This window comes from Mycobacterium asiaticum, from assembly GCF_001673315.1.
Taxonomy (GTDB): domain Bacteria; phylum Actinomycetota; class Actinomycetes; order Mycobacteriales; family Mycobacteriaceae; genus Mycobacterium; species Mycobacterium asiaticum_B.
On record NZ_LZLQ01000090.1, the window covers coordinates 1 to 55,545 of the forward strand.

61 protein-coding genes and 1 riboswitch (1 of these 62 only partly in view) are annotated in these 55,545 nt (G+C 66.2%); of the genes, 29 read left to right on the plus strand and 32 right to left on the minus strand.

The window, feature by feature from the left end:
* Nucleotides 1-390: 390 nt before the first annotated feature.
* Genes A5636_RS13690 through glnX form a run of 3 tightly spaced genes read right to left on the minus strand, consistent with a single transcriptional unit; the run spans nt 391 to nt 4,996 of the window.
* The gene (locus tag A5636_RS13690; RefSeq protein WP_065159184.1) at nt 391-2,700 is read right to left on the minus strand and encodes a serine/threonine-protein kinase PknG; all 2,310 of its coding nucleotides are present in this window, start codon (nt 2,698-2,700) and stop codon (nt 391-393) included.
* Nucleotides 2,700-3,677 (minus strand): glutamate ABC transporter substrate-binding protein, encoded by a 978-nt coding sequence (locus tag A5636_RS13695; RefSeq protein ID WP_065159185.1) that lies wholly within the window; start codon nt 3,675-3,677, stop codon nt 2,700-2,702. Before A5636_RS13695 ends, A5636_RS13690 begins: the two co-directional genes overlap by 1 nt.
* Entirely contained in the window at nt 3,677-4,996 is a 1,320-nt protein-coding gene (gene glnX, locus A5636_RS13700) for a protein kinase G-activating protein GlnX (RefSeq protein ID WP_065159186.1), read from the minus strand. Before glnX ends, A5636_RS13695 begins: the two co-directional genes overlap by 1 nt.
* Nucleotides 4,997-5,109: 113 nt before the next feature.
* Here glnX and A5636_RS13705 point away from each other — a divergent pair, with 113 nt between their 5' ends.
* The gene (locus A5636_RS13705) at nt 5,110-5,724 is read left to right on the plus strand and encodes an NUDIX hydrolase (RefSeq protein WP_065159187.1); all 615 of its coding nucleotides are present in this window, start codon (nt 5,110-5,112) and stop codon (nt 5,722-5,724) included.
* Here the strand turns inward: A5636_RS13705 and thiE are convergent.
* Nucleotides 5,696-6,355: a thiamine phosphate synthase gene (gene thiE, locus A5636_RS13710; protein WP_437339830.1), complete on the minus strand. Its 660-nt coding sequence runs from the start codon at nt 6,353-6,355 to the stop codon at nt 5,696-5,698. The genes A5636_RS13705 and thiE overlap by 29 nt on opposite strands.
* 167 nt (nt 6,356-6,522) lie before the next feature.
* Between thiE and thiO the strand changes: the two genes are divergently transcribed.
* Genes thiO through A5636_RS13730 form a run of 4 tightly spaced genes read left to right on the plus strand, consistent with a single transcriptional unit; the run spans nt 6,523 to nt 9,227 of the window.
* A complete protein-coding gene (gene thiO / locus A5636_RS13715; protein WP_065159189.1) occupies nt 6,523-7,530 on the plus strand; it encodes a glycine oxidase ThiO in 1,008 nt (335 codons plus the stop codon).
* Nucleotides 7,527-7,724: a sulfur carrier protein ThiS gene (gene thiS / locus A5636_RS13720; protein ID WP_065159190.1), complete on the plus strand. Its 198-nt coding sequence runs from the start codon at nt 7,527-7,529 to the stop codon at nt 7,722-7,724. Before thiO ends, thiS begins: the two co-directional genes overlap by 4 nt.
* The gene (locus tag A5636_RS13725; protein ID WP_065159191.1) at nt 7,717-8,475 is read left to right on the plus strand and encodes a thiazole synthase; all 759 of its coding nucleotides are present in this window, start codon (nt 7,717-7,719) and stop codon (nt 8,473-8,475) included. Before thiS ends, A5636_RS13725 begins: the two co-directional genes overlap by 8 nt.
* Nucleotides 8,475-9,227 (plus strand): SGNH/GDSL hydrolase family protein, encoded by a 753-nt coding sequence (locus A5636_RS13730; RefSeq protein ID WP_065159192.1) that lies wholly within the window; start codon nt 8,475-8,477, stop codon nt 9,225-9,227. The genes A5636_RS13725 and A5636_RS13730 overlap by 1 nt, the downstream gene beginning before the upstream one ends.
* A 3-nt stretch (nt 9,228-9,230) precedes the next feature.
* Here A5636_RS13730 and A5636_RS13735 read toward each other — a convergent pair whose 3' ends face one another.
* Nucleotides 9,231-9,749: a hypothetical protein gene (locus A5636_RS13735; RefSeq protein ID WP_065159193.1), complete on the minus strand. Its 519-nt coding sequence runs from the start codon at nt 9,747-9,749 to the stop codon at nt 9,231-9,233.
* Nucleotides 9,750-9,897: 148 nt separating this feature from the next.
* Nucleotides 9,898-10,401 carry a serine/threonine protein kinase gene (locus tag A5636_RS13740; RefSeq protein ID WP_065159194.1) on the minus strand — a complete coding sequence of 168 codons (504 nt, stop codon included), beginning with the start codon at nt 10,399-10,401 and terminating at the stop codon, nt 9,898-9,900.
* A gap of 280 nt (nt 10,402-10,681) precedes the next feature.
* Between A5636_RS13740 and A5636_RS13745 the strand changes: the two genes are divergently transcribed.
* The 6 genes from A5636_RS13745 (at nt 10,682) to A5636_RS13770 (ending at nt 16,451) form a co-directional block, all read left to right on the plus strand.
* Entirely contained in the window at nt 10,682-11,020 is a 339-nt protein-coding gene (locus tag A5636_RS13745; RefSeq protein ID WP_065159195.1) for a CD225/dispanin family protein, read from the plus strand.
* Nucleotides 11,021-11,024: 4 nt separating this feature from the next.
* Nucleotides 11,025-11,450 carry a DUF2752 domain-containing protein gene (locus tag A5636_RS13750; protein ID WP_065159196.1) on the plus strand — a complete coding sequence of 142 codons (426 nt, stop codon included), beginning with the start codon at nt 11,025-11,027 and terminating at the stop codon, nt 11,448-11,450.
* Between the two features lie 86 nt (nt 11,451-11,536).
* Nucleotides 11,537-13,036, plus strand: a complete 1,500-nt coding sequence (locus A5636_RS13755) for a M28 family metallopeptidase (RefSeq protein ID WP_065159197.1) — start codon at nt 11,537-11,539, stop codon at nt 13,034-13,036.
* Nucleotides 13,033-14,502: a M28 family peptidase gene (locus tag A5636_RS13760; protein ID WP_065159198.1), complete on the plus strand. Its 1,470-nt coding sequence runs from the start codon at nt 13,033-13,035 to the stop codon at nt 14,500-14,502. Before A5636_RS13755 ends, A5636_RS13760 begins: the two co-directional genes overlap by 4 nt.
* Nucleotides 14,503-14,569: 67 nt before the next feature.
* A complete protein-coding gene (locus A5636_RS13765) occupies nt 14,570-16,033 on the plus strand; it encodes a peptidase (RefSeq protein WP_065159199.1) in 1,464 nt (487 codons plus the stop codon).
* A 10-nt stretch (nt 16,034-16,043) separates the two neighbouring features.
* A complete protein-coding gene (locus tag A5636_RS13770) occupies nt 16,044-16,451 on the plus strand; it encodes a DUF4190 domain-containing protein (protein ID WP_065159200.1) in 408 nt (135 codons plus the stop codon).
* A 39-nt stretch (nt 16,452-16,490) separates the two neighbouring features.
* On the opposite strand, the gene A5636_RS13775 is transcribed toward A5636_RS13770, so the two are convergent.
* From A5636_RS13775 to thiC, 5 genes are all read right to left on the minus strand, one after another.
* On the minus strand, nt 16,491-16,874 hold the full coding sequence (locus A5636_RS13775) for a hypothetical protein (RefSeq protein ID WP_065159201.1): 384 nt from the start codon (nt 16,872-16,874) through the stop codon (nt 16,491-16,493).
* Nucleotides 16,875-16,915: 41 nt separating this feature from the next.
* Nucleotides 16,916-17,140: a hypothetical protein gene (locus A5636_RS13780; RefSeq protein ID WP_065159202.1), complete on the minus strand. Its 225-nt coding sequence runs from the start codon at nt 17,138-17,140 to the stop codon at nt 16,916-16,918.
* A gap of 84 nt (nt 17,141-17,224) precedes the next feature.
* The gene (locus tag A5636_RS13785) at nt 17,225-17,842 is read right to left on the minus strand and encodes an alpha/beta hydrolase family protein (protein ID WP_065159203.1); all 618 of its coding nucleotides are present in this window, start codon (nt 17,840-17,842) and stop codon (nt 17,225-17,227) included.
* On the minus strand, nt 17,839-18,675 hold the full coding sequence (gene thiD / locus A5636_RS13790) for a bifunctional hydroxymethylpyrimidine kinase/phosphomethylpyrimidine kinase (RefSeq protein WP_155763810.1): 837 nt from the start codon (nt 18,673-18,675) through the stop codon (nt 17,839-17,841). The genes A5636_RS13785 and thiD overlap by 4 nt, the downstream gene beginning before the upstream one ends.
* A gap of 2 nt (nt 18,676-18,677) precedes the next feature.
* On the minus strand, nt 18,678-20,303 hold the full coding sequence (thiC, locus tag A5636_RS13795; RefSeq protein ID WP_065159205.1) for a phosphomethylpyrimidine synthase ThiC: 1,626 nt from the start codon (nt 20,301-20,303) through the stop codon (nt 18,678-18,680).
* A riboswitch (TPP riboswitch) is annotated at nt 20,295-20,404 on the minus strand. It overlaps the preceding gene by 9 nt.
* A 150-nt stretch (nt 20,405-20,554) precedes the next feature.
* Here thiC and A5636_RS13800 point away from each other — a divergent pair.
* Together A5636_RS13800 and A5636_RS13805 are read left to right on the plus strand one after the other, a co-directional pair.
* On the plus strand, nt 20,555-21,220 hold the full coding sequence (locus tag A5636_RS13800; RefSeq protein WP_065159247.1) for a PAS and ANTAR domain-containing protein: 666 nt from the start codon (nt 20,555-20,557) through the stop codon (nt 21,218-21,220).
* 91 nt (nt 21,221-21,311) lie between these two features.
* Nucleotides 21,312-21,665, plus strand: a complete 354-nt coding sequence (locus A5636_RS13805) for an STAS domain-containing protein (RefSeq protein ID WP_065159206.1) — start codon at nt 21,312-21,314, stop codon at nt 21,663-21,665.
* 13 nt (nt 21,666-21,678) lie between these two features.
* Here the strand turns inward: A5636_RS13805 and A5636_RS13810 are convergent, their stop codons facing one another.
* The gene (locus A5636_RS13810; RefSeq protein ID WP_155763811.1) at nt 21,679-21,957 is read right to left on the minus strand and encodes a hypothetical protein; all 279 of its coding nucleotides are present in this window, start codon (nt 21,955-21,957) and stop codon (nt 21,679-21,681) included.
* 63 nt (nt 21,958-22,020) lie between these two features.
* Between A5636_RS13810 and A5636_RS27875 the strand changes: the two genes are divergently transcribed.
* A complete protein-coding gene (locus A5636_RS27875; protein ID WP_081287790.1) occupies nt 22,021-22,233 on the plus strand; it encodes an Rv1535 domain-containing protein in 213 nt (70 codons plus the stop codon).
* A gap of 261 nt (nt 22,234-22,494) precedes the next feature.
* Here the strand turns inward: A5636_RS27875 and A5636_RS13820 are convergent, their stop codons facing one another.
* The 4 genes from A5636_RS13820 to A5636_RS13835 form a co-directional block, all read right to left on the minus strand.
* Nucleotides 22,495-22,959, minus strand: coding sequence for a hypothetical protein (locus tag A5636_RS13820; RefSeq protein ID WP_065159209.1), 465 nt, complete (start codon nt 22,957-22,959; stop codon nt 22,495-22,497).
* A gap of 104 nt (nt 22,960-23,063) precedes the next feature.
* Nucleotides 23,064-23,870, minus strand: coding sequence for an exodeoxyribonuclease III (locus tag A5636_RS13825; RefSeq protein ID WP_172827235.1), 807 nt, complete (start codon nt 23,868-23,870; stop codon nt 23,064-23,066).
* A 23-nt stretch (nt 23,871-23,893) separates the two neighbouring features.
* Complete coding sequence (locus A5636_RS13830; protein WP_065159211.1) at nt 23,894-24,649, minus strand: GNAT family N-acetyltransferase, cg3035/Rv0428c family; 756 nt, start codon at nt 24,647-24,649, stop codon at nt 23,894-23,896.
* Nucleotides 24,649-25,245 carry a peptide deformylase gene (locus A5636_RS13835; protein WP_065159212.1) on the minus strand — a complete coding sequence of 199 codons (597 nt, stop codon included), beginning with the start codon at nt 25,243-25,245 and terminating at the stop codon, nt 24,649-24,651. The genes A5636_RS13830 and A5636_RS13835 overlap by 1 nt, the downstream gene beginning before the upstream one ends.
* Before the next feature lie 254 nt (nt 25,246-25,499).
* Between A5636_RS13835 and A5636_RS13840 the strand changes: the two genes are divergently transcribed.
* Genes A5636_RS13840 through A5636_RS13855 form a run of 4 tightly spaced genes read left to right on the plus strand, consistent with a single transcriptional unit; the run spans nt 25,500 to nt 28,226 of the window.
* On the plus strand, nt 25,500-25,808 hold the full coding sequence (locus A5636_RS13840; protein ID WP_065159213.1) for a DUF3263 domain-containing protein: 309 nt from the start codon (nt 25,500-25,502) through the stop codon (nt 25,806-25,808).
* A gap of 24 nt (nt 25,809-25,832) precedes the next feature.
* Complete coding sequence (locus A5636_RS13845) at nt 25,833-26,300, plus strand: LytR C-terminal domain-containing protein (protein WP_065159214.1); 468 nt, start codon at nt 25,833-25,835, stop codon at nt 26,298-26,300.
* Between the two features lie 38 nt (nt 26,301-26,338).
* Nucleotides 26,339-27,058, plus strand: a complete 720-nt coding sequence (sodC, locus tag A5636_RS13850; protein WP_065159215.1) for a superoxide dismutase[Cu-Zn] — start codon at nt 26,339-26,341, stop codon at nt 27,056-27,058.
* Nucleotides 27,059-27,095: 37 nt separating this feature from the next.
* Nucleotides 27,096-28,226, plus strand: a complete 1,131-nt coding sequence (locus A5636_RS13855) for a glutamate--cysteine ligase (protein ID WP_065159248.1) — start codon at nt 27,096-27,098, stop codon at nt 28,224-28,226.
* 63 nt (nt 28,227-28,289) lie between these two features.
* Here A5636_RS13855 and A5636_RS13860 read toward each other — a convergent pair whose 3' ends face one another.
* Entirely contained in the window at nt 28,290-28,679 is a 390-nt protein-coding gene (locus tag A5636_RS13860; protein ID WP_065159216.1) for a hypothetical protein, read from the minus strand.
* A gap of 21 nt (nt 28,680-28,700) precedes the next feature.
* Between A5636_RS13860 and A5636_RS13865 the strand changes: the two genes are divergently transcribed.
* Complete coding sequence (locus A5636_RS13865) at nt 28,701-29,327, plus strand: TetR family transcriptional regulator (protein ID WP_065159217.1); 627 nt, start codon at nt 28,701-28,703, stop codon at nt 29,325-29,327.
* On the plus strand, nt 29,317-29,967 hold the full coding sequence (locus tag A5636_RS13870) for an LON peptidase substrate-binding domain-containing protein (protein ID WP_065159218.1): 651 nt from the start codon (nt 29,317-29,319) through the stop codon (nt 29,965-29,967). Before A5636_RS13865 ends, A5636_RS13870 begins: the two co-directional genes overlap by 11 nt.
* A 4-nt stretch (nt 29,968-29,971) precedes the next feature.
* On the opposite strand, the gene A5636_RS13875 is transcribed toward A5636_RS13870, so the two are convergent.
* The 3 genes from A5636_RS13875 to A5636_RS13885 are packed head-to-tail and all read right to left on the minus strand — an operon-like array spanning nt 29,972 to nt 33,689.
* A complete protein-coding gene (locus tag A5636_RS13875) occupies nt 29,972-32,137 on the minus strand; it encodes an AAA family ATPase (RefSeq protein ID WP_065159219.1) in 2,166 nt (721 codons plus the stop codon).
* On the minus strand, nt 32,134-32,994 hold the full coding sequence (gene pssA, locus A5636_RS13880; protein WP_065159220.1) for a CDP-diacylglycerol--serine O-phosphatidyltransferase: 861 nt from the start codon (nt 32,992-32,994) through the stop codon (nt 32,134-32,136). Before pssA ends, A5636_RS13875 begins: the two co-directional genes overlap by 4 nt.
* Entirely contained in the window at nt 32,991-33,689 is a 699-nt protein-coding gene (locus A5636_RS13885; RefSeq protein WP_155763807.1) for a phosphatidylserine decarboxylase, read from the minus strand. The genes pssA and A5636_RS13885 overlap by 4 nt, the downstream gene beginning before the upstream one ends.
* Nucleotides 33,690-33,816: 127 nt before the next feature.
* Here A5636_RS13885 and A5636_RS13890 point away from each other — a divergent pair, with 127 nt between their 5' ends.
* Nucleotides 33,817-34,971, plus strand: coding sequence for an MFS transporter (locus A5636_RS13890; protein WP_155763808.1), 1,155 nt, complete (start codon nt 33,817-33,819; stop codon nt 34,969-34,971).
* Here the strand turns inward: A5636_RS13890 and moeA are convergent.
* The 4 genes from moeA to A5636_RS13910 all read right to left on the minus strand — a co-directional run bounded on the left by moeA (nt 34,968) and on the right by A5636_RS13910 (nt 39,837).
* Nucleotides 34,968-36,173 carry a molybdopterin molybdotransferase MoeA gene (gene moeA / locus A5636_RS13895; protein WP_065159223.1) on the minus strand — a complete coding sequence of 402 codons (1,206 nt, stop codon included), beginning with the start codon at nt 36,171-36,173 and terminating at the stop codon, nt 34,968-34,970. The two genes, A5636_RS13890 and moeA, sit on opposite strands and share 4 nt — an antisense overlap.
* A 1-nt stretch (nt 36,174) precedes the next feature.
* Nucleotides 36,175-37,134 carry an SDR family NAD(P)-dependent oxidoreductase gene (locus A5636_RS13900; RefSeq protein ID WP_065159224.1) on the minus strand — a complete coding sequence of 320 codons (960 nt, stop codon included), beginning with the start codon at nt 37,132-37,134 and terminating at the stop codon, nt 36,175-36,177.
* 75 nt (nt 37,135-37,209) lie between these two features.
* A complete protein-coding gene (locus A5636_RS13905) occupies nt 37,210-38,280 on the minus strand; it encodes an alpha/beta hydrolase (protein ID WP_065159225.1) in 1,071 nt (356 codons plus the stop codon).
* Between the two features lie 6 nt (nt 38,281-38,286).
* Nucleotides 38,287-39,837, minus strand: coding sequence for an FAD-dependent monooxygenase (locus tag A5636_RS13910; protein WP_065159226.1), 1,551 nt, complete (start codon nt 39,835-39,837; stop codon nt 38,287-38,289).
* A 120-nt stretch (nt 39,838-39,957) separates the two neighbouring features.
* Here A5636_RS13910 and A5636_RS13915 point away from each other — a divergent pair, with 120 nt between their 5' ends.
* The 3 genes from A5636_RS13915 to A5636_RS13925 all read left to right on the plus strand — a co-directional run bounded on the left by A5636_RS13915 (nt 39,958) and on the right by A5636_RS13925 (nt 43,338).
* Nucleotides 39,958-40,596: a TetR/AcrR family transcriptional regulator gene (locus A5636_RS13915; RefSeq protein WP_253900591.1), complete on the plus strand. Its 639-nt coding sequence runs from the start codon at nt 39,958-39,960 to the stop codon at nt 40,594-40,596.
* Between the two features lie 149 nt (nt 40,597-40,745).
* Entirely contained in the window at nt 40,746-42,371 is a 1,626-nt protein-coding gene (gene groL, locus A5636_RS13920) for a chaperonin GroEL (protein WP_065159227.1), read from the plus strand.
* Nucleotides 42,372-42,513: 142 nt separating this feature from the next.
* Complete coding sequence (locus A5636_RS13925; RefSeq protein ID WP_065159228.1) at nt 42,514-43,338, plus strand: SDR family NAD(P)-dependent oxidoreductase; 825 nt, start codon at nt 42,514-42,516, stop codon at nt 43,336-43,338.
* Here A5636_RS13925 and A5636_RS13930 read toward each other — a convergent pair.
* The 4 genes from A5636_RS13930 to A5636_RS13945 all read right to left on the minus strand — a co-directional run bounded on the left by A5636_RS13930 (nt 43,327) and on the right by A5636_RS13945 (nt 47,656).
* Nucleotides 43,327-43,890 (minus strand): carboxymuconolactone decarboxylase family protein, encoded by a 564-nt coding sequence (locus A5636_RS13930; protein WP_065159229.1) that lies wholly within the window; start codon nt 43,888-43,890, stop codon nt 43,327-43,329. The genes A5636_RS13925 and A5636_RS13930 overlap by 12 nt on opposite strands.
* On the minus strand, nt 43,887-44,309 hold the full coding sequence (locus A5636_RS13935; protein ID WP_065159230.1) for a hypothetical protein: 423 nt from the start codon (nt 44,307-44,309) through the stop codon (nt 43,887-43,889). Before A5636_RS13935 ends, A5636_RS13930 begins: the two co-directional genes overlap by 4 nt.
* 33 nt (nt 44,310-44,342) lie before the next feature.
* Nucleotides 44,343-45,836 (minus strand): PPE family protein, encoded by a 1,494-nt coding sequence (locus A5636_RS13940; RefSeq protein WP_065159231.1) that lies wholly within the window; start codon nt 45,834-45,836, stop codon nt 44,343-44,345.
* Between the two features lie 95 nt (nt 45,837-45,931).
* Nucleotides 45,932-47,656, minus strand: a complete 1,725-nt coding sequence (locus A5636_RS13945; RefSeq protein WP_065159232.1) for an N-acyl-D-amino-acid deacylase family protein — start codon at nt 47,654-47,656, stop codon at nt 45,932-45,934.
* Between the two features lie 99 nt (nt 47,657-47,755).
* On the opposite strand from A5636_RS13945, the gene A5636_RS13950 reads away from it, so the two are divergent.
* Together A5636_RS13950 and A5636_RS13955 are read left to right on the plus strand one after the other, a co-directional pair.
* Nucleotides 47,756-48,274, plus strand: a complete 519-nt coding sequence (locus tag A5636_RS13950) for a mycothiol transferase (protein WP_065159233.1) — start codon at nt 47,756-47,758, stop codon at nt 48,272-48,274.
* Between the two features lie 9 nt (nt 48,275-48,283).
* A complete protein-coding gene (locus tag A5636_RS13955) occupies nt 48,284-49,147 on the plus strand; it encodes a hypothetical protein (protein ID WP_065159234.1) in 864 nt (287 codons plus the stop codon).
* On the opposite strand, the gene A5636_RS13960 is transcribed toward A5636_RS13955, so the two are convergent.
* From A5636_RS13960 to A5636_RS13975, 4 genes are all read right to left on the minus strand, one after another.
* On the minus strand, nt 49,144-49,848 hold the full coding sequence (locus tag A5636_RS13960) for an anti-sigma factor (RefSeq protein ID WP_065159235.1): 705 nt from the start codon (nt 49,846-49,848) through the stop codon (nt 49,144-49,146). The genes A5636_RS13955 and A5636_RS13960 overlap by 4 nt on opposite strands.
* The gene (locus tag A5636_RS13965; RefSeq protein WP_065159250.1) at nt 49,845-50,408 is read right to left on the minus strand and encodes a sigma-70 family RNA polymerase sigma factor; all 564 of its coding nucleotides are present in this window, start codon (nt 50,406-50,408) and stop codon (nt 49,845-49,847) included. Before A5636_RS13965 ends, A5636_RS13960 begins: the two co-directional genes overlap by 4 nt.
* Nucleotides 50,409-50,496: 88 nt before the next feature.
* The gene (locus A5636_RS13970) at nt 50,497-53,394 is read right to left on the minus strand and encodes an RND family transporter (protein WP_065159236.1); all 2,898 of its coding nucleotides are present in this window, start codon (nt 53,392-53,394) and stop codon (nt 50,497-50,499) included.
* Nucleotides 53,391-53,813 carry an MmpS family protein gene (locus A5636_RS13975; protein WP_065159237.1) on the minus strand — a complete coding sequence of 141 codons (423 nt, stop codon included), beginning with the start codon at nt 53,811-53,813 and terminating at the stop codon, nt 53,391-53,393. The genes A5636_RS13970 and A5636_RS13975 overlap by 4 nt, the downstream gene beginning before the upstream one ends.
* A 268-nt stretch (nt 53,814-54,081) precedes the next feature.
* Between A5636_RS13975 and A5636_RS13980 the strand changes: the two genes are divergently transcribed.
* The 3 genes from A5636_RS13980 to A5636_RS13990 all read left to right on the plus strand — a co-directional run.
* The gene (locus A5636_RS13980) at nt 54,082-54,765 is read left to right on the plus strand and encodes a TetR family transcriptional regulator (RefSeq protein ID WP_065159238.1); all 684 of its coding nucleotides are present in this window, start codon (nt 54,082-54,084) and stop codon (nt 54,763-54,765) included.
* Between the two features lie 106 nt (nt 54,766-54,871).
* Nucleotides 54,872-55,447, plus strand: a complete 576-nt coding sequence (locus A5636_RS13985; protein WP_065159239.1) for an MmpS family transport accessory protein — start codon at nt 54,872-54,874, stop codon at nt 55,445-55,447.
* On the plus strand, nt 55,444-55,545 hold the 5' end (the start) of the coding sequence (locus A5636_RS13990) for an RND family transporter (RefSeq protein WP_065159240.1). Its footprint extends 2,844 nt past the window's final position; the window shows 102 of its 2,946 coding nt (coding positions 1-102); it begins with the start codon at nt 55,444-55,446; its stop codon lies beyond the right edge, outside the window. The genes A5636_RS13985 and A5636_RS13990 overlap by 4 nt, the downstream gene beginning before the upstream one ends.

Below are 55,545 nucleotides of genomic sequence, written 5' to 3' on the forward strand. Positions count from 1 at the left end.
GCTCTCCGTGTGCGGCTATGGCGGAAATCCCGGCCGATCTCCACCGTGATCGCACACTCAAAGCCCTGACCGCACACCCGACACCTCAGGTGCACACGCGGCGCCCCAGTTGCACACGCGATGCCATAGCCGCACACGGAAAGCCATGAGTGCACACGCGATGCCCTAGCTGCACACGGAAAGCCATAAGTTACACGCGATGCCCTAGCTGCACACGGAAAGCCATGAGTGCACACGCGATGCCCTAGCTGCACACGGAAAGCCATGAGTGCACACGCGATGCCCAAGCTGCACACGGAAAGCCATGAGTGCACACGCGATGCCCAAGCTGCACACGGAAAGCCATAAGTGCACACGCGACGCCCCAGCCGCACACCCGATGCCAAGGACCTAGAACGTGCTGGTGGGGCGGACCTGATTGGCCATGTCGACCAGGGTGTAGCGGTGCCGCTGGGTCGGCGCCACCCGCGCCAGTTTGCGCAGCGATGCCTCGACGCCCAACCGCAGCCCGTGATCGGTGAACGGGAAACCCAGGATGTGGTTGGTGCTGGCTTGATGATCAGCCCCGTTGTCCTGCAGCCAATCCATCGCCCCGCCCAGGACTAACGCCCGGATCTGCAAAACCCGAGGCTCGGTCGGCGGCAGCGCCTCCACGCGCCGTGCGGCGTCACGGATCTGCTCCTCGGTGATCTCGCTCTGCGAACGGCCGGACAGCAGTGTTACCGCACTGGTCAGTCGCGCGGTGGTGTAATGCCTTGAAGTGGGCGGTACTTCGTCCAGGGTCTGTACCGCTCCGCTGCGATCGCCTTTGGCCGACCGGACTCTGGCCAACCCGAAGGCCGCAGAGATCACCCCGTCGTTGGTGTTCCACACCGTCTGGTAGTAATTCTGCTCGTCGGGCTTGCCGGCCAATTCCGCGGTCGCGGCGAGCGCCAATTTCGGTGCCAATTCGCCCGGGAAGGTGTCCAGCACTTCGGTGAAATGCTCGATGGCCGAGTCGTAATCACCGGTGAGCAACTCCGCCACGGCCCGGTACCAAATCAATCGCCACTGCCAGCCGACCCGCTCGGCCAGGTCTTCGAGTTTGCGGGTGGCCTTGCTGACATCACCGAGGTCCAGCAGCGCCCGGACCTCCATCAGCGGCAGCTCGGTCGACTCCGACAGGTCCAGCCCTTCGGCGTCCAGCGACCCGTGCCGCGCAGCCCGCAACGAGTCCAGGGTCTGCACCGGCTGGGAGAGCACCGTCGCTTGCAGCACCGGCGCGGCCACGTCGGCCGGATCGACCAGCGGCACGGACAGTGCGGTCACGATCTCCTTGGCGGTCAGCTTCTCCGAGTGCACCTGACCGTCCAGGTACACATCGGTATGAGCGACCAGCAGGTCCACCCCGAAGCTCGACCGGCTGGGGCTGAAGATCGTCGACAGACCAGGGCGGGAGATGCCGGTGTCCTGGGCGACCACCTCGCGCAGCACGCCCATCAACTGCCCGGACATCTCCTCGGCACTGCTGAACCGTCGCCGGGGGTCAGGATCGATTGCGCGGCGCAGCAAGCGGCCGAACGAGTCGTACTTGGCCAACACCGGGTCGCCATCGGGCAAGCCGTCGACGTAACGGCCGTTGCGGGTCCGCAGCTCCAGCGTCAACGCCGCCAGCGTGCGGCCAACCGTGTAGACGTCAGTGGCCACGGTCGGGCCGGTGCGCACTATCTCCGGGGCCTGATAGCCGGGCGTGCCGTAGAGGTAGCCGAACGAGTTGATCCGCGAAACCGCACCCAGGTCGATCAGCTTAAGCTGCTCCTCGGTGAGCATGATGTTCTCCGGCTTCAGGTCGTTGTAGACCAGACCGATCGAATGCAGATAGCTTAGCGCGGGCAGGATTTCCAGTATGTAGGCGATCGCCTCGCTGACCGGCAGCTTGGCGCCTTTACTTCGCTTGAGCGACTGCCCGCCGACGTACTCCATGACGATGTAGCCGACCGGAGCGCCGTGCTTATCCTTGTGCTCGACGAAGTTGAAGATCTGCACGATCGATGGGTGCACGACCTCGGCCAGGAACTGCCGCTCGGCCATCGCGATCGCCTGCGCCTCCGCATCACCGGAATGCACCAGACCCTTGAGCACCACCGGGCGGTCGTTGACGTTGTGGTCCACCGCGAGATAGACCCAGCCCAGGCCGCCGTGGGCTATACAGCCCTTGACCTCGTACTGGCCGGCGACCAGGTCGCCCGGACTGAGTTGCGGGACAAAGGAATACGGGCTACCGCAGTACGGGCACCAGCCCTCCGAGCTGCCCTTGCCCTCCGGACCCGACCGGCCGACCGGGCGTCCACAGTTCCAGCAGAACCGTTTCGATTCCGGCACAACCGGATTGGTCATCAGGGCCTTCAGCGGATCGATGTCCGGAACCCGCGGAATCTCTACCAGGCCACCGCCGAGTTGTCTGACCGCCGGAAGCGCTCGGGTGGCTCCTGCTATCCGGTCCTGCGGCTGGGTGTCCAGACTGCCCAGCGAGATGTGGAAGTCGTCGTCATCGTCGTCGTCGAAATCGGGCCGGAACAACGCTTGGGTTTCCTGCGGCCGACTGCCCGTTGTAGCGGTCGCGCCGGTCTGCGCGTCGGCGGCCTGGCCGCTGGACGGATCTTCGTGGTCCGCGGTCTGGGTCAGTTCGGTTTCCTGATCCGCTTTGGAGGATTTGGCCATCAGTCCAGGTACCTAGGTTGGGGTGGCAGCGGCGCAGGTCCGAGCACCGTTAACCACTTGCGGTACAACGTGTTCCAGGTCCCATCGGTGCGGATGCGTTCCAGCGTGCCGTTGACGAACCGAACCAGGCCGGTGTTGTCCAAGTTCATCCCGATCCCATAGGGCTGAGTAGCCATGTTGGGACCGATGATGTGCAGATAAGGATCTTCCTCCACCAGACCGGCCAGAATCGAATCGTCGGTACTCACCGCATCGATCTGGCGCTGCTGCATCGCCACCAGGCAGTCGGCCCAGTTAACCACCGAGACGATGATCGCCGGCGGCGCGATCTCGCGGATGCGTTGGAGCGAGGTGGTGCCGCGGGCTACGCACACCCGCTTGCCGGACAGGTCGGCCGGTTTGGCGATGGAGGAGTCGCGCGGGGCCAGGATGCGCTGGTTGGCGTCGAGGTAGACGGTGGAGAAGTTCACCAGTTTGCGCCGCTCGCAGGTGATCGTCATGGTCTTCACCACGACATCGACCTGCGAGCGCTGCAACGCCGTGATGCGTTCGTCGGCCGAAAGGATCCGGTACTCGACGTGGTTGGGGGCACCGAAGATGTCACGTGCCACCTCGTTGGCGATGTCGACGTCGAAGCCGGTGATTTCACCGGTGATCGGATCGCGGAAGCTGAACAAGTTGCTGCCGATGTCCAAGCCGACGATCAGTCGGCCCCGGCTGCGGATGTTGGCGACCGCGGCCTCGGCGTCCTCCTTCTTCGGGAAAGGGCGCAGGCTTGCGGTGGGGTTACAGTCCTGTCCGGTCTTGTCCGCGCGCAGCGGAGCCTCGATCGGCAGCACCTCCATACCGACCGGTGTCGGCTGCGGAAGCGTCGGCGTCACCTCTGCCTTGAGCGGCTCGGAATGGCCGCAGCCGGCCAGTAGAACCGCAACGCCAATCAGCCCAGCGGCCCGCCGGACGAGAGAGCGCCGCTTCATCACCGATACTCTTTCAGCCGAGGCCAGAGGCCCAGGGCGACCGCGATGGCCGCGCCGAGGCTCAGCACCACGGCGCCCACCTGCGCTCCGGCCAGTCCCCGCTTCGCGTTCAGCACGTCGTTGCGCAGATGATTGCGGCTTTGCTCGATGGCCTTGGTCAGCGCCTCGTCGAGCTTGTCGAATGCCGGGGTGGAGTCGTCCTCGCCCTTGCCGAGCGCAACCTGGGTGGCGGCGCGGTAGTTGCCCACCGAGATGTAGGCGTTGATCCGGTCGTTGGCCTGCTGCCAGCGGACCAGCAACTGTCCGGCGCCCAACAGGTCGGGCTTGTCCACCGCGTCGTTGCGCGTCATGTATCCGTCGAGTTCGCGGTGCATGGCGTCGATGCGCTGATAGAACGCCCGCTTGCGCACCTCTTCGTCGCCGCGCCGGATCAACGACAGCGTCTCGTCGGCGCGCGCCTGCTGGGCGGTGATGGCCAGGTTGGTGACGGTCTTCAACGACTCGGCCGCGGTGTCTTTCGCGCTACGGCTCGCCGTCGTCGAAATTGTCAACGCCGTCCCAACCCACACCACCATGATGAGAATACCGAGACCGCCAACCACCAGCCCGGGATTGATCCGGCGCCGGGTCCGCCGGGCCAACCAGCGGTGGCAGAAGGCGCCGAACACCACCGTGGTGGTCACCACGAGGATCACCGGGGCCGGGATCTGGGTGGACGCAGTGGTTTCGCTGTCCACCCGGTCCGACGTCGCCTGATAGAGGCGCTGCGCGTTGGGCAGGATCGTGTTCTGCATCAGCCCGGACGCCTCCGACAGATACGACGAACCGACTGGGTTGCCCGCCCGGTTGTTGGTCCGGGCGATCTCCACCAACCCGGTGTAGACCGCCAATTCGGCATTGATCTGGCCCAGCAGTTGCACCAGCCTTTCGTCCGTCAACCCACTGGAAGCCCTGGTCACCGCAACCGAGGCATCGGTGATGGCCTGCTCGTAGCGCAGCCGGACGGCACGCGGTTCGGCCTGGGCGATGAACGCGGTGGCCGCGGCGGCGTCGGCTACCGACAGCGTGGTGTAGAGCTGCCCGGCCGCGAACGACAACGGCTCGGTGTGTTCGAGCACCGTCGTCAGCACTTGCTGACGGTGGTTGATCGTGGTCGAGGTGGCAAATGCGCTGGAGACTCCCAGCGCGGCCAGCACGATCCCGATAGTCAGGATCCGCCCGGGCGTCGTCGAGATGAACCACCAGCGGGGATGAGCCGGTTCAGCGGGCGAGCGTGATCCCAGTGGTTCGGTCGACGGATGCGCTAGCTCAACCGTCACGTCTGCTCAGCCCTCATCTTCCGGCCATCTTACGAACCCGTATAAGCAAATTCTAAGAGCAAGCGGGGACAGATGGGGGGAGGCGGGACCAATTGCCCGCATATCCTGAATTCGTGCGGGGCGACGGTGACGGCTGGGTGATCTCCAAACGCGGCGCCCACTACTGGGGCAGATTCGGTGCGGCCGGGCTGCTGTTGCGGGCTCCCCGACCCGATGGCACCCCCGCGGTCCTGCTTCAGCACCGAGCGGTGTGGAGCCACCAGGGTGGCACCTGGGGTTTGCCCGGCGGTGCACGGGACAGCCATGAGACCCCCGAACAGACCGCGGTGCGTGAAGCGCACGAAGAGGCGGGGCTGGATGCCGAGCGGGTAACGGTGCGCGCGACGCTGGTCACCGCTGAGGTCGCCGGGATGGGCGGCATCCGCTGGAGCTACACGACCGTCGTCGCCGATACCGACGCGATGCTGGACACCGTGCCCAACGGGGAAAGCGCCGAGCTGCGTTGGGTCGGCGAGGACGAGGTCGACCACCTGCCGTTGCATCCCGGCTTCGCGGCCAGCTGGGAGCGGCTGCGCACCGTCGCGGTGACCCTGCCGCCCGAACATGACGACGTGCCCCGGACGGTCGAAGACGGCGCAAGGTTCTATTGGTGCACGCCGGGCGACGCCGGTCACGAGCCGTCGCAGCTCAGTCGGCAGATCAGCGCGCTGCTGCAAGCGCCGCACTGAGTTCTTGCGCCGCGGCTTGCGGATCCTGGGCCGCGGTGATTGCGCGCACCACCACAATGCGACGCGCTCCGGCGGCAAGTACCTCCGGTAGGCGCTTGGCGTCGATGCCACCGATCGCGAACCAGGGCTTGGCCGCGTCCAGCGCGGCCGCGGCCCGCACCAGGTCCAGGCCCGGCGCGCGGCGACCCGGTTTGGTGGGGGTGGGCCAGCAGGGCCCGACGCAGAAATAGTCGGCGTCGGACGCGGCCGCCGCCGCCGCTTGGTCGGCGTCGTGACTGGACAGGCCGAGCACCGCGTCCGGGCCGACGATGTCTCGCGCGGAGTGCAGCGGCAAGTCCCCCTGACCGAGGTGCAGCACGTCCGCGCCGGCGACCCGCGCGATGTCCGCACGGTCGTTGACCGCGAAGAGCGCGCCGTGCCGGCGGGCGGCGTCCGCGAGGATCTCGCAGGCCGCCAGCTCCTCGCGCGCCTCCAGCGGACCGAATTGCTGCTCACCGGCCGAACCCTTGTCACGCAGCTGAATGATGTCGACCCCACCGGCCAGCGCAGCGTCGGCGAACTCGGCCAGATCACCCCGCTCCCGGCGGGCGTCGGTGCACAGGTACAACCGTGCTTCGTCGAGACGGGTCAGGGGAGGCTGCACACCGCGACGTTATCGCGCTAGCGTGGACCGGGAAGAAGACATGTAGAACACGGGAGTCCCGGGGATCAGCGGGGCTGAGAGTGGGCACAGCCCTTTCGAGGGACCTGCCCTGACCGTCACACCTGATCCGGGTAATGCCGGCGAAGGGAGCGACAATGCCGAACTCGGTGGCCGTCATCGGTGGCGGTGTCATCGGCCTGTCGGTGGCCCGCCGGGCCGCACAGGCCGGCCTTTCAGTGACCCTGCACCGCCGCGCCGAACAGGGCGCCTCCTGGGTGGCCGGCGGCATGCTGGCCCCGCACAGCGAGGGTTGGCCCGGCGAAGAGCGGCTGTTGCGGCTGGGCCTGGAGTCGCTGCGACTCTGGCGCGAAGGCGGGTTCCTCGACGGGCTGAGCCCGCAGGTGGTGACTGCACGCGAATCCCTGGTGGTCGCCGTCGACCGGGCCGACGTCGCCGACCTGCGGACGGTGGCGGACTGGCTGGCCACGCAGGGGCATCCGGTGATTTGGGAGTCCGCCGCCCGCGACGTCGAACCGCTACTGGCGCAAGGCATTCGGCACGGATTTCGGGCACCCACGGAGTTGGCGGTGGACAATCGCGGCGTCTTGGCGGCGCTGGACCGCGACTGCGAGCGGCTGGGAGTTCGCTCGGCCCCGCCGGTGCGCGAGACGTCTGCAGCCCACGGTGACACCGTGGTGATCGCCAACGGGATTGACGCTCCGGCGCTGTGGCCGGGTCTGCCGGTGCGGCCAGTGAAGGGTGAGGTATTGCGGTTGCGATGGCGAAAGGGCTGTATGCCGTTGCCGCAGCGAGTGGTTCGAGCGCGGGTGCACGGCCGCCAGGTGTACCTGGTGCCACGAGCGGACGGCGTGGTGGTGGGTGCTACCCAGTACGAGCACGGCCGCGACACCGCCCCGGTTGTCTCGGGGGTACGGGACCTGCTGGACGACGCGTGTGCGGTGTTGCCGGCCCTCGGTGAGTACGAATTGGCCGAGTGCGCCGCGGGCCTGCGGCCGATGACCCCAGATAATCTGCCTATCGTGCAGCGATTGGACGAGCGCACTTTGGTGGCGACCGGTCACGGCCGCTCCGGATTCCTGCTGGCGCCGTGGACCGCCGAGCAGATTGTGTCCGAACTGGTTCCGGTGGGAGCGGCCTCGTGATCGTGGTGGTGAATGAGCGGCGGGTCGAGGTGGACGAGCAGACCACGGTGGCCGCACTGCTGCAGTCGTTGGGCTTTCCGGATCGGGGGATCGCCGTGGCGGTGGACGCGACGGTGCTGCCACGATCCAGTTGGGCCACGACCCTTTCGGACGGGGCGCAACTCGAAGTAGTGACGGCGGTGCAAGGTGGCTGACTCGAAACTCACGATCGCGGACCGCAGTTTCTCCTCCCGGCTCATCATGGGCACCGGGGGAGCGACCAACCTGGCGGTGCTGGAAGAGGCCCTGATCGCTTCCGGAACTGAACTGACCACCGTCGCGATCCGCCGCGTCGACGCCGAAGGTGGCACCGGACTGCTGGATCTGCTGAACCGGCTCGGCATCACACCGCTGCCCAATACCGCCGGCTGTCGCAGCGCCGCGGAGGCGGTGCTCACCGCGAACCTGGCCCGGGAGGCGTTGAACACCAACTGGGTCAAGCTCGAGGTGATCGCCGACGAGCGCACCCTTTTGCCCGATGCCGTTGAATTGGTAAAGGCCGCAGAGCAATTAGTTGACGACGGGTTCGTGGTGCTGCCGTACACCAACGACGACCCGGCGCTGGCGCGGCGGTTGGAGGACACCGGTTGCGCGGTGGTGATGCCGCTGGGCTCGCCGATCGGCACCGGCCTGGGCATCACCAATCCGCACAACATCGAGATGATCGTGGCCCGGGCCGGAGTTCCGGTGGTGCTGGATGCCGGCATCGGCACGGCCAGCGACGCCGCGCTGGCCATGGAATTGGGTTGTGACGCCGTGTTGTTGGCCACCGCGGTCACCCGCGCGGGAGATCCGGCGGCGATGGCCGCGGCGATGGCCGCCGGAGTCACCGCCGGGTACCTGGCGCGGCGCGCCGGACGGATTCCGAAGCGCTTCTGGGCGCAGGCATCCAGCCCGGACAAGTAATGAAACGTTATGTGGCGCTGGGAAGCTCAATGGCAGCTGGTCCCGGGATACGGCCGCAAGCACCGGGTGCCCCATGGCGGGCGGGGCGGTCGGCCCGGAACTACCCGCATCTGGTCGCCGAGCGCGCCGGCCTGGATTTGATGGACGTCACCTACTCCGGGGCCACCACCGCCCACGTGCTCACCGACCGCCAGCATGGGGCGCCGCCCCAGATCGAAGCACTGAACGGCTCGGAGGCGCTGGTGACTGTCACCATCGGCGGCAACGATGTCGGCTACGTTCCGCTCTTGATGGCGGCGTCGTTGCCGGCGTTGGCACGCCGCCTGCTGAGCGGGTTCACCGGTGAGCTACTCGACCGCGATGCGCGCGATCGTGCGTTGGGCGAGGTTTTCGGTTCGCTGTGCGAGGTGGGTCGTTCAGTGCGGCGGCGTGCACCACAGGCCCGCGTTCTGTTCGTGGACTACCTGACGATGCTGCCACCCGCGGGCGATCCGGCGCCGCCGATCTCCACCGAGCACGCCGACCTGGCCCGTTGGGTGGCCACCACGCTGGAGCGCTTGACGGCAGAAGCCGCCGCGGCAACCGACTGCGAGGTCGTGCACGCCGCGGCGGCCAGCCGCGATCATCATGCGTGGTCGGAACTGCCCTGGACCACCAAACCTGGTGTGCCGCTTCCTTTTCGGCCGGCTCCGCTACATCCTAACGGCGCGGGAATGCGCGCCGTCGCCGACCTGATCCTGACCGAGTTGTAAGACTCAGCCGTTGGTCCGCCACCACTGGTAGAGAGCCGAAGTGTTGCCGTCGGATGCGCGGACGAAGGCCAGAATATTCTTGGCGTCGGTGGTCCAGATGACTTCGGCCTTGCCGGTGTCGGTGCCGCAGGCCACCTGCCCGGCCGATTCGGTGGCACTGCCCTGGTGCCACGTGGTGGGCGACTTGGCGTCCCCGCAATTGGTCAGTTCATCGCTGCCGATGAGCTTGGTGAATGCACTGGCCAAGTCCGCGCTGTTGGGAAATTGGAAATATTTCGCCGAGGCGGGGCCCGCGCTGTCGGTGTTTTGCCCACACTGCATCACGGCTTGCACGGTGGGGAATGCCGACTGCACCTCCGAAACCGGTTGCGAGGAGCAATTGCTGGAGCTGTAACCCTTCGAGAGCGACGAAGTAAGCGTGTCGCTAGGGTCCGCGGAAGCGGTAGCAGCGCCGGCGCAGGCGAAGCTACCAATGAGCGCGGCAGTGGTGAGACCACGCAGCGCGTGCGAGAGGTGACTCATGTGTAGCTCCTAGTGGTTGTGGCGCTGATCGGAATGTGAATTTGGTTTGCCCACGGAAATCGTAGGGCCATCTTTCGCTGACGCACTATGTTTCGCAAAGAATTCTCCAGCGGTCTAGGAGTTCGAATATGCCCTATTCGCCCGCCCGTCAGCCGTTGGTTTTCCACCATTGATAAAGCGCCGGCACGTCGGTGTTGGACCCACGGACGTAGCTCAGCACATTCTTGGCGTCGGTGGTCCAGATGACTTCGGCCGCATTCTGGTAGGTCCCGCAGGCCACCTGCCCGGCGGTGCCGCCGTTGCCTTGGTGCCAGGTGGTGGGCGACTGGCCGCTGTCCCCGCAGGCGGTCAACACCTCGTCCTTGATGCTGGCGGTGAATCCCGCGTTGAGATCGTCGGAGTTGTTGTACAGCAGGTAGGTCGCCTTGACGGGTCCGGCCGGGTCGGCGTTCTGCCCACAGTTGATTGCGGCTGCCACCCCCGCCGGGGGCGGGTCTTTCGGGGTGCAATTGCTCAGGGAGTAGCCCTTCGACAACGCGCCGGCAAGCGTGTCGTTGGGGTCGGCATTCGCAGTGGCCATGCCGGTGTAGACGAAGGTGCCCGTCAGCGCTGCGGCCGCCGCGGCACACAGCACAGTGTTGATGTGAGACATCTCAGGAGTGTATTTCTCCGGCGCATCGGAAAACAGGGGCTGTTTCCGGGCCGCCGGCAGGCGATCGATGCGCTCCCGTACTAGCTACCAAACACATTGCCCAGCAACAGGTTAGCGGCCGGCCGGGACGTTCACCCGGTATTGGTGCCGGGCCCGGAGGCGAAACGGTAACAGCCGCAAAACATCAATTTCTGATTGGAGGTGCCGTAGGCACGGGTCTCCGGTATGGTAAGGCACGTTTCACGCCAGCTAACTTCACTTCTTTCGATCGGGAGAATCCATGACGCAACCACCACCGCCCGGTTACCCGCCGCAGCAGCCGCCGCCGGCGCAGCAACCGGACAACTACTTGGTCTGGTCGATCCTGGCGACGCTGTTCTGCTGTCTTCCGCTCGGAATTGTGGCCATTGTGAAGTCCACTCAGGTCAGTGGACTGTGGGCCCAGGGCCAGTACGCCGAGGCGCAGGCGTCCGCGGACAGCGCCAAGAAGTTCGTCAAGTATTCCGTGATCGCCGGCGTCGTGGTGGCCATCATCTACGGCATCTTGATCGCGATGGGCGCGATGAACACCGACGTGAACACCGCGATGGTCGCGTTCGATGTCCTGAATTTGGGTTGATCCCATGGTGACCCGCCAAGGGTCGGCGCCCGCGAAAGTGGGTGCGCCACTACTCGTGGCGGCAGCCGCGACGGTGGCGTGCGTCGGCATTTGGCTGGGTGACCCGACGAGCCCGAACGGCCCGTTGCCGGTCTGCCCCACCAAGGCGCTACTGGGTATCGATTGCCCAGGGTGTGGCAGTCTGCGCATGGTTTACAGCTTGTTGCACGGCAATGTGTTGGCGGCCGCCAGGTTTAACGCGTTGGGCCTGGCGGCACTCGTGCTCCTGGTGTGGGCCTACCTCGCTTGGACGTATGGGCGAGTGGTGGGTCGCCGGATCGGAAGTTGGCAACACAGTCGTTGGGCATCAGTGGTGACTCTGTCACTGGTGGTGGCCTGGTTCGTGGTGCGTAACCTGCCGTTCGCGCCGTTCAATGCGCTGTTCGTCTAGAGATGCGGAAGCCGCATTCGCCTGTGCGAATGCGGCTTTCGTGTGCTGCGGCGATCCCGATCCGAGACTGGTCTAACCTGGGCGCAATGGTGCACAAATCGAAGGCGATGCCCGCGGTGCTCGCCGTGGTCGCGATCGCTGCTTTCCTGATCGTCGGTTGCGGACGTGGTACCAGTCAGCAATCCGGCGGGAGCAACCAATCCGCCACCGAGTTCGCCGCCACGATGCGCAACAAGGTCACCACCGATGCGATGATGGCGCATTTGTCCAAATTGCAGGACATCGCCAACGCCAACAACGGCACCAGGGCGGTCGGCACCCCCGGTTATGAAGCCAGTGTCGACTACGTGGTGGAAACGTTGCGCAAGAAGGGTTTCGACGTGCAGACGCCGGAGTTCTCCGCCCGCGTGTTCCACTCCGAAAAGGGCTCGGTGACAGCCGGTGACCTGACCGCGGAGGCACGCGCGCTGGAGTACAGTCGCGCGACTCCCGCGGAAGGGGTAACCGGGCCACTGTTGTTCGCGCCCAGCGAGGAGAGCCCGGGATGCTCCCCGTCCGACTACGACAAGCTGCCGGTTCAGGGTGCGGTGGTGGTCACCGATCGCGGCTCCTGCCCATTCGCGCAGAAGGAGGACGCCGCCGCCCAGCGTGGCGCGGCAGCCCTTATCGTCATCGACAATGTCGACGAACAGGCGATGGGCGGCACCCTCGGAGCAAACACCGATGTCAAGATCCCGGTAGTGAGCGTCACCAAATCGGTGGGCTTCCAACTTCGCGCCAAGTCCGGGCCCGTGACCATCAAGCTCGACGCGAACACCCAGACTTTCAAGGCGCGCAACGTCATTGCACAAACCAAGACGGGGTCGCCGACCGACGTCGTGATGGCCGGTGCCCATTTGGACAGTGTGCCGGAAGGGCCGGGCATCAACGATAACGGCTCGGGAGTTGCGGCGGTTCTGGAAACCGCTGTGCAACTAGGAAATTCACCGCAGGTGCACAATGCGGTGCGGTTCGGCTTCTGGGGGGCCGAGGAGCTCGGGCTGATCGGATCGCGCAACTACGTCGAGTCACTGGATCTGGACGCGCTGAAGAACATCGCGCTGTACCTGAACTTCGACATGCTGGCATCGCCCAATCCCGGTTATTTCACCTACGACGGTGACCAGTCGCTACCGCTGGACACCCGCGGTCAGCCCGTGGTGCCAGAAGGGTCGGCGGGCATCGAACGCACCCTGGTGGCTTACCTGAAGCAGGCCGGAAAGACCGCGCGGGACACCTCGTTCGACGGCCGCTCGGACTACGACGGATTCACGCTGGCGGGGATCCCGTCGGGCGGGTTGTTCTCCGGCGCCGAGGCCAAGAAGTCCGACGAAGAGGCCAAGCTGTGGGGCGGTAAGGCCAACGAGCCGTTCGACCCGAACTATCACCAGAAGGGCGACAACCTCGAGCACATCGACCGCACCTCGCTAGGTATCCAGGGTGCCGGGGTCGCCTACGCCGTCGCTTTGTATGCGCAGGATGTGACCGGCCGAAACGGGGTTCCGATCATGGGAGACCGCACGCGACACGTGCTCGCCAAGCCATGATGGGCCGGCTCGCCGTCCTGTTGCTGGCAGTTGTACTCGCCGCGTGCTCGGCGTCGCACTCGTCGCGGCCGTCGCCGCCCGCGCCGGATCCAGGTGATGCACTGGCGGCCAAGGTGACCGCCGACGCGATGTTCGTCCACCTGCGCGCCCTGCAGGACATCGCAAACGCCCACAACGGCAGCCGGGCGGCGGGCACACCGGGCTACGACGCGAGTGTCGAATACATTGCAGGCGCGTTGCGTAACAAGGGGTTTGAGGTCTCGACGCCTCGCTTCGAGCGGTTGCACACGGTGTCCGAGGGAAAGCCGACCCTGACTGCGGCCGGTCGCAGCTTCCCCGTCGAGCAGGCCTCGCTATTGGTCCGGACACCAACCGGCGGCCTGGCCGGGCCGGTGGCGCGGCCCACTCAGCCGGCCGGCTGTGCTGCCGGAGATTACCCGGCAGCCCTACCCAGGGGTGCCATCGCGGTGGTGGACGACAGCCGCTGTTCGGTGGTCGACAAACAGAACAGCGCGGTGGCCAAAGGTGCGGCGGGGGTCATCGTAGTCAGCCAGCCAACCGGGCGGGGCGTGCCACCCACCCTGTTCAATCCCGGGTATTACAACCAGCTGACCCTGCCGGTCGCGGTGGTCGGTGCCGCCGGAGCGGCCGCGTTGGCGCGCACCACCGGCACGGTGCGCTTGGTCCTCGATGCCGAAAACGTCAGGATCATCTCGCGCAATGTGTTGGCCCAGACCAAAACCGGTGCGCCGAACGAGGTGGTGATGGTCGGTTCGCATCTGGACAGCCCGGTTGACAGTCCGGGCATCAACAACGCGGGGTCCGGGGTGGCGGCGGTGCTGGAAACGGCGCTGCAGATGGGTCCGTTGCCGCCGGTGACCAACGCGGTGCGGTTCGCGTTCTGGGGCGCCGCGGAGAACGGACTCAACGGCGCGATGGACTACGTATTCGGTCTCGACAACGCACAGCTGAACAACATCGCGCTCTACCTCAATTTCGACATGCTCGGATCCCCGAATCCGGGCTTCTTCACCGACGACGGCGACCAGTCCGGTCCGGCAAGCGCCGAGGTGGCGTCGGCGGATGTGCCGGAAGGTTCGGCCGGTATCGAGCGCACCCTGGCCGGCTACCTGAACCTGGCCGGCGAGCGGCCGGCCGACATGCCGTTGAACACCAATACCGACTACCACCCCTTCCTGGTCGCGGGGGTGCCGGTCGGGGGCATGAATACCGGCGCATCGCAAACCAAGACGACTGTGCAGGCTCGCCTCTGGGGCGGGCAGGCCGGCGCCGCGTTCGACCCCAACTACCGCAAGGCCGTCGACAACGTCGAGGCAGTCAACCGTGCGGCATTGGCCGTGATGGGCGCCGGGGTGGCGTTCGCGGTGGGCACTTACGCCGGGTCGATCGGGGGAGTCAACGGCGTGACGCCGCACGACAAGCGGCATCGGACGCGAGTTTCTTAGCGGTAGGCGCTCAAATGTCTAAACTAAGGAATCCTTGCGTGCAGGCCGGTCGGGACGGGGTTGGTGGATGAAGTTGCGCTCGCGCACAGTGATCGCTTGGTTTCGGGGCGCAACGGCCTCCCTCGGGGCAGTGCTGGTGGTGGCGGGCTGCACAACCATGGTGCCGGGACGCGCGGTGTCGATCCTCAACGATCCGTTCCGGGTGGGCGGTCTGCCGGCAACCAACGGGCCCAGCGGAACCCGGCCGAACGGGCCGGCGCCCACCGGCACCGTGCTCAACACCAACAACGGTCCCATCGACAAGTTGTCGTTGTACTCGATCAACGACATCGAAGAGTTCTGGAAGGCCAATTACAAAGCGCCGCTTCAGGGATCGTTCAAACCCGTCGCCAAGCTGGTCTCCTACGACTCCGACGACCGCAGAAGCCCGATCGTCTGCTACAACGACACCTATCAGCTGGTCAACGCCTTCTTCACGTCGCGCTGCAACATGATCGCGTGGGACCGGGGGGTGTTCATGGCGGTCGCGCAGCAGTACTTCGGCGACATGTCCGTGAATGGTGTGCTGGCACATGAATTCGGGCACGCGCTGCAGACGATGGCCAAGCTGGTTACCCGCAAAGACCCCACAATCGTTCGCGAGCAGCAAGCCGACTGCTTTGCCGGCGTTTACCTGTACAACGTGGCGGACGGTAAGTCGCCGCGCTTCACCCTCAGTACCGCCGACGGTCTCGATCACGTACTGGCCGGGATCATCACCACCCGCGACCCGGTGATGGACGCGGACTCGCAGAACGACGACGAACACGGTTCGGCCCTGGACCGGATCAGCGCGTTCCAGATGGGCTTCGTCACCGGCACTCAAGCTTGCGCCACCATCAACAAGGCCGAAGTCGAGCAGCGTCGCGGTGACCTGCCGACCGCCCTGCGAGTGGACACCAGTGGCGCGTCGGAGACAGGTGAAGTGCAGATCACCGAAGACACCCTGAACACACTGATGGAGTTGATGGGCAAGATCTTCGCGCCGAAGAACCCGCCGACCTTGTCCATGAAGCAGGGCGGCTGTTCGGATGCCAAGCCCAGTCCGCCGGCGTCCTACTGCCCGGCCACCAACACCATCGCGGTTGACCTGCCGGCACTGGCGACCATGGGCAAGGTTGCCGGTGAAAAGCAACACAGCCTGCCCCAAGGTGATGACACCGCGCTGTCGATCGTGATGTCGAGATACGCGCTGGCAGTGCAGCATGAGCGCAAGTTCGCAATGCAAAGCCCCTGGACCGCGCTGCGGACGGCCTGCCTCACCGGCGTCGCGCACAAGAAGATGGCCGGCAACATCGAGTTGCCGTCGGGCAATTCGTTGGTGCTGACCGCCGGCGACCTCGACGAAGCGGTGGCCGGGTTGCTCACCAACCACCTGGTCGCCAGTGACGCCGACGGCGTCAGCGTGCCCGCCGGGTTCACCCGGATCGCCGCGTTCCGCGCCGGTGTGGGCGGGGAAGTGGAAGGCTGCTACTCGCGCTACCCGGGATAAGGAGAGGCCTGTGACCGAACCGCCCTACTATCCACCCCCGCCACCAGGTGGCGGCGGCGGTTACGGTTATCCGCCGCCGCAGCCGCCGGGCTACGGCTACGGCTACCCGCCGCCGGGCTATCCACAGCAGAGTCCCGGCACGAACGGGATGGCGATTGCTTCCTTCGTCTCAGCTCTGGTCGGTTTCCTCTGCACCATCGGATCCCTGCTCGGAGTGATCTTCGGGATCATCGCGCTGAACCAGATCAGGAATACCGGTCAGGGTGGGCGCGGACTGGCGATCGCCGGCCTGATCATCGGGGGCATCACGATGGCGGTGGGAGTGATCGTCTTGATCGCCGCGATTATCGTGGGAGCGAATTCGGAGCACGACAGGACCTATTCGGGCGCGCCCGCGGTCCTGATGGTGCCGGCTTAACTACCCGGCTTAACTACCCGGCGTGACTACCCGTCGTAACTAGGAGGCCCCTTCGTTCCACCGCCTGGTGGTGGGTCCGGCGATTTCGGGGTGTGGGACGTAGTGCGGTGGCTCCGCGGCGGGGTCAGGCTCCCGTTGCCCGTCGCGCACCCACATCACCAGGAATCCGGTGACCAGGAGCCACCCCAGGACAAGGGTGGGAATCGCCCACAAACGCCGGACCAGCAAGGCGGTGCCGCAGCGTTGCGCGGTCTCGCCCTCGACCTGTGTTTGAACCATCACGGTGCCGATGCCGTTACCGCAGTTAATTTTCATGCCGTAGATGTCGAACTGATCCAGGTAGACCGGAAACAAAAGAGCCCCAGCACCGATCAGCGCCAGGACCAGGCCGGCGATCCCGATGTATATCTGACGGTGAGTCACATCTTCTCCACGATGTTAACGGATGATTTGACGGTCAATAATCAGGTCATGCACACGTCCGAGAATAGAAGGACTGGCCAGGACACCACCGATCCCAGATAGGAAACCGCCATGTCGGCACTGTGCAACTCGCGCAGATGCTCGGTGTGGGTGTTCGACCATATCGCCCCTACCAGCAGGTACGGCGTACCGACGACGATTCCGATAGCTAACAGTCGGCCGACTGCCAACTGATAGCTCAGCACCCGGCGAATCAACGTCAACATGTGTCCCGCCCCAACATCGGACCACCCCTGGTATCCCATATGTTAATGGAGGTTCCGGTGCGTTGGTAGCCGGGAAGGCAAAAGTCAGGGGAGTAGGCGCAGTCCCGCCGCCACGGCCAACCGAGGGACATCCAAGGTCTTAGACCCCAAGTCGTGTCGGGCTCCGGTGATCTCGACGATCTCGGTGGGTGCTGGGATCAGTGCGGCCGCGTCACGTAATTCGGCGAGGGTGCCGAACGGATCCGAGGTGCCGTGGGTGAAGACCGTCGGTGTGGTGATATTCGGCAGATGTTCGGTGCGGGCACGTTCTGGCTTGCCGGGCGGATGGAGCGGATAGGAGAACAGCGTCAGCACGTCTATGGCGACTTGGTTCGCGGCCACCACCATTGACGTCTGTCGTCCGCCGTAGGAATGTCCACCAGCGATCAGTGGCCCGTCAGACAGGGTTCGGCACGCGTCGATTGCCGCCACGATTCCCGCCTGGTCGGTAGCGGCAGAGCCGGAGGGTGGGCCTTTTGGCCGCCGCCGGCGGTAGGGCAGGTTGTAGCGTACGGCCAACCAGCCACACCGCGCCCACTCGTCGCAAACCCGTTGCAGCAGAGGGGAATCCCGGTTGCCCCCGGCGCCGTGGGTGAGTACCACGACGCCGCGCGGAGTGCCTTCGGGCCGGTGCGCGACCCCGCCGATCGCGTCCAGGTTCATCGGTGGAGCCGAAACAGCGGCGACACAGGTCCGTGACCGCCGCCCAATGGGTAAGCGGCACGCAGGCATTCGGTAACCCAGCGCTTTGCGAACGCGACTGCGTCGGGCACCGGGTACCCGTGCGCAAGCGCACCGGCCATCGCAGCGGCCAGGGTGTCGCCGCCGCCATGGTCGTCGCCGGTGGACAGTCGAGGCGTGTCGAACTCGTAGAAGTCGGCGCCGTCATAGAGCAGGTCACAGCTGCGGTCCGCCGATCGCAGGTGCCCACCTTTGACCAGCGCCCAGGCCGGACCCAGGGCGTGCAGTGCTTTGGCTGCCGCACGCTGGGTATCGGAGTCGACTACATCGATGCCTACCAGCAGTCGCACCTCGTCGAGATTCGGTGTCACCACCGTGGCCAACGGAAACAGTTGAGTCCGCAGCGAATCCAGCGCCGAGTCGGCCAACAGTGAATCGCCGTGCATGGACGCACACACCGGGTCCACGACCAGCGGCACCGTCAGTTCCAGCTGTCGCCACGTGCGGGCGATCGCGTCGATGATGGCCGACGATGCCAGCATTCCGGTCTTGGCGGCCTGGACACCGATGTCGGTGACCACCGCCTCGATCTGGCCGGCCACCACGTCTTCGGGCACTTCATGAAAGCTGTTGACGCCCAACGTATTCTGCACGGTTACGGCGGTAACAGCCACACACGCATGCAGGCCCAGTAGGGCGAGGCTGCGCATGTCTGCCTGTAGGCCGGCGCCGCCGCCGGAGTCGGACCCGGCAATGCTCAACACCCGCAACGGTGTAGCCCCTGCCGGTGGCACAGGCAGGAACCAAGATGGCAAAGTCACTGCGTGATAGGGAGATACACCCGGTTGCCGTGCTCGATGAACTCGCGGGATTTCTCGGCCATACCGCTGGCGAGCATGGCTTCGACGTCCTCTTCGGTCTCCAGCCCGTGCTTGGCAGCGTAGTCGCGGACATCCTGGGTGATGCGCATCGAGCAGAACTTCGGTCCGCACATCGAGCAGAAGTGCGCAGTCTTGGCAGGTTCAGCGGGCAGCGTCTCGTCGTGGTATGCCCGTGCGGTGTCGGGATCCAGCGACAATGCGAACTGGTCGTTCCACCGAAACTCGAAACGCGCGGTGCTCAAAGCGTTGTCACGCTCCTGCGCGTGCGGGTGTCCCTTCGCCAGATCGCCTGCGTGCGCGGCGATCTTGTAGGCAATCACGCCGTCTTTGACGTCCTTGCGGTCCGGCAGGCCGAGGTGCTCTTTCGGAGTGACGTAGCAGAGCATGGCGGTGCCCGCCTGGGCGATGATGGCAGCGCCGATCGCTGAGGTGATGTGGTCGTAGGCCGGCGCAATGTCGGTGGCCAGCGGACCCAGGGTGTAGAACGGGGCCTCGTCGCACAGCTCTTCTTCCAGGCGCACGTTCTCCACGATCTTGTGCATCGGGACGTGCCCGGGACCTTCGATCATCACCTGCACGCCATGGGCTTTGGCGATCTTGGTCAGCTCGCCGAGGGTGCGCAGTTCGGCGAACTGCGCGGCGTCGTTGGCGTCGGCGATGGAGCCCGGCCGCAGACCGTCACCGAGGGAGAAGGTGACGTCGTATTGGGCCAGGATGTCGCAGAGTTCCTCAAAGTTGGTGTATAGGAACGACTCTTGGTGGTGTGCCAGACACCACGCGGCCATGATTGACCCGCCGCGGGAAACGATTCCGGTGACGCGCTTGGCGGTCAGCGGCACGTAGCGCAGCAGTACCCCGGCATGCACCGTCATGTAATCCACACCCTGCTCGCATTGCTCGATCACGGTGTCGCGGTAGAGCTCCCAGGTCAGCTCGGTCGGGTCGCCTTTGACCTTCTCCAGCGCCTGGTAGATCGGCACGGTGCCGACCGGGACGGGGGAGTTGCGCAGGATCCACTCGCGGGTTTCGTGGATGTTCTTGCCGGTGGACAGATCCATGATGGTGTCCGCGCCCCAACGGGTGGCCCACACCATCTTGTCGACCTCTTCGGCGATCGACGACGTCACGGCCGAGTTGCCGATGTTCGCGTTCACCTTGACCGCGAACGCTTTGCCGATGATCATCGGCTCGCTTTCGGGGTGGTTGTGGTTGGCCGGGATCACTGCGCGGCCGCGCGCGACCTCGTCGCGGACCAGTTCGGCGGACATGCCTTCCCGCGCGGCGATGAACGCCATTTCGGCGGTGATCTCGCCGGCGCGGGCGCGCTGCAACTGGGTGCCCCGGTCGCGAACCACGCCGGGACGTGGCGGCAACCCGGCCGCCAGGTCGATCACGGCGTTCGGGTCGGTGTAGGGCCCGGAGGTGTCGTACAGGTCGAAGTGGTCGCCGGTGGACAGGTCCACCCGCCGGAACGGCACCTGCATCCCGTCGACGTCGCGATAGACCTTGTGGCTGCCCGCGATCGGCCCGGTGGTGACAGACGGTTCAATGGTTACGGTCATCCTGCATCTCCCTACGCCGGCATTACCCGGTCAGGTTCGTACGGTCGACGGCCCCAGCCGTCCTCTCAGCGCACTAGGCATGCGCTCCCGCGTCATTTTGTTGGTGGTGTCCCTAACGCTAGCGCAGCATGGCCTCGGCATGCGAGGTCTCGGCCGTGGCGATTGGCAGGCCAAATGGCAGATGGGATGATTTCTCGGTGCAGCCCAGCTCGAAGCACCCCCAGGCCCAGCAGGACGACCGGGGATCGCAGATTCCCGTTCTGCCCGCCGCAGCCCGCCCCTATCTGAATGTGGGCAGCTTCCGGTTCTGGTTCGTCGGCCAGCGCTGGGAATGGTCCGACGAGGTGGCCCGGATGCACGGCTACGAGCCCGGAGCGGTGGAACCGACCACGAAACTACTGTTGTCGCACAAGCATCCGGAGGACCGCGCGCACGTGCAGGATCTGCTGGACTACGCGTTGCGGTCCGGAGAGTCGTTTTCCAGCCGGCACCGGTTCATCGATACCCGCGGCCAGGTGCATGACGCGATCGTGGTGGCGGACCGCATGCTGGATGACGAGGGCGCGGTGCTGGGGACCGCCGGGCACTACATCGACCTCACCGACACCTTCGACGAGGCACGCCAGGAAATGCTGGACGAAGCGCTGCCGGACCTGTTCGAGAATCGAGCGGCGATCGAGCAGGCCAAAGGCGTGTTGATGTATGTCTACCGAGTCACCGCTGAGCAGGCGTTTCGCGTGCTGCAATGGCGATCCCAGGAGAGCAACACCAAGCTGCGCGCGCTGGCCAAGCAACTGCTGGAGGAGGTCAGGTCGCTGCCGAATCCGTCGACCGCCGCGCAGGGTCAGTTCGACCACTTGTTGTTGACGGTGCACGAACGCATCCCTGACGAATCCACCCCCTCACCAGCGGGTTAGGCTCAGTACCCAGGACGGCGAGGCAGCGGAATCGGGCTTCCGAGCTTTCGCGTCCGGCCGAACCTGACACACATACACGGGGTAACACGGGATGGAGCTGCGGGAGGTCGCGTGCGAGTCGCGTCCGGACGCGGTCGTCGTACTTGCGACCGGGGATATCGATTCGAATAGCGTCGAACGGCTGATCGTTCGGCTCAAAGATGCGCTGGACGCCGCGGCCGGCCACCCGGCGCACCTGGTGATCGTCGATCTGCAACAGGTAAAGCTGCTTGGCAGCGCCGGCCTGAACGCATTGCTTGACTGTCACGAGGACGGACTGGCCGCCGGGGTCTCGGTACGGCTGGTTGCCGACCATCCGGAGGTCCTGCAGCCGATCCAGGTGACTGAGTTGGACCGAATCCTGGAGATCTATCCAACGGTGCCCGACGCGGTGCAGGGCCGCTGACCAGGCGCATCGCCTACTCGGCGTCTTCCAGCACCTCGCCGAGTTCCTCCAGGACCTGATTGTGGTGATTGTTGGCCAGCAGGTGTCCGGTGGCGATGACCAACGCCACCGGCCAGTCGATGAGTTCAAACGCGGCAAGCGCTGCCAAACCACCGTAATAGGCAAGCTGCTCGGGCCTGGGTACGGCTACCTTGCCTACGACTGGGAGGTTGATGGCAAAGGTCTGACCCTCCCGAATCGTGTCCACCGCGTCGCGCTGCGAGGTGCCACGGCGCGTCTTCTTTTCCGCCATCATTTGCCTTTCAGTAACGAAGGGTTTGCCATTCTGCCCGATGAACCGGTCACCTTCAGGTATATGACGACGACAGATCACCCGGCTGACCCACTGGTTTCGTCGTTCGCTGCGTTGCTGAAGGGCCCTTTGACCGAGCTTTATGCGCTCCTGTGGCGCGTCGGGGTGCTCGAGGTCGCGACGACGGCCAATGCACCTCGTGGTACGTCGCAGGATGTCGATCGGGCGGCAGCGCCACGCTCGCGTCGAGTGGGGTACCGCCAAGCAACTGGCTGATCACCGGCGCGCTGATCAACGTGCGCATTGCCGGCAGGGAACCGGCGGCGGCGATCGCCTCTGGTGGCGGTACTGACCGGTAGGCGAGTCCTGTTGTTTGACAACACCTTTCGGCGTAATCGACCACACGGCAATGGTCGTGCAGCGGTGTGCGCGGGTCACCGCCGTCATCCCGGCCGCGCACCCCGATGCTCGCGAAAGCGCTTAGCGGCAACTGCTTTATCGAAATGACAATGGTCAAAAGGTACCGATCGCCACCTGTTAGTTGGTGCTACGCAGGTTGCTCGTGCCGGCCCGTCGGCCGGCGGTCTTCTTGGCGGCTGTCTTGCGGGGCGCCTTCTTCGCGGGGGCTTTGCGCGGCGCGGGGGTTTCCGGCGGAGTCTCGTCGGCGGGCACCGCCGTGAGCTTCGCCGGAGTCGGTTGTGCGGATTGCTGGGGTGCGTGACTCATCTTGCGCAGTAACAGCGCACCGCCTCCGACAGCCAACAGAATGGGCCACTCGACGAGACCCGCAGCGCCGACGACGCCGAGGGCCAGCGCGGCCGCTGGAGTCGACTTGGTGCCGGTGCTGATCCCTTGTTGGATGCCCTCGGCCGCGCCCTTGACACCGCCGACGATGCCATTGACCGCCGCGCCGCCGACGGCGCCGGCGGCCGCCGTCGTCGCGGTCGCCGCCCGACTCACCGTTCGACCTATACCGCGCACCGCTCCGTCGACGACACCCATGATGACTCCCTGGCTTGACTCTCCTGCCTGTATACCCCGCTGCTGCGTACTTCACCAGAATGGGCAATGCGGTTCACAGGAGGTCCCAACCTTGCGGGCGCGAATCAGGTGGTACGCAGGTCGACCAAAACTGGTGCGTGATCACTCGGCGCCTTGCCTTTCCGCTCCTCCCGGACGATCTCCGCGTGGGCGACGCGTGCGGCTAGCGCCGGCGAGCCGAGGATGAAATCGATGCGCATACCTTGCTTCTTGGGGAAGCGCAGCTGGGTGTAGTCCCAATAGGTATAAACCCCCGGGCCGGGCGTGAAAGGCCTTACTACATCGGTGAATTGCGCATCGACAATGGCGCGGAACGCCTGTCGCTCCGGCTCGGACACGTGCGTGCTGTGCTGGTAGTACTGGGTGCTCCAGACGTCCTCGTCGGTGGGCGCGATGTTCCAGTCGCCAACCAGCGCGATCGGGGTGGTCGGGTCGTCCCGCAGCCAGCCTGCGGCTGTATCACGAAGCGCTGCAAGCCATTCCAATTTATACACGTAGTGTGGATCGGTGAGGGTACGGCCGTTCGGGACGTACAGGCTCCACACGCGCACACCGGCGCAGGTGGCGCCCAGGGCGCGCGCCTCGGATGCCGCGGCCACGTCGGGCTTGCTGCTCCAGGTGGGCTGGCCGTCGAAGCCGACCTGCACGTCGTCGAGGCCGACACGGGAGGCGATCGCCACGCCGTTCCACTGATTGAAACCGACGTGCGCCACCTCGTAGCCGAGTTCGAAGAACGGCAGAGTCGGGAACTGGCTGTCCGAGCATTTGGTCTCCTGCATGGCGAGCACGTCGACCTCGGCGCGCTGCAGCCAATCGACGACGCGGTCCAGACGGCTGCGGATCGAATTCACGTTCCAGGTGGCCAGCCGCAGCGTGCCATCGGGCATGGGTTCTCCTAACTCACAGATGGCAGGACATACCGCCGACGATGGTGCAAACGAAAGCCCAATGACTGTGCCGGCGTGGGCGAATCGCCGTCCGGCACGGCAAGGTGCGCGCGGGTTGCGCCGCGACTCGCGCCCCAGGCCAGTGCCGCTGCACACCGCTCGGCATCGCAGGCGAGCATGGCCGACAGGGCCACCCACCGAGTGCCGTCGGGCGCATCGGTTACTGCGACCTGCTCACCTTCATTCGGACCGATAGAAGGGTCGAACTCGCGCGGCCCGATGTCACGTACCAGAACCTGCTCGACGCTCTCGCGGCTCGATTCCGGTGGCGTCGGCAGCAAGCGGTCGGGAACCGCCAGGCGTGGCGTCATACCGCGGTCGAGATACCAGCGGATGATCGCCGGGACTGCGCGGACCGAGGCCGAAATATCAAGCGGCATAGCTGAATTGGCAGCCAGCGTAGTTCCGTGTGCGCGCAGCAGCCAGCCCTCCAGCCAGGCGTGCTCGGTGCCGGGCCAGGCCGCTGCGGCAGCGTGCTCGAGGGCCCGGATGTCAGCGGTACGCACGGGTGCGTCGGTCAGGATGCGCAGCGCCACTACGTCGGCGGGCGCCACCTCGACGATCACGCCGGATTTCGTCCGCACCCGCACGGCGGGGTCGACGGCCAGCAGGTGGCCCAGCGCGTCCGTCAGCGGCGGGACCGACCCGGGGGGCCGCCGGTATCGAAGCGTCACCCGCGTGCCGAAGGCCGGCCAGGAAATCATCAGTGACCGAACGGGTCGGGCCCCTCGCCCGGTAGCCAGGACAGCCCGGGAACCCCCCAGCCGTGCGACTTGACCGCCCGCTTGGCGGCGCGGGCGTGCCTGCCGATCAGGTGGTCCAGGTAGAGGAAGCCATCCAGGTGGCCGGTTTCGTGCTGCAGCATGCGTGCGAACAATCCGGTGCCTTCGATGCTGACCGGGCTACCGTCGGCGTCGAGTCCGGTGACACGTGCCCAGTCGGCGCGACCGGTTGGGAAGGATTCGCCGGGAACCGACAGGCACCCTTCGTCGTCGTCGTGCCCGGCGCTCGGCATGGTCTCGGGGATTTCGGAGGTTTCCAGCAACGGGTTGATCACGACTCCGCGGCGGCGTTTCGTCTCGCCGCGGTCGTCGGAGCAGTCGTAGACGAACAGCCGCAGGCCGTGCCCGATCTGGTTGGCGGCCAGGCCGACTCCGTGTGCGGCGTCCATGGTGTCGTACATGGTCTGGATGAGTTCAGGCAGCTCGGCTGGCAGAGATCCGTCGGCGCCGACCGCGATTGGCGTCGTCGGGGTGTGCAGGACTGGATCTCCCACGATGCGGATGGGTACGACGGCCATGGTCGGCTAGCTTAAGGGGAGCGCGGCCCGGCCTGACATCCAAGTGTGACCAAGGCGACGGAGGGGACCCGCAATATGCGTCTGCCTGCTACGCAGTTTGGGACAGGCGAAACAACTCAGCCGACGCGCGGGGCTGGATTCCGGTCGAACACAATCAGGCGTGTTTCAATATTCGCGCACAACATTTGCCCCTATGTAGGTCATGGTCATTCGAGTCATTCGAGTTTTCGCCGGAAGGGTCCAGGGGAAGCGATATGGACAGCGCGATGGCGCGGGCAAATCAAGCGGGGGACGCGTCAGAGATCGTCGATGGCCTGACTCGTCGCGAACACGACATCCTGGCCTTCGAACGTCAGTGGTGGAAGTTCGCCGGGGTGAAGGAAGACGCCATCAAGGAGCTCTTTTCGATGTCGGCTACCCGTTACTACCAGGTGCTCAACGCCCTGGTTGACCGGCCTGAGGCGCTGGCGGCCGACCCGATGCTGGTGAAGCGGTTACGGCGGTTACGTGCCAGCCGCCAGAAAGCCCGGGCCGCGCGGCGCCTCGGCTTCGAAGTGACCTGAGCGTCCCCAGCTACAGTTGGCTCGATGAACGAGCGCGTACCTGATTCTTCGGGTCTTCCACTGCGGGCCATGGTGATGGTGCTGCTGTTCCTGGGCGTCATTTTCCTGCTGCTGGGCTGGCAGGCACTGGACTCGGCGGGGAAGGCCGACGACGACACGTCGGTGTTGACCAGCGTGTCCACCACCGCGGGGCGGACATCGAGCAGCGCAAAGCCTGCTGCCAACCAGGCCGAGGTGCGGGTCTACAACATCTCCTCGCGCGAGGGCATCGCCGCACGCACCGCTGACGATCTGAAGGCCGCCGGATTCAAAGTCACCGAAGTGACCAACCTGGCTGTCCCGGATGTCTCGGCGACCACCGTCTACTACAACGACGACGGCGAGAAGGCGACCGCAGACGCGGTCGGCCAGAAGCTGGGCGCACCGGTCGAAAAGCGCATCCCGGCACTTTCCGAGCAGCCGCCGGGTGTCATCGTTTTGGTGACGGGTTGAGCCTGAGTTCGACGCACGGCCAGGCTAGGCTCTCCGCTATGCCTAAGCTCGCAGGTCTCAATGTCGCAGCCGCCACCATGTCCACCCTGTCCGCCGCCGCTTGCGTTGCGCTGGTAGGCGCGTGCTCGTCACCTCAGCAAGCGTCGACGACACCGGGCACCACACCGTCGGTCTGGACCGGCACCCCGGCGCCGGCGACCTCCGGGCATCAGGAGGCCACCCCGAGCCCGCAAGCGGGAGCCGCGGCGCAGACGTTGATGTCGGTGCTCAAGGGCCCCGACGGCAAGGAGGTCGCGACGGCGAAGTTCGAGTTCGCCAACGGCTACGCGACCGTGACCATCACCACGACGGGCTCCGGTGTGCTCACCCCCGGCTTCCACGGCGTGCACATCCACAAGGTCGGAAAGTGTGAACCCAATTCGGTCGCGCCCAACGGCGGCGCGCCAGGTGACTTCCTCTCCGCCGGCGGACATTTCACGGTCCCGGGGTCCAGCGGCGGACACGCCAGCGGCGACCTGACGTCCCTGCAGGTCCGCAAGGACGGGGCGGGAATGCTAGTGACCACCACTGACGGCTTCACCGCCGAGGACCTGTTGGCCGGCAGCAAGACCGCGATCATGATTCACGCCGGTGCGGACAATTTCACGAACATCCCCGACCGCTATCAGGTCAACGGAACGCCCGGGCCTGACGAGACGACGATGACCACCGGTGACGCCGGCAAGCGGGTGGCGTGCGGTGTCATTGGGTCTGGGTAAGGGTCTGGGTAAGGGTCTGGGTAAGGGTCCGAGCAGCCTGCCGGCCAGCAGAGCGGCGAACCGCATCGACTTCGCTCGTTCGGCGCGCCCGACGGTGGGCGTGGAGTGGGAGTTCGCCCTCGTCGACGCCGAAACCCGGGACCTGAGCAACGAGGCCACCGCCGTCATCGCCGAGATCGGTGAAAACCCTTGCGTGCACAAGGAATTACTGCGCAACACGGTCGAAGTGGTCAGTGGCATCTGCGAGAACGCTGGCGAGGCGATGGAAGATCTGCGGGGCACGTTGGGTCCCGCCCGCCAGATCGTCCGGGACCGCGGCATGGAACTGTTCTGCGCGGGCACTCATCCATTCGCGCAGTGGTCCAGCCAGAAACTGACCGACGCGCCCCGTTACGCCGAGCTCATCAAGCGCACGCAGTGGTGGGGTCGGCAGATGCTGATCTGGGGCGTGCACGTGCACGTCGGCATCTCCTCGGCCAACAAAGTGATGCCGATCATGTCGGCACTGCTCAACCACTACCCACATCTGTTGGCGTTGTCGGCGTCATCGCCGTGGTGGGGTGGTGAGGACACCGGATATGCAAGCAACCGGTCGATGATGTTCCAGCAGTTGCCGACGGCGGGGCTGCCGTTCCACTTTCAGAAATGGTCGGAGTTCGAAGGCTTCGTCTACGACCAGAAGAAGACCGGCATCATCGACCACGTCGACGAAGTGCGTTGGGACATCAGGCCTTCGCCGCATCTGGGCACGCTCGAGGTGCGGATCTGCGACGGAGTGTCCAACCTGCGCGAGCTCGGGGCCCTGGTAGCGCTGACGCATTGCCTGATCGTGGACCTGGACCGCCGGCTGGAAGCCGATGAGTCATTGCCGACCATGCCGCCCTGGCATGTCCAGGAGAACAAATGGCGCGCGGCCCGGTACGGGTTGGACGCGGTGATCATCCTGGATGCCGACAGCAACGAGCGATTGGTCACCGAAGATCTCGACGAGGTGTTGAACCGGCTGGAACCCGTCGCCAGATCCCTCAAGTGCGCCGACGAATTGGCGGCGGTGGCCGACATCCCGCGCCTCGGGGCGTCCTACCAGCGGCAGCGCCGGGTCGCTGAGGAACACGATGGCGATTTGCGTTCCGTGGTGGACGCGCTCGTTGCCGAGTTGGACATCTAGGGCCCGGCGCTCTCCCGCACGGCCAGGTCAGGTCAGGCCGAACCGCGACCTACGCGTGCGGAATCACGGCACCGCCGGCTCTCGCCGATCTGCCAGTGCTGCGATGCGCCTCAGCATTCGACGGACAACCACCCGGTGCGCGCCGGTTCCGATGACCAGTGCGCGATAGAACTTGCCGTGCAGTCCTGGGAAGGCCGCGAAGGTAAGGGCTCGCAACCGGACGCCATCGACATCGGGGTCTAGCTCGAAGACAAGCCGGTAGACGGCGAACAGGTGCCGGCCCCGCAACGCCAGGCGGTGCGGTTCGGTGGCCTCGTCGAGGACGAAGCCGAACGGCACTGTCGACGGATCCTGCGGATTTCGACACATCCGTCGTAGCAGCGCCGACCACACGGCAGGGGCCGGGGCGTGGATGGAGATAGCATGCTCATCGATATAGGGTAATCGTTTCATATGGAAGGATCGTACTAGAACGTGGCGCCACCGCGGAAGCATGAGACCGATGTGATTTTGGACGCCACGCGCGCGCTGGTTCTTGCAGGTGGCCCCCGCGCGGCGAGCGTCGCGGCAATCGCCAGCGTCAGTGGAGCTCCCGCGGGCACGCTCTATCACCGCTTCGGTAATCGCGACGGGGTGGTGATCGCGGCGTGGCTGCGCGCCCTGGAACGTTTCCAGACTCGTGCGCTTGCGGCCTCGGCAGACACCGCCGAGGCGGCGGCCGTGGCAATGGCCGTCGCGGCAATAGGATTCGCCCGGGAGCAGCCCGAGGACGCGCGACTGCTGCTGACTGTCCGACCCGACGACCTGGTCGATGGCCGACCCGACGCGGCGTTCCATAAAACCCTGGCAGCGATGAACGCACCGCTGATTGAACGGGTGCGGCAGTTGGCGCAACAGCTCTACGCCAGCACGGATCCGCGTGCCGTCGACGCGGTGAATCGTGCCGTATCTGATCTGCCGTACGCCGTCGTGCGGCGGCACGCCTACGACGACCCGCTGCCCGCCTGGTTGGAAGACGACGTCGCGGCCGCTGCCCGGGCGGTGCTGCATAGTTATATTGGGCCAGGAGGTAGCGAGGGGGCGACGCGTAATGGATCGTGACCCGGTCGAACTGGCCATGTTCCCACTCGAATCCGTGCTGCTACCCGGCGAAGACCTGCCGTTGCGCATCTTCGAGCCCCGCTACAGCGCCCTGGTCCGGGACTGCCTGGACCGTCCGGAACCCCGGTTCGGGGTGGTCCTGATCGCCCGTGGCCGCGAAGTGGGCGGTGGCGACGGCCGCTGCGATGTCGGTGCGCTGGCGCGGATCGTTGATTACGTGCACGCCGGTGCGGGGCGGTACACGCTGGACTGCCGAATCGGCGAACGCATCCAGGTGGCCGAATGGCTGCCCGACGACCCCTACCCGCGGGCCCGCGTTCGAGCATGGCCGGACGAGCCGGGACCGCCCGTGACCGCTGCCCAGTTCCGCGACCTCGAGGATCGGGTGCTGGCGTTGTTCGAGCGAATCGCAGCGGCACGAGACGTCGAACTGCCGGGACGCGACGTATTGCTCGGCTATCCCGAAGGGACCGCCGACGACATCGGAAAGTTACTGTACGCCTTGGCATCTCGGGTCCCGATGGGCCCGGCTGACCGGTACGCGGTGCTGTCGGCCGGGTCACCCGCCGACCGGTTGGTCGCACTGCTGGAAGCGGTGGACTCGGTCGCGGCCATGATCGAGTTCCAGTTGTCGGAGTAGTTGGCTAACCGGTGCCGGCGAACGCCCGCAGCGACTCCACCTGCAACGGGTCCAGTGAGGGCCGTACCTTCTCCCGGGCGGCGGCCAGGTCGGCCGCGGTCACATCGGCGGCGTCGATGGAGCGCCGCATCGCCGACAGCGCGGCCTCGCGCAACAACGCCACGCAGTCGGCGGCACTGTAGCCGTCCAGGCCGGCGGCCACTGCGTCCAGGTCGACGTCGTCGCTGAGCGGGATCGCTCTGCCGGCCGTGCGGAGGATCTCGCGACGGGCGTCCGCGTCCGGCGGTTCGACGAACACCCGCCGTTCCAGCCGGCCGGGCCGCAGCAGCGCCGGGTCGATCAGGTCCGGCCGGTTCGTCGCGCCCAGCACGACGACGTCACGCAGCGGGTCGATGCCGTCGAGTTCGGTCAGCAGCGCGGCCACCACCCGGTCGGTCACCCCGGAGTCGAAGCTCTGACCGCGACGCGGGGCCAGCGCGTCCACCTCATCGAGAAACACCAGCGAAGGTGCCGAATCCCGGGCACGGCGAAACAATTCGCGCACCGCCTTTTCCGACGATCCCACCCACTTGTCCATCAGTTCCGAACCCTTGACCGCATGCACACTCAGCTGTCCGGTGCTGGCCAGCGCGCGGACGACAAACGTCTTTCCGCACCCGGGCGGGCCGTAGAGCAGCACCCCGCGGGGTGGGTCCACGCCCAACCTGGAGAAGGTGTCGGGATGCTGCAACGGCCACAACACCGCTTCGGTCAGGGCCTGCTTGGCTTCGGCCATGTCGCCGACATCAGCGAGTGTGACGCTGCCGACGTTGATTTCCGCACTGGCCGACCGCGACAACGGCCGGATGACGGTGAGCGCACCCAGCAGGTCTTCCTGGCTCAGCTTCGGTGGCTGGCCGTCGGCACTGGCCCGCGACGCCGCGCGCAACGCCGCCTCCCGCATCAGCGCGGCCAGATCGGCGACAACGAAACCCGGTGTGCGACCGGCCACTTCATCCAGATCGAGATCTCCCGTCGGGACGGGCTTGAGCACCGCCTCCAGCAGGGCGCGGCGGGTTCCCACGTCGGGCAGCGGCACGCTCAGCTCACGGTCGCACAACTCCGGGGAACGCAGCCGCGAGTCGAGTTGGTCGGGCCGTGCGGAGGTGGCGATCAAAGCGACGCCATCGGTGGCCACCGCGTCGCGCAACTCGGCCAGAATCAACGCCGCCACCGGTTCTGCGGCTTCAGGTAACAGCGCGTCGACGTCGGTGATGAGCAGCACCCCACCGCCGTCCCGCACGGTCGCCACGGCCGAGGCCACCGACTGCAACCGCTCGTCGGCCGCCAGAGCGCCGACCTCCGGTCCGTCCAACTCCACCAACCGGCGCCCAGCGCACACCGCCCGTACCAACGTCACCTTGCCGACGCCCGGCGGTCCCGACACCAGAACTCCCAGATTGGTACCGGCGCCCAGGGACTTGAGCAGATGAGGTTCGTCGAGGGCCAGCTTGAGCCATTCGGTCAGCTTGGCCGCCTGCGGCTGGGCACCCTTGAGTTCCTCGACCTGAATGTCCGGACTCGCGACACTGACCTGTTGCGCGGCCGGGTCACTCCCGCGCCGGGCGGCCGTGCTGCCCCAACTGACCAACGTGTTCGGCTGCACGCTGACCGGGCCGTCCGGATCCACGCCGGTGACGGTCAACAGTTCCGAGGTCCAGCTGATGCCGACCGACGACGCCAGTGCGCGGGTAGCGGCCGAGGTGGACGTGCCCGGTCCCAGATCGCGAGGCAACAGGGACACCGCGTCACCGACCGTCATCACCTTGCCCAGCAGGGCTAGCCGCAACGTGGCCGACGAGATGGACTGCATCGCCATCGTCGAACCGCGCAACGTCACCGTGCGGGCGCCGTACACGGTGACCGCGCTGACGATCACCTCGGTGCCCTCGCGCAGGCCGGCGTTGGACAGGGTGACGTCATCGAGCAAGACGGTCCCGAACGGGATGGTGCCGGCGGCCATGCCCGCCACCGCCGCCGTGGTGCGGGACCCGGTCAGCGACACCGCATCCCATTCTCGGATGCCAAGCGCGGCAATGGCATTCGGGTGCAGGCGGACCACCCCGCGGCGCGAGTCGACGGCCGAGGTGTTCAGACGTGCGACGAAAGCGAGCTGGTTGCTTCCGGTCAAAGTCGCCTGCCCGGCTTGCGCAGCCCGAGCCGCGCCATCGACCGTCGATTCGGCTGGGCCCGTCGGGTCGCGCGCCGGGCGGCGCGGCGTTGTTTGGAGTTGTCTTCCCACACCTCGGGGTGTTTGGCCAGCCAGCGTCTGCTGCGCAGGGCGAACGGGATGTGGCACACGTAGGAGATGATGATCACCCAGATCAGGATGTAGGGCTGCAGGACCGCGGCTGCAGCGATGATCGCCAGGAGCGCCAGCAGCGGCGCGGCCAGGTTCGGCGGCACGGCCAGGGTGTGGAATTTCTTCATCGGAAGCGCGCTGACCATCAGCAGCGACGTCCCGGTGATCCAGAGGGCCAGGAACCAGATCGACGTCCACCAGCCTTCGCCGAACTGCAACTTGAGGGCGATGGTGCCGATCATGGAAACCGCGCCGGCGGGCGCGGGCATCCCGACGAAGTATTCCTTCGCGTAGGGCGGCAGGGTTCCGTCATCCTGCTGGGCGTTGTACCGGGCCAGCCGCAACACCACGCACACCGCGTAGAGCAACACCACCGCCCAGCCCACCGGCCACTCGGACAGCATCGTCACATAGACGACCAGGGCAGGGATGACGCCGAAGTTCACCGCGTCGGCAAGGGAGTCGATTTCGGCGCCCATGCGCGACTGAGCGTCGAGGATGCGCGCGACCCGACCGTCCAGCGCGTCGAGGATCGCTGCCGCGGCGATCAGAGCCATCGCGGGAATCGGCTTGTGGTCGAGAGCGAACTTGAACGACGTGAGACCGGCGCAGATGGACAGCACCGTCATGGCGCTGGGCAACAGGTGCAGATCGACCGTTCGCCGGACGCGGGGTTTGTCGATCATGACAGGTCGGCCAGTACGGTCTCGCCGCCGACGGCATGCTGTCCGACCGTTACCAGCGGCTCCGTGCCCGTCGGCAGGTAGGTGTCCAGCCGGGAGCCGAACCGGATCAAGCCATAGGTTTCACCGATGGACAGCTTGTCGCCGATATGCGCCTGACACACGATGCGCCGGGCCAACAGTCCGGCGATCTGGACGACGATCACCTCCGCGCCGCTGGCGGTGCGTAGCCGCATGCTGGTGCGCTCGTTGGCCTCGCTGGCCTCGGGCAGGTCCGCCGACAGGAACTGTCCGGGACGATGCTGCACGGCAAGCACCTCACCGCTGACCGGTGCCCGCTGCACGTGCACATCGAGCAGCGACAGGAAGATGCTGACCCGGGGCAGCGGCGTGTCACCGAGGCCGAGTTCGGCGGGCGGCGCTGCGACATCGACCAGGGCGACCGTGCCGTCGGCCGGTGCAACCACCGCGGTGGGCCGGTTGGGCGGCACGCGCGTCGGGTGCCGGAAGAACCCGGCGCAGGCCCCCGCCGCCAACAGACCGGCTCGCCGCACCCACCGGCGGCGGTATCCCACGGCGGCCACGGCCAAGCCGGCGGAGACGAAAGGGATCCCCGCCGGGTGCACCGGGGGAATGGTGGACCGCACCAACTCGAGCCAGTGTGCTGGACCATCGGAAGAACCAGGGCGTCGTGCCACGCGGGTCATCTTACGGAAGGCCGCGCAACGGGGGTTCGTTCTGGCCCGCCCTGGGAACGCATAGAACTGATTTGCTTGGCTGAGGAGTCTGATTCCAATTCCGCCGGACGTTCTGGACGCGGCACGACTGCGCCGCGCGAAACTGGGTGTCACCGCCGTATTCGTCGCTCATGCTGTGGTGTTTTCGTCGTGGGCTGCGCACATTCCGCAGGTCAAGGCCCATTTAGGGTTGTCGGACGCGGCGCTGGGCACGGCCTTGTTCGGTGCGCCGCTGGGGTCGGTGCTGGCAACGGTGGGTTGCCATTGGGCGCTGCCGCGCTGGGGTAGTCACCGAGTGGTGCCCGTCATGGTGGCGGGTTACGCCTTCGCTGGGATGACAGTCGGCCTGGCTCCATCCGGCCGATGGCTGTTCGCGGCGCTCGCGCTCTGGGGAACGTTCCAAGGTGGTCTGGACGTCGCGATGAACACCCAGGCCGGGACGGTCGAGCGCGTCGCGCACCGCCCGATCATGGCGCGCTTCCACGGCATGTGGAGCGTGGGAGCCCTACTCGGAGCGACCATCGGAGCGGCCTGCGTGAGCGTCGGCATCGGCTTGGCGCCGCAGTTGACGGTGCTTGGAGTGGTGGTGCTGATCGTCGGGGCCGCGTTGACCCGGGGCCTGATGGCCGACGAGGCCGCCCCCACCGGGTCCGATGCCGACGGGCGCGGGCGTAGCTGGATGAACCGGACGGTGGCGATCCTGGCAGCGGTGGCGTTCGCGTCATTCCTGTGCGAGGGTGCGGCCGCCGACTGGTCGGCGATCTATGTGCACGACGTGGTCGGCGCCGCAGCAGGCATTGCCGGCCTGAGCTACGCGGCCTACACCCTGGCGATGGTGATCGTTCGTTTTGGTGCCATGCGACTGCATTCGCGGGTTCCCGCACGCCGGTTGCTTCCGACGCTCGCGGTGATCGCCGCCGTAGGCATGAGCGTGACGCTGGCGACCGCCAACCCCCTGCTGAGTGTGATCGGGTTCGCCAGCCTGGGCGCCGGCGTTGCGCTGCTGGTGCCGACCGCGTTCAGTGCCGCCTACTCAGCCGGCAGGCGCGGTTCGGCCATTGCGATCGTCGCCGCAACCGGTTGGCTGGGCTACCTGCTGTCGCCGCCGCTGATCGGACACCTGGCGCAGTTGATCGGACTGAGCGGGGCGCTGGTGGGCATTCCGGTGGTGATCCTGGTCGCCGCGGTCGCGATCGCCGGCAGCCGGGCTTTCGACGCGGCCGACGAATTCCACCGGGATTAACTCAGATCCCACACCGTCATCGGCGACCCGGCCGGCACTTCCACCACGTCCTCGGGGATGTCCAGCAGCGCGTTGGCCTGCGCCAGCCAGCGCAGATGGTGCGAGGCCGGTGGACCGTAGCTGGTGACATGGCCGGTGGCCGCGTCGAGCACGGCACGACGGAACTGGCGCTTTCCCCGGGGCGAGGTCACCGACTCGGTGAGCAGCGCCGTCCGCTGCGGCCGCTGTGGGTCGGGCAGGCCCATCGCGTTGCGCAGCGCGGGCCGGATGAACACCTCGAACGACACCAGCGCGCTCACCGGGTTGCCGGGCAGGGTGACGATCGGGATGCCGGCCACCAGTCCTAGGCCCTGCGGCATGCCCGGCTGCATCGCCACCTTGACGAACTGCACCCCCTGGTCGCCGTCTCGGCCGAACGCGTCCTTGACCACCTCGTAGGCGCCGGCACTGACGCCGCCGCTGGTGATGATCAGGTCGGACTCGCCCGCGTACCGGTCCAGTACGGCGCTGAATTGCGCGACGTCGTCGCCCGCGGTGGGCGTGGCGACTACGTCGGCGCCGGCCTCGCGGGCGGCGCCCGCCAGCATGATGGCATTCGATTCGTAGATCTGCCCCGGCTGCAGCGGGGTGCCCGGTGATACCAGTTCCGATCCGGTCGAGATCACCAGCACCCGCTGCCGCGGTAACACCGGCAGGGCGCCCAGACCCAGGGCGGCCACCAGTCCCAGCGTCGCGGGCGTCACCGCTTGCCCGGCGCGCAGCACGGTGGCGCCGGCGGCGACGTCCTCACCGGCACGACGGATGTGTTTGCCCGGTTCGGCATGCTGGCGGATCTGCACCGAGGCCAGTCCGCCGTCGGTGGCCTCGACGGGCACGATGCCCGTCGCACCAGCAGGCAGCGGCGCGCCGGTCATGATTCGGTGGGCGGTCCCGGGCTGCAAGTGCAGGGGGTCGGTGCGGCCCGCCGGGATGTCCTCGGTGACCGGCAGAACCACCGGACGCTCGGGTGTGGCGGTGGCGGTGTCCTCGGCGCGCACCGCGTAACCGTCCATCGCCGAGTTGTCGAACACCGGCAGCGCCAGCGGCGCGACAATGTCTTCGGCCAGCGCCAGCCCCAGGGCGTCCGCGAGGGCAACTGCGACGGCGGGACGCCGCTGGATCATCTCGGCGACGATGCGCTGGTGTTCGGTGACGGATCGCATATCAAACAGGAAACTCGACGCCGGTGAGCTCTTCGGAGACGGCCCACAACCGGCGCTGCAGATCCGCGTCGTGCGACTGATCGCTGGATTGGACCACCTTGGGATGCCCGCGTTGTTCGCCGAGGCCGTCCGGACCGTAGTACTGCGCGCCCTCGACAGCAGGGTCGGTGGCCGCCCGTAGCGTCGGCCATGCGCCGCTTTCGGGACCCTGGAACAGCACCGGTGCCAGCACGGCCTTGATCGGCGCGAAAATCCTGGGCAGGTTGCGGGCCAGTTCTGTGTTGGAACCGCCGGGGTGTGCGGCGACGGCGACCGTGGGCGCCGCCGCTTCGGCTAACCGGCGCTGCAGTTCGTAGGTGAAAAGCAGGTTGGCGAGCTTGGATTGACCGTAGGCGCCGACCCGGCTGTAGCTGTGTTCCCACTGCAGGTCGTCGAAGTGGATGGCGGCCCACATCCGGTGGGCGAGGCTGCTGACCGTGACCACCCGGGATCCGCGGACCGGCAACAGGTGATCCAGCAGTAGACCCGTCAACGCGAAGTGGCCGAGATGATTGGTGCCGAATTGCAGCTCGAAGCCGTCCGCGGTGACTCCCTTGGGTGTCCACATCACCCCGGCGTTGTTGATCAGCAGGTCGATCCGCGGATAACGGCCGCGCAGCGCGTCGGCGGCACTACGCACCGAAGCCAACGAGCCCAGGTCGAGTTCCTGCAGCGTCACGTCTACATCGATGGACTTGCGGCCCGCGGCGGCGACGATGCGGGCCAGCGCCGCGTTGCCTTTTTCCAGGTTGCGGACCGCCAGCACCACGTGCGCCCCGCGAAACGCAAGTTCAGCGGCGGTGTAATAGCCGATTCCGGTATTGGCGCCGGTGACGACGACGGTGCGGCCGGTCTGGTCGGGGATGTCGGCGACCGCCCATTTGTGGTCGCTTTTGTGGTCTTTGTGGTCGTGAAAGGCCATGGCCCGAACATACTCAAGCGCGGAAGGGTCTCCTGCCCGGGCGCGTGCGCCGGCAGAGGTAATGGCCGCGAAATTTCACGCGGTCTTCTGGTCGGCGCCGCTCAATACCTTGCGTAGCCAGCTGATGATCATCGGCACCACTTCGGGGGCCTTGCTCATTGCGACGTGTCCGGTGCCCTCCATCAGATGGACCTCGGTGTTCGGGCGGCCCTGGAAAACCAGCGTGTCCGACTGGGGGACGAAGTAGTCATCGGCGCCGTTGATCACCAGCATCGCCGAATTCCGTTGCTGCTCAAGCAGGTCGCGCCGGCTCAGGCGCGCCAGTCCGGCACTGAGTTCGGCCACGGTGGGCGAGTGGTCCCAGTGCATGGCGTTGCCCACGATGTCGTGCATGCCGAACGGCAGGTTCCTGGCGTGCTCGGGTTCGAACGAATCGACCACCGGTCCGCCCAGATCGACCGCGGCGTCGACCAAGCCGGCCAGGCCGGACATTGCGGCGAAGTTCCCACCGAACGAGACGCCCAGGTGGGCGACGTGGCCGTCACCCAGCGAGCGGGCGTAGTCAGCGATTCCGGCGATCACGTCGTCGGCGTGCTCGTCGAGCGGGATCGCCGTCTCACCCGTGCCCGGGTGGTCGAAGGCCAGCGTCGTCACGTCTGCGTTGAGAGTGAACCCCACCCACCACGGATGGATGTCCATCTTCCAGGTGTCCACCCCGCCGCTGGCGATCAACACTGGCCGGGCCGCGTAGTCACCGTCGACCGAGTACAGGTGCACCGGCACCTCGACCGTGCCGCCCCGGTATCCGACTGTGATGTTGCGGCGCTCGAAGACCACCGGGAAATCCTTGGATGCCAGCTCGAACTGCTCAACCTGGTTCCGCATGGCACGCACGCGTGCCTCGTCCGTGAGGCAGGGAAACTTGGCGCAGCCGTAGGTCAGTGACGCCAGGTAGTGGTCGCCGCGCTCGGCGTATTCCTGAGCAAGCTTGGACCATTCATATGGCCAGCCGCCGGGGGCATCGATCCACATATCGGTGGTCGCTGCGCGGACTCGTTCGATGTCGGCGAGCGGAATGCCGAATTTCTCGAATTGGTGGGTGCGGTCGATGAACATCTCGGCGGCGTCGATGTCATAGGTGTACATGGCTGTTCAGCTCCTGAGCGCGTTGAAGTATCCGGCGATGGTGGTGGTGTCGTCGAGGGAGGAAACGGCACCGAGGTAGCCGTCCGGGCGGATCACGACCCGCCCGCCGTCAGTGAGGCCGAACCGCTGGGCCACCACTGCCTCGGGATCGGTGATGACGTTGTCGTAACCGGCGGCCGGTCCGTCGCTGCCGGTCACCAGCACCTGGGTGTGACCGACGCCTGCGGCTGCCGGAGCGACCCAACCCGAGGCGACAGTGAGAACCACGTGACCGGTGTGCTGTACGGCGACCAGTTGTTTTTGCACCGCCGCGTCGGGCACCGGTGGCAGATGTTGGCCGGCAGCGATTTTGGCGCGGCGCGGGCGCCGGCCCACCGCAAGAGGGCTGTTGCGGTAGACGAGATTGGTTTCCTCGGCCGTGTTCGCCATGGCTCGGCGCGCCGCAGGGACATGGGACACCAATTGCACGACTGTGTTGCGAACCCGGCTCGCCAGACCGGACAGGGTGCCGGCCCTGGTCAGGCGATCGGTGAAGGCAATGACGCTGTCGGCGACCGGAAGGCGCTCGGCCTCATAGCTGTCCAACAGGGTGTCACCGGCTTCCCCGGCGATCACCGCGGCCAGTTTCCACGCCAGGTTGAACGCGTCCTGCATGCCGGTGTTCATGCCCTGGCCACCTGCCGGGCTGTGAATGTGAGCGGCGTCGCCGGCCAGGAAGACCCGACCCCAGCGGTACGCCGGCACTCGCGCATGACGGATCTCGAAACTGGTCAGCCAGTGTGACCGCGTTATGCGAATGCCCCCGATCCGCCGGTCGATGACGGCCTGCAGTGCTTCCTGGGTCGCATCGATCGGCGTGCCGGGCGCGACGTGCACCTGGGCGAGGAACCGCATCCGGCCGGCCAGCATCGGCAGCACCACCACCGGCCCGTCGGGTGAGAAGAAGGTGTGCATGGACTCCATGTCCAGCTGGTGCTCGGCGTCGACGTCGCCGAGCAGGAAGCGTTCACCTTCGAAGCGGCCCTCGAGTTTGGTACCGACCAGCCGGCGCACCGCGCTGTGTCCGCCGTCGGCTCCGATCACCCAGGCTGCGCGGACCTGCTCGGTTGACCCGTCCGGGTGCTGCAGCGTGACGTGCGCTGCCTGATCCTGCTGGGCCAGTGCGATGAGTTCGACGCCGCGCTCGACGGTCACCCCCAACGACTGCAGGTGCTCGTCAAGCACTGCCTCGGTCTCCGTCTGAGCGGTGGTCAAGGTGAAGGGGAACGCGCCGTCAACCCCGCCCAGCGGGACCCGGAAGAGCCTGCGGTTCCCGGCGTAGAGCTGCATTGCGGTGGCCTTGATGCCGGTGCTCATCAACTTGTCGACGATGCCCATCCGGTCGAACATGTCGAGGCTGCGGGCGTGTACCGCGATGGCCCGGGACTGGTCCGTGGGCCGCGCGAGCTTGTCGATCACCCGCACGGACACACCGCGCCGCGCGAGTTCACAACCGGCGACCAGGCCGACCGGTCCGGCGCCTACCACCAGGACTTCGGGGGTTCGGGAGGTGTTCATCGAGGTGGCTTCCTTTTCACGCTGTGTTGAAACTCTGGCGAGTCTCACGCTACGTTGAAACTAGTCTCAACACAAGAAGAATTTCACGCTATGATGAAACTCGTGCCAAGGGAGTCGGTTATGCCTGGTCCCCGTGACGAACGGGGCGTGTTGTCGGCCCGCATAGTCGCCGCCGCGCGGGACGAGTTCGCGCAGAACGGCTGGGCAGGGACCACCATCCGGGCGGTTGCACGCGTCGCCGACGTCGACCCTGCGCTGGTCTACCACTACTTCGGGTCAAAAAAAGGGCTGCTCGACGCCGCGACGAACCCACCCCAGAAATTTCTGGAAAACGTCGCCAAGGTCTGGACCACGCCCACCGAACAGCTCGGCAGGGCCCTCGTGGAAGTGTTGCTGGCCAATTGGGCCGACGAGGAGATCGGGCCCACACTTAGGGCCATCATGCAAACCGCCGCGCACGAGCAGACCACCCGGGAGAAGTTGGGGCGCGTGGTGGCGAGCAGCCTGATGGGTGTCTCGCACATCGGCAGCGACGAGCGCGATCGCCTGGTGCGAAGTGGCCTCATCTCATCGCAGATGATGGGCTTCGGCCTGATGCGCTACATCTGGAAGATCGAACCGATTGCCTCGATGAGCGAGGAGGAGGTAATAGCTGCGATGGGTCCTAATCTGCAGCGCTACGTCGACGGCGACCTGACACCGCCCGGTTCTCCATGGTCGCCACCCCCCTTTCTTGCACTCGGCATAGGCGAGTGCTAAGAATGAGTTTGGCACTCGCGACCGGCGAGTGCTAGGTCGGGACGGTGAGGCCAGTCTGGTCGTCCGTCGCGGGCACTGCGCCCGGCCAGCGTAAGTAACGGGGTCGCCCTGGCGACCCGTCATTCCCAATCCGGAGGAATCACTTCGCAATGGCCAAGACAATTGCGTACGACGAAGAGGCCCGTCGCGGCCTCGAGCGGGGCCTCAACGCCCTCGCCGACGCGGTAAAGGTGACGTTGGGCCCCAAGGGTCGCAACGTCGTACTCGAGAAGAAGTGGGGCGCTCCCACGATCACCAACGATGGTGTGTCCATCGCCAAGGAGATCGAGCTGGAGGACCCGTACGAGAAGATCGGCGCCGAGCTGGTCAAGGAAGTTGCCAAGAAGACCGACGACGTTGCCGGTGACGGCACCACGACGGCCACCGTGCTGGCACAGGCACTGGTCAAGGAAGGCCTGCGCAACGTTGCGGCCGGCGCCAACCCGTTGGGTCTCAAGCGGGGCATCGAGAAGGCCGTGGAGAAGGTCACCCAGACCCTGCTCTCCTCGGCCAAGGACGTCGAGACCAAGGAGCAGATCGCTGCCACCGCGGGCATCTCCGCCGGCGACCAGTCGATCGGCGACCTGATCGCCGAGGCGATGGACAAGGTCGGCAACGAGGGCGTCATCACGGTCGAGGAGTCCAACACCTTCGGCCTGCAGCTCGAGCTCACCGAGGGCATGCGGTTCGACAAGGGTTACATCTCGGGCTACTTCGTCACCGACGCCGAGCGTCAGGAAGCGGTCCTGGAGGACCCCTACATTCTGCTGGTTTCCAGCAAGGTGTCGACCGTCAAGGACCTGCTGCCGCTGCTGGAGAAGGTCATTCAGGGCGGCAAGCCGCTGCTGATCATCGCCGAGGACGTCGAGGGCGAGGCGCTGTCCACCCTGGTCGTCAACAAGATCCGCGGCACCTTCAAGTCAGTGGCGGTCAAGGCCCCCGGCTTCGGTGATCGTCGCAAGGCGATGCTGCAGGACATGGCCATCCTCACCGGTGGTCAGGTCGTCAGCGAAGAGGTCGGTCTGTCGCTCGAGACCGCCGACATCTCGCTGCTCGGCAAGGCCCGCAAGGTCGTCATCACCAAGGACGAGACCACCATCGTCGAGGGTGCCGGTGACGCCGACGCCATCGCCGGTCGGGTGAGCCAGATCCGGGCCGAGATCGAGAACAGCGACTCCGACTACGACCGCGAGAAGCTGCAGGAGCGCCTGGCCAAGCTGGCCGGCGGTGTTGCGGTGATCAAGGCCGGAGCAGCCACCGAGGTGGAGCTCAAGGAGCGCAAGCACCGCATCGAGGACGCAGTGCGCAACGCCAAGGCGGCCGTCGAGGAGGGCATCGTCGCCGGTGGTGGCGTGGCTCTGCTGCAGGCGGCTCCGGCGCTGGCCGAGCTGGACCTCAAGGGTGACGAAGCGACCGGTGCCAACATCGTGCGCGTGGCGCTCGAGGCTCCGCTGAAGCAGATCGCTTTCAACTCCGGGCTGGAGCCCGGTGTGGTGGCCGAGAAGGTCCGCAACTCCGACGCAGGTACCGGCCTGAACGCCGCTACCGGCGAGTACGAGGACCTGCTCAAGGCCGGCGTGGCCGACCCGGTGAAGGTGACCCGCTCGGCGCTGCAGAACGCGGCGTCCATCGCGGGGCTGTTCCTGACCACCGAGGCTGTCGTCGCCGACAAGCCGGAGAAGGCGGCCGCACCTGCGGGCGACCCGACCGGCGGCATGGGCGGTATGGACTTCTAAGTCTGTACGAGAAAGCCCGGCTCCCTTGTGGGGCCGGGCTTTTTCGTGCTTGTCGCGCCGCGCGCGCCGAACGTGACGCTAGCCGCACGTTCGACGCCGAGCGTGACGCTAGCGTCACAGTCGGCGTGCGTAGGGTTGAGAAATGGCCCTCCCGCCTCCCGCACCGACCAGCACCGCCATCGTCACCGGAGCGTCGTCGGGCATCGGTGCCGACATCGCGCGGGAGCTGGCCCAGCGCGGGTACGGCCTCACGCTGGTGGCCCGGCGCGAGGACCGGCTCCGAGCCTTGGCGGACGAACTTGCCAAGGATGTCCGCGTCGAGGTGATCGCCGGTGATGTCGGGGACGCGGCAGCCCGTGCGGCCCTGTTCGACGAGACCGGGCGCCGTGGTCTGACCGTCGACATCCTGGTCAACAACGCCGGCGTCGGCACCATCGGATCGGTGACCAAGGTCGACGTCGCGGACGAGGTCGCGCAGGTGCGGGTGAACGTGGAGGCGGTCATCGACCTGTCAACGCGCGCCGTTCAGCAGATGGTGCCGCGCGGCCGCGGGGCGATCCTCAACGTCGGTTCCACCGCGGGATACCACCCCTTCCCGGGGCAGGCCGGCTACGCCGCCACCAAAGCATTCGTGAAGTCGTACACCGAGGGGCTGCGCGGCGAACTCGCCGGCACCGGCGTCACCGTGGCGCTGTTGGTACCCGGACCGGTACGCACCGAGTTCCTGAAGAGCGCGGGCATGGACGAGCGGACCTTCGCGGCCGCCTTCCCGAAGTTCCTGTGGAAACCGTCCCGTGAGGTCGCGCGCACCGGCATCGAAGCGCTGGCCGGCGATCGCGGCACGGTCATCGCCGGTATCCCGAATGTGGTCAGCACCCGACTGTTTCAGTTCATGCCGCGACGGCTGCTGCTGCCGCTGCTGAAGAGTCAGCACCCCGGTCTGAAGAGGGACCTGTCAGTGAGTTGACCGGGGCCAGCGCCGCATCCACGGTTCCGCGGGCAGCGCCAGAGCGTTGCACAGGGTGCAGATGGTCCGGTACCAACCAATGGCCGTGAGCAACTCGATGCGCTGCTCGTCGTCGAGGTCGCGACCGAGCGCCGTCCAGGTCGCCTCCGACCACGTACCGGTCTGCTCCAGTTCATCTACCGCGGCGATCAGCTGTTGCTCCGCCGGTGCCCAGCGCGAGTCGTCCGCTCCGCCCGTGACCAGCGCGTCGCATTCGTCGTCGGCGACCCCGGCGATCGGCCCCCAAAAGGCCGCCTGCCCGCCCCATTCGTACTCGCAACCCACCAGTGCACAGACCCGAAGGATGGCGATCGTGCGGGTCCGCGGCGGCAACAGCGCGGTGACGTACAGCGACTCGCCGAGCTTGCGCAGCCGGGTGGCCAGCGCGGGATGCCGCTGTAGGCAACGCACCAGCAGCAGGGGCTCGTAGGTGCGGTCCGGGTGGCCCCAACTGTTGATCGAAGCAGCGTCCTCGGCACTCCACGGTGGAGCGAGCGGTGCTACGCGGCTCACTGACCCGGAACCTGAGCCGGAAGCGAGAACACCACGCAGTCGTGCAGGCAACCCTTCGCCGCCGAGGGGGCATCGGCGTTGCGATGCAGCAGCGCGCGCGTGGGAACGACCACACAGCGGACGGTGCCGATGTCGGGGTCGTCGTCGGACAGCTCCGCGGTGCCATCGACGATGAGCGAGTAGCCGCTCGGCTCGGCAGGCGGGAACAGGACGGTGACCGAATTGCGTCGAGTGACGTTCCTGCGGGTGCCACCGCCGATCACCCCGACATCCAGCACCCCGCCCCGCAGCACCGGATCGACCGTGACGGTGTGCACGCGGTAGTTGTCGTCGACGCTGACCAGATAACCGAACGGGAAGTCCGGCAGCGCCGTCGCCAGCCGGTCGAAATCTACCTTCTTGGCGGTCTTAGCACTCATGGGACCCGAGGATAGGCGTCGTGTTACTCAGGATCACTCGGGCCGGATCGGGAACTGGATGATCCGGCTCTGGTCACCCGTATCGCGTTCGGCGGCCGGGTAGAAGTTCGACTTGGGGATGCCAGAATTCGGCAGGCTCGGGTTGCCGATGCCCGATTCGCGGCCCAGCGTGGTTCGCAGGCCCTGGTCGGCATGACTGGGGTTGACGAAGCCGGTCACCGGGGTTCCGGCGGCTGTGCGCAGACCCGCGTTGGCGGCCGGGCTGCTGGTCGCGTTGGCGGAAACGGGTCCGGCGCTGCCCGCGTCGACACTGGCGACCCCGCCGGCGGCCGGCGCAACCACGGGCGCGCTGCCCAGTCCGGAGTTCAGCGCGCCCACCAGTCCCGAGTGCAGCCCCCCGGTATTGGCCAGCGCCGAACCGATCAGGCCAGAGCCCAACGCCGCCGTGCTCAGGCCGCCGGTCGCGTAGTGCGCCGAACCGGCCAGCCCGTCGGCGCCGACCACGTGGCCCAGGCTGTCAGCAAACCCAGAGTGCCAGTAGTTCATGGCACTGCCCATGCTGCTGTTGATCGTTCCCGAGTTGCCCAGCCCGGCGTTCAGCGAACCGGAATTGCCCACCCCGAGGTTTCCGTTGCCGGAGTTGAAGAAGCCGGTGTTGCCGGTGCCGGAGTTCCCGAAGCCGCTGTTCCCGCTCCCGGAGTTGAACCCGCCGAAACCGAACTTGTTGTCGCCGGTGAGACCGAAGCCGAACGCGTCGCTGCCGGTGTTGGCGAAACCGATGTTGTTGCTGCCGAGGTTGCCGAGGCCGAGGTTGTTGTTGCCCGTATTGCCGATGCCGATGTTGCCGCTACCACTGTTGCCGCTACCGAGGTTGCCGCTGCCGAAGTTTCCACTGCCGAGGTTGTTGTTGCCGACGTTGTAATTGCCGATGTTGCCGCTGCCGCTGTTGCCGAAGCCGAAGTTGATCTGGCCGTTCTTGCCGATATCGATTCCGAGGTTGCGCAGCACCTGCTGCCACGGTGCCAGCTGGGCCGCCGCCGCCGACGCGTCGAAGTGGTAGTTCGCCATCGCGGCCACGTCCAACGCCCACATCTGCTCGTAGGCGGATTCGGTGTCCATGATCGCCGGCCAGTTCATGCCGAAGAAGTTCGTCGAGGCCAGCATTTGCACCAGGCCGCGGTTTGCTGCGACCACCGCGGGCTGCACGGTCGATGCCAGCGCCGCCTCGAATGCCGACGCTGTCGCCGTCGCTTGAGCGGCGGCTTGCTCGGCTTGGGCCGCCGCCGCGCTCAGCCATCCCATGTATTGCGTAGCGACGACCATCATGGCTGCGGCCGATGCCCCCTGCCAGGATCCGCTGGTGAGTTCCTCGGTAACTTGAGTGAAGGATGACACCGCTGAAGCCAACTCTTCGGCCAAGCCGCCCCACGCCGAGGCAGCAGCAAGTAGCGGCCCCGCGCCGGGACCGGCGAACATCAGTGCCGAGTTGATTTCTGGCGGCAACCACGCGAAATGCGGGCTTGTCACCAACTCAACCTACCCGCCGGACGCTTTTAACGTGGGCGGATTGGCTATCCCGGTGCCGCGAATTCTAGGCGGCCCGACCGTCTTCCCTATGGAGGTCAGACCGGGACGGGAGCGGCCTGGCGACCCCGAATCAGCTTGCCGGGGCGGGCGGCGGTGGGCACTCCGTGCTCCGCGATGACCTCCCCGGACACCACCGTCGCGACATACCCGTCGGCCTTCTGATCCAGCCGTCTACCGCCCGCGGGCAGGTCGTGGGTGATGATCGGCTTGTGCAGCCGCAGCGCGGCATGGTCGATCACATTGAGGTCCGCCTTGTAGCCGACGGCGATCCGGCCGCGGTCGGCGAGCCCGGCCACCCGGGCCGGCACGGAGGTGAGTTCGCGGACCGCTTCGGCGATCGTGAACCGCCCGGAGTCGCGGTCCCGGGCCCAGTGCGCCAGGAAGTAGGTGGAGTAGCTGGCGTCGCAAATCATGCCGTAATGCGCGCCGCCGTCACCCAAGCCGAGCACGACGTCGTCGCGGTGCAACAGCTTGCCGACGGTGTCCAGCGAGTTGTTCTCCAGGTTGCTCATGGCGACCAGCAACATGGCGTGGCCGTCGTCGTCCAGGAGACGGTCGTAAGCCTCCTCGAGCGGGTTCACGCCGCGCGCCCGTGCTCGGGCGCCGATGCTGTCCGACGGCGACGGCTCGTAGTCGGGATTGTCGCCCAGCGGGAAAATCCAGTCCCACGCCTGCGCGACGTACAGGATCGGATGCCCCGTGCCCGGCTTGTCGGCGAGGATCCGGGCACGCACGTCGGGCTTGCGCATCTCAGCGACGCGCTCGGCGAGCGGCAAGTCCGCGATTTCCCGGTAGCTCGGATAGAGCACGAACGGGTTGGCCGAAAGTTGCAGGCCGATGATCAACCCGATGGGGCGGGGGAGTAACTGCGCGGTGATATCGCCGCCCGCGGCGTTCGCCTTCTCGACCATGGTGATGGCATCGGGCCAGAACGGATCACCGGTATTGCCGACGATCAGCGTGAAAGTCACCGGCAACCCGACGTCCTCGGCAACGTCGAACACCGTCTGGAGTACGGGCTGGTAGCCACCGGCAGGAATGTCGGGGACGAACTGGAGCAAGCCGCCACCGCCGTCAACCACACCGCGAGCGATTTCTTCGATCTCCTCGCGGGCGGCGTCGTAACTCGGAATCGCAGCGCCGCTCTCCGTCTTGTGGATGGTCAACCGGGACGAGGCGAAGCCGAGGGCTCCGGCCTCCAAAGCTTCCTGCGCCAGGTGGCGCATCTGCGCCAAGTCGTCGGGCGTGGCAGGCTCGCGGTCCGCGCCGCGCCGGCCCATCACGAAGACCCGCAGTGGCGAGTGCGGCAGATAGGCGGCGACGTCGATATCCCGCCTGCCGGCCTCCAGCGCGTCCATGAATTCGGGGAAGGTCTCCCACGTCCACGGCAGGCCGTCGGTCATGACAACCCCGGGAATGTCCTCGACGCCGGCCATCACGTCGACGAGCACGTCGTGATCTTCCTGGCGGCAGGGCGCGAAGCCGACCCCGCAGTTACCCATCACCACCGTCGTTACGCCATGCGCGGACGACGGCGTCAGGCGCTCCGACCAGATGGCCTGGCCATCGTAATGGGTGTGCAGGTCGACGAAACCCGGAGTGACCAGCAGTCCGGTGGCGTCGATTTCCCGGGCCGCATCGCCGCCAACGCTGCCCACCGCGACGATGACCCCGTCCTTGACAGCGACGTCGCCGACGTACGGCTCACCCCCTGACCCGTCGACGATGGTGCCGTTGCGCAGGAGAAGGTCGTAGCTCACCTGAACAAATCTACGACCGTGTCGGTGCCTCGTGCCAGGATCGGCCGTGTGATCGATCACCTCGGTATCGACTGGCCTCCCGCCCGTAGGGTCGGGTAGATGGCCCCCACTGATGCCCTCGCCGCCCAGGAACTGCTACGCGACGCGTTCACCCGGCTGATCGAGCATGCCGACGACGTCACCGACGGTCTCACCGAGGAGGTGGCCGACTACCGTCCGACGCCGGACGCGAACAGCGTCGCCTGGCTGCTGTGGCACAGTGCCCGGGTTCAAGACGCTCAGCTGGCTGACGTTGCGGGTGTGGAGCAGGTGTGGACCCGCGATGGCTGGGCGGACCGGTTCGCCCTCGACCTTCCCCGCGACGACACCGGGTACGGGCACGGCCCCGACGACGTCGCCAAGGTGCATGCGCCCGCCGACCTGCTGGCCGGGTATTACCACGCCGTGCATGAGCTCACTTTGGAGTACGTCGCCGGTGTGACCCCAGCGGACTTGGCGCGCGTCGTGGACACCAACTGGGATCCGCCGGTGACCGCGAGTGCGCGCCTGGTCAGCATCATCGACGACTGCGCGCAGCACCTCGGTCAGGCGGCGTACCTGCGGGGGATCGCACAGTAGATTCCTGGGGTGCGCTTCCTGGGGGTCGTTGTGTTCTGGTTGGCCGCCACGGTCGCCCTGGCCGTCGCGGTCCCGGCCGTGTGGGCACAGCGCAATATTGTCGACGAGGACGGGTACGCGCAGCTGGCCGAGCGGGCGGCGCAGGATCCAGCGCTGCAGGCGGCCATGGCGGCCGAACTCAGTGCCAGAGCGACGACCCTGATTGCTGAGCGCAGCCCTGAGCAAGATGGCGGACCCGGGCCGGCCGACACTTCGAGAATCCGTCTCGTCGCCGCCTCCTTCACCGCGAGCCCGGCGTTTCCGCCGCTGTTCGCCCGCGTGAACCGGGCCGCGCATGACTGGTTGTTCAGCGCTCCCCGCGCCGGCGGCGACCAGCTGGTGATCGACGTCGCGCCGCTGCTGCGAGACAGCACGATCATGGAGGTGTTGAGCGGCTACCACGTCAGTGTGCCCGAGACATTGACCGTCCCGCTCACCGTCACCGAGGGTCAGCCGCTACGGCAGGGCGAACTGCACCGGTGGGCGGTTTGGGGACCGTGGGTGAGCGTCGGTGCGGCGGGACTCACCGGTCTGTTCGGTCTGCTGATGCTGGCGCTCGCCCGACGTCGCGGCAAGGCGCTGACCGGCCTGGGCATCTCTGCGTTGCTGGTCGGTGCGGCGGGATGGGCAGGCATGGAGGTCGCGGGGCGATACCTGAACGTGGCGCTCAATCGCACCACCGGCGACATCCGCCGGATCGCCGACGTGATGGTCGGCCACGCCGAAGGCAGCATGCACCTGTGGCTCAATTTGACCCTTGCTGCGGGTGTGGTTCTGGTGCTGGTCGGCGTGCTGGTGGCGATGCTGGGCAGCTTCGGAGAAACGCCCCGCTAGCTAAGTGGCAGTTGGGCCAGGATGGCTCCGGTGGGTTGCGTCGATCCGGTACCCGGTTCGACGGTGAAGGCCAGCCCCGTCGAACCGCCCAAGTCGTCCAGCATCGCTTTCGTCGACGGCGCCACGGCGGCCGCGCCCATGGTGCCCGCCGACGTCGGGCCATTGGCTCCCATCAACCACATCTGGTACACCGTGCCCGGCGATGGCGGCGGCACGTTGTTCATCACCAGCACCGCGGCATTGCGGTCGCGGGAAAACATCACTGTGGCTGTCCCGGGACCCAATGGCCGGGAGACTGTCCGCACATCCGGCGCACCCAGCACCTGCTCAGCAACGGTCTGCTTTGCCGGCGGCCGGGTCAGCGTGCCGAGTCCGTACGCGCCCAGTCCAATCACGACCGCCGCGGCAGTGGCAAGAAGTGCTCTGCGCCAGCGGTTTTGGTACCCGATATCGGGCTTCGGCGGGTTTGTCCCGGCGAGGACGGCAGTGCGCAGCCGGTCCGGCGGTTCGGCGGTGTTGGCCGAGGCGAGCACCGCCATCGTCTCTCGGACGGCGCGCACCTCGTCGTGGAAGGCCGCCGCGACCGGCGCGGGCAGCGCCGCGAGCCGATCGTCGATCGCAGCACGCTCGGTGTCGGACATCGCGTGCAGCGCATAGGGGGTCGCCAGGTCGAGCAACTCGAATTCGGTGGGTTCAGTCATGCCACGCCCAGGCAGTTGCGTAGGCCACGCAGCGCGTCACGCATCCGCGATTTGACCGTCGACAGGTTTGCGGCCAGACGCTGGGACACCTCGGCATAGGTGAGCCCGCCGTAGTACGCCAATTCGATGCATTGGCGCTGCGTATCAGTCAATGCTTCCAGGCACCGAAGCACCCGGCGGCGCTCGTCACCGGTGATGGCCGAGTCCGCGACCACATCGATAGCCGGCTCAAGATTTGTTACGCCATAACGTGTTTCACGCTGGGTACCGGCCTGCTCGCTACGCACCCGGTCGATCGCTCGCCGATGCGCCATGGTCAACAGCCAGGCCAACGCCGAACCCTTGGCTGCATCGAAGCCCGACGCCGTCCGCCACACCTCGAGGTAGATCTCCTGAGTGGTCTCCTCGCTGTAGCCGGCATCACGCAACACTCTGGTGACCAGTCCGTACACCCGAGTCTTGGTCTGGTCGTAGAACGCGGCGAACGCGGCGTCGTCACCACGGGCGACCCGACGCAGCAAGGCGTCCAGGTCGCTGCCGGTCTGCAAAGGCCCATCCATCGCTGGGTAGCCTAACGCCGGGGCCGCCATCTGCCGCATACCGAGTATTCGGAGCGCCCAGCGGCGCGGATGGTCGGGTGCCGGGGGTTCAGTGCTCGCCGCGCAGCGCGGCCACGCGTTCAGTGGGCTGGTCGGTGCGAGGCAGCGCGGGGCTGCGGGCCGGGCGCGAGCGCACCCGCATCGGCCACCAGAACCAGCGGCCCAGCAGGGCGGCGATGGACGGGGTCATGAACGAACGCACGATCAGGGTGTCGAACAGCAGACCCAGACCGATGGTGGTGCCGATCTGCCCGACCACCCGAAGGTCGCTGACGGCCATGGACGCCATGGTGAACGCGAACACCAGACCCGCGTTGGTCACCACTTTGCCGGTGCCGCCCATGGAGCGGATGATTCCGGTATTCAGGCCGGCGTGGATCTCCTCTTTGAACCGGGATACCAACAGCAGGTTGTAGTCAGATCCCACCGCCAGCAGCACGATCACCGACATCGCCATCACCATGTAGTGCAGGTCGATGGCAAGGATGTGCTGCCAGACCAACACCGACAATCCGAACGAGGCGCCCAGCGACAGGGCGACCGTGCCGACGATGACGGCGGCGGCGATGAACGCGCGGGTGAGGATCAGCATGATGATGAAGATCAGGCACAGCGAGGCGATACCCGCGATGAGCAGGTCCCAGTTGGCGCCTTCGGAGATGTCCTTGAACACCGCCGCGGTGCCCGCCACGTAGATCTTGGAGTCTTCCAGGGGTGTTCCCTTGAGGGCCTCCTCGGTCGCGGTGCGAATCTTGTTGATACTGGCAATGCCGTCGGCGGACTGCGGATCTCCGCGGTGCAAAACGATGAAGCGGGCCGCTTGCCCGTCCGGCGACAGGAAGGACTTCATCGCGCGCTGAAAGTCCTTGTTCTTGAACACTTCTGGTGGCAGGTAGAACGAATCGTCGTTCTTGGCAGCGTCGAACGCCTTGCCCATGGCGTTGGCGTTCTCGGTCATCTCGTCCATCTGGCTGTAGATGCCGTTCATGGTGCTGTGCATGGTCAGCATCATGGTTCGCATGCTTTCCATGGTTTCGATCATCGGCGGGAACGTGGCAATCATCTGCGGCATCAACCGGTCCAGATCCTTGATGTCGGAAACCAGGACGTCGAGTCGCTCGTCGATCTGGTCCAACCCGTCCAACGCGTCGAATATCGACCGGAATGACCAGCATATCGGGATGTCGTAGCAGTGCTTCTCCCAGTAGAAGTAGGACCTGATCGGCCGCCAGAAGTCGTCGAAATCCGCGATGTGATCCCGCAATTCGGTGGTGATCTCCTGCATCTCCACCGTGTCCTGCACCATTTTGTGGGTGGTGCCCACCAGTTGCGTCATCAGCGCGTACATGCGCTTCATCAGCGCGGTCGTCTTGGCCATTTCGTCGGCCTGCTTGAGCATGTCGTCCATGCGGTCGCGCTGGTACTTCATGGTCTGCACCTGACCGGCGTTCTGCATGCTGATCTGGAACGGGATGGATGTGTGCTCCATGGCGGTGCCGTCCGGCCTGGTGATCGCCTGCACGCGCGAGATGCCGGGCACCCGGAAGATGCTCTTGGCGACTTTGTCCAAAACGAGGAAATCCGCGGGATTACGCAAATCGTGATCGGACTCGATCATCACGATCTCCGGTTTCATCCGGGCTTGGGAAAAGTGGCGATCGGCGGCGGCGAACCCTTCGTTCGCAGGGATATCCGGGGGCAGGTACGCCCGGTCGTTGTAGTTGGTCCGGTAGCCCGGCAGTGCGAGCAACCCGACCAGGGCGATGGCCATCGTCGCGGCGAGAACCGGCAGTGGCCAACGGACAACGACCGTGCCGACCCGTCGCCAGCCGCGGACCTTGAGTAACCGCTTCGGGTCGAACAGCCCGAACCGGCTGCCGACGACCAGTGCCGCCGGCCCAAGAGTCAGGGCGACTATGACCGCAGCGAACATCCCCACCGCGCAGGGGATGCCGAGGGTCTCGAAGTACGGCATCCGGGCGAACTTGAGGCAGAAGGTTGCGCCGGCGATCGTTAATCCGGAGCCCAGGATGACGTGTGCGACACCGCGATACATGGTGTAGAACGCGGTCTCCCGATCCTCCCCGGCCTGGCGGGCCTCCTGATATCGGCCGAAGATGAAGATCCCGTAGTCGGTGCCGGCCGCGATGGCCAGCGACGTCAGCAGGCTCACCGCGAAGGTGGACAGCCCGATGGCGCCACTGTGGCCCAGGAGCGCGACCACGCCGCGCGCCACGCTCAACTCGACCCCGACGGTGAGCAGCAGCACAATCACGGTGATGACCGAGCGGTACACGAACATCAACATCACGAAGATCACCGCCACCGTGGTGGCCGTGATCTTGACCATGGATTTGTCGCCCGCGATATGCATGTCCGACGCGAGGGCGGCCGCGCCGGTGACGTAAGTGGTGATCCCCGGCGGGGCGTGAGTCTCTTTGACGATCTTGCGGACGGCATCGATGGACTCGTTTGCCAACGGCTCACCCTGGTTGCCGGCCAGCGCCAGCTGGACGTAGGCGGCCTTGCCGTCGTTGCTCTGCGCGCCCGCCGCCGTGAGCGGATCACCCCAGAAGTCCTGAACACTCTGAACGTGCTTGTCCGCCCGCAATTTACGGATCAAGTTGTCGTAATACCGGTGGGCTTCGTCACCAAGACGGTCCTTGCCCTCCAGGATGAGCATCGCCTGGCTGTCGGAGTTGCCTTCCTGGAACACCTTGCCGATCCGGGCCATCGCCTCGAACGACGGGGCCTCTTGAGGGCTCAGCGATACCGAACGTTCTTGTCCGACGACTTCCAGGGACGGCACGAAGACGCTGAGCACCACGCACACCGCCAGCCAGGCGAGGATGATAGGCAGCGCGAGCGCATGGATGACCCGCGCGACCATTGGCCTTTCGGTGTGGGTACGGACGTTGTCGGGATCGTTCGCGTATTGCACGCTCACGCGGATTTCACCAGGCAATAGGTATAGGCGTTGACCTCGTTGGACACCCGCTCGGCTTTCACCACACCGTCCACCGTGATCCGGCAACCGATGCTGTTGCTATTGCCTTGCGCCACAATATTTCCCATCACTGCCGCCAGATTGGTCGTGACATGCAACGACCACGGCAACACGGCGCCATCCACCCGCACCGGGTCGGAGTTGACATCGAAGTAGCTGATATCGGCGACCGTCCCGGGCGGGCCGAAGATCTCGTAAGTGAGCTCTTTGGGATTGAAGGGTTTGCTGTTGTCGAGATTGCTGTCGGCATATGACTCGCGTTTTTCCGAGCCGAAGAAGCCGCGGACCCGGTGCACGGTGAAACCCCCGACGACGATCACCGCCAGGACCACCAACGGGATCCACGCCCGCGACAGCACCTTGAAAATCTCGGATCCCTTTCATCGGTCGGCAAATGCTGCGGCGGAACGATACCCTTCCGCGCAGGTTCGAACCTGTTCAGCGATAGCCGTATTCGCGCCCTCGCGAGCAACCAAGCCTAACCTAAGTTAAACACGCCGGCGTGGGCTCGCTCCGCGTTGCCGGTCTCGCGCGACGAGTGTAACGCATATCACGTGCGTAAAAGAAGCCGCGCGGGCGCGCCTACCAGCACAAATCACATCCCGTGCGTTATGCAAATCACATACTGTGCGTTATCCTCTGCCGGTGGCGCAACTTGCATTCCGGCGGGCTCGCACGGAGGAGAACAAGCGCCAGCGCGCCGCCGCGCTCGTCGAAGCCGCGCGCTCGCTCGCAGTCGAGGCCGGCGTCGCCTCGGTGACGTTGACGGCGGTAGCCAGTCGCGCCGGAATCCACTACTCGGCCGTGCGCCGCTACTTCACCTCACACAAAGAAGTCCTGTTACATCTGGCCGCCGAGGGCTGGGTGAAATGGTCGGGCACCGTGTGCGAGAAGCTGAGCAAACCCGATCTCACCCCGGAGCAGGTTGCCGAGGTGCTGGCCAACGGCTTGGCCGCCGATCCCCTGTTCTGTGACTTGCTTGCCAATCTTCATCTGCACCTCGAACACGAGGTAGAAATCGAGCGAGTCATCGAGATCCGGCGAACGATTTCGGCCGCCGCGATCGCGCTGGCCGACGCCATCGAACAGGCACTGCCCGTGCTGGGGCGCTCGGGATCCTTTGACGTCCTGATTGCCGCTTACTCGCTGGCCGCCGCGTTCTGGCAGATCGCCAATCCGCCGGCGAAGATCTCCGACGTCTACGAGGAGGAACCGGAGGTGCTGCCGGCCGAATGGAACATCGAGTTCGGCCCGGCGCTCACCCGGGTGCTCACCGCCACCTGCATCGGCTCGATTTCGGGGGCCCGATGACAAGCGCGTCGAAAGGTGTCAGCCACGGTTCTGCACAGGTTAGGGTAGCTAAGTTGACATACAGGCTAACTAGTTGGCGGCTCTCGTAGTGGTGAGGAAAGCTCCGATGACGACGACAGAGCCGAGGACCGAGCCGTTGACCATCCCGGACTCGGCTAGCGGCAAAAGCTCCGCTGGCGACAAAAGCAACGCAGCGACTCGCCAACCGATTAAGCGCAGAGGATTCATGCGCCTCGTCACCCGGTTTTGGCTCATCCTCACCGTGCTAGTCGTCGTCGCACTATCGGGATTTGTGGTCCACCGGTTGCACGGTGTCTTCGGCGTGCACAGCGGTTCATTCGGTGGCGGTTCATCCGGTGACGTCATCGACCAGTTCAACCCGAAAACGATCACACTCGAGGTATGGGGTTCGCCGGGTAGCACGGCAACCATCAACTACCTCGACGAGAACTCTCATCCTCAGCAGGCCCTCAACGTGCCCCTACCCTGGAAGACGGAGTTGAAGTCGACGAAGCCCGGGATCCCGGCCAATCTGATAGCGCAGGGGACCGGCAGCTGGATCGCCTGCCGGTTTCTGGTGAACAACAACGACGGCCGCGGCGACGTCATCAAGGCGCCGAACCAGTCACCCCCCGAACAGACGGTGAACGCGTTCGTCTACTGCCTGGACAAGTCCGCATGAGCGAGACTGCCGAGGCTCCGCCGCGCGTCGAGCAGCCGCTGATCCCGCCGTTCCTGCCCCGGATGATCCATCGACTGGCGCTGCCGATCGTCCTGATC

Bases quoted from the DNA above. Each gene is read 5' to 3' on its own strand.
- A5636_RS13690 (WP_065159184.1), bottom strand. From the start codon at position 2,700: ATGGCCAAATCCTCCAAAGCGGATCAGGAAACCGAACTGACCCAGACC.
- A5636_RS13695 (WP_065159185.1), bottom strand. From the start codon at position 3,677: ATGAAGCGGCGCTCTCTCGTCCGGCGGGCCGCTGGGCTGATTGGCGTT.
- thiO (WP_065159189.1), top strand. From the start codon at position 6,523: ATGCCGAACTCGGTGGCCGTCATCGGTGGCGGTGTCATCGGCCTGTCG.
- A5636_RS13730 (WP_065159192.1), top strand. From the start codon at position 8,475: ATGAAACGTTATGTGGCGCTGGGAAGCTCAATGGCAGCTGGTCCCGGG.
- A5636_RS13735 (WP_065159193.1), bottom strand. From the start codon at position 9,749: ATGAGTCACCTCTCGCACGCGCTGCGTGGTCTCACCACTGCCGCGCTC.
- A5636_RS13740 (WP_065159194.1), bottom strand. From the start codon at position 10,401: ATGTCTCACATCAACACTGTGCTGTGTGCCGCGGCGGCCGCAGCGCTG.
- A5636_RS13745 (WP_065159195.1), top strand. From the start codon at position 10,682: ATGACGCAACCACCACCGCCCGGTTACCCGCCGCAGCAGCCGCCGCCG.
- A5636_RS13750 (WP_065159196.1), top strand. From the start codon at position 11,025: ATGGTGACCCGCCAAGGGTCGGCGCCCGCGAAAGTGGGTGCGCCACTA.
- A5636_RS13755 (WP_065159197.1), top strand. From the start codon at position 11,537: ATGGTGCACAAATCGAAGGCGATGCCCGCGGTGCTCGCCGTGGTCGCG.
- A5636_RS13760 (WP_065159198.1), top strand. From the start codon at position 13,033: ATGATGGGCCGGCTCGCCGTCCTGTTGCTGGCAGTTGTACTCGCCGCG.
- A5636_RS13765 (WP_065159199.1), top strand. From the start codon at position 14,570: ATGAAGTTGCGCTCGCGCACAGTGATCGCTTGGTTTCGGGGCGCAACG.
- A5636_RS13780 (WP_065159202.1), bottom strand. From the start codon at position 17,140: ATGTTGACGTTGATTCGCCGGGTGCTGAGCTATCAGTTGGCAGTCGGC.
- A5636_RS13785 (WP_065159203.1), bottom strand. From the start codon at position 17,842: ATGAACCTGGACGCGATCGGCGGGGTCGCGCACCGGCCCGAAGGCACT.
- thiC (WP_065159205.1), bottom strand. From the start codon at position 20,303: ATGACCGTAACCATTGAACCGTCTGTCACCACCGGGCCGATCGCGGGC.
- A5636_RS13805 (WP_065159206.1), top strand. From the start codon at position 21,312: ATGGAGCTGCGGGAGGTCGCGTGCGAGTCGCGTCCGGACGCGGTCGTC.
- A5636_RS13810 (WP_155763811.1), bottom strand. From the start codon at position 21,957: ATGGCGGAAAAGAAGACGCGCCGTGGCACCTCGCAGCGCGACGCGGTG.
- A5636_RS27875 (WP_081287790.1), top strand. From the start codon at position 22,021: ATGACGACGACAGATCACCCGGCTGACCCACTGGTTTCGTCGTTCGCT.
- A5636_RS13820 (WP_065159209.1), bottom strand. From the start codon at position 22,959: ATGGGTGTCGTCGACGGAGCGGTGCGCGGTATAGGTCGAACGGTGAGT.
- A5636_RS13830 (WP_065159211.1), bottom strand. From the start codon at position 24,649: ATGATTTCCTGGCCGGCCTTCGGCACGCGGGTGACGCTTCGATACCGG.
- A5636_RS13835 (WP_065159212.1), bottom strand. From the start codon at position 25,245: ATGGCCGTCGTACCCATCCGCATCGTGGGAGATCCAGTCCTGCACACC.
- A5636_RS13840 (WP_065159213.1), top strand. From the start codon at position 25,500: ATGGACAGCGCGATGGCGCGGGCAAATCAAGCGGGGGACGCGTCAGAG.
- A5636_RS13845 (WP_065159214.1), top strand. From the start codon at position 25,833: ATGAACGAGCGCGTACCTGATTCTTCGGGTCTTCCACTGCGGGCCATG.
- sodC (WP_065159215.1), top strand. From the start codon at position 26,339: ATGCCTAAGCTCGCAGGTCTCAATGTCGCAGCCGCCACCATGTCCACC.
- A5636_RS13860 (WP_065159216.1), bottom strand. From the start codon at position 28,679: ATGAAACGATTACCCTATATCGATGAGCATGCTATCTCCATCCACGCC.
- A5636_RS13870 (WP_065159218.1), top strand. From the start codon at position 29,317: ATGGATCGTGACCCGGTCGAACTGGCCATGTTCCCACTCGAATCCGTG.
- pssA (WP_065159220.1), bottom strand. From the start codon at position 32,994: ATGATCGACAAACCCCGCGTCCGGCGAACGGTCGATCTGCACCTGTTG.
- moeA (WP_065159223.1), bottom strand. From the start codon at position 36,173: ATGCGATCCGTCACCGAACACCAGCGCATCGTCGCCGAGATGATCCAG.
- A5636_RS13900 (WP_065159224.1), bottom strand. From the start codon at position 37,134: ATGGCCTTTCACGACCACAAAGACCACAAAAGCGACCACAAATGGGCG.
- A5636_RS13905 (WP_065159225.1), bottom strand. From the start codon at position 38,280: ATGTACACCTATGACATCGACGCCGCCGAGATGTTCATCGACCGCACC.
- A5636_RS13910 (WP_065159226.1), bottom strand. From the start codon at position 39,837: ATGAACACCTCCCGAACCCCCGAAGTCCTGGTGGTAGGCGCCGGACCG.
- A5636_RS13915 (WP_253900591.1), top strand. From the start codon at position 39,958: ATGCCTGGTCCCCGTGACGAACGGGGCGTGTTGTCGGCCCGCATAGTC.
- groL (WP_065159227.1), top strand. From the start codon at position 40,746: ATGGCCAAGACAATTGCGTACGACGAAGAGGCCCGTCGCGGCCTCGAG.
- A5636_RS13925 (WP_065159228.1), top strand. From the start codon at position 42,514: ATGGCCCTCCCGCCTCCCGCACCGACCAGCACCGCCATCGTCACCGGA.
- A5636_RS13935 (WP_065159230.1), bottom strand. From the start codon at position 44,309: ATGAGTGCTAAGACCGCCAAGAAGGTAGATTTCGACCGGCTGGCGACG.
- A5636_RS13950 (WP_065159233.1), top strand. From the start codon at position 47,756: ATGGCCCCCACTGATGCCCTCGCCGCCCAGGAACTGCTACGCGACGCG.
- A5636_RS13960 (WP_065159235.1), bottom strand. From the start codon at position 49,848: ATGACTGAACCCACCGAATTCGAGTTGCTCGACCTGGCGACCCCCTAT.
- A5636_RS13965 (WP_065159250.1), bottom strand. From the start codon at position 50,408: ATGGATGGGCCTTTGCAGACCGGCAGCGACCTGGACGCCTTGCTGCGT.
- A5636_RS13985 (WP_065159239.1), top strand. From the start codon at position 54,872: ATGACGACGACAGAGCCGAGGACCGAGCCGTTGACCATCCCGGACTCG.